The following is a 41,581-nucleotide window of genomic DNA, read 5'->3' as shown; positions in this document are numbered from 1 at the left end:
GGGTATGGGAGGATTTCCAGGCATGGGTATGGGAGGATTTCCAGGCATGGGTATGGGAGGATTTCCAGGTATGGGTATGGTAGGTTTTCCAGGTATGGGTATGGTAGGTTTTCCAGGTATGGGTATGGGAGGATTTCCAGGTATGGGTATGGGAGGTTTCCCAGGTATGGGTATGGGAGGTTTCCCAGGTATGGGTATGGGAGGTTTCCCAGGTATGGGTATGGGAGGTTTCCCAGGTATGGGTATGGGCGGGTTTCCAGGCATGGGTATGGGAGGATTCCCAGGCATGCAATAACCTTGATTTTTAATACTTTATATCTGGATAGGCTGCACTTAGTTGGGGAGAAAAGGTAAGGTCAAGTAGATTACATTTAATATGAATTAGGAGAATGAAGTTTAAAATGAAGCTTGAATGAATAAAGCCCCAATCCATTTAGAATAAAAGGATTGAGGCTTTTTGTTTTGTATAATTCTGATTGGCCTCGAATCAGCGACTTAATAGCTATTTTGTCGCTTTTATATATTTAATACGAACCACTTTTTTAAGTATTTGTTCTGCTGCACAAATACATTTTACAAGCTAAGCTTCTCAATAGTTAATGATGCAGCATTAATTTTTTGTCCTTTTAGAATGGGTAGTAACACATCTGTAGTTGATCCTATATTTCTAAGCTGTAGTGTTGAACCTCTAGGAATATTGATAATAGCTTGTCCAGTGAGCATCAGACTCGCTCCATCTACTTGTCTTTGTATACCATAATTAGTAAGTCGTCCACCTACTAAAGAATTGTTTAAAATTAAACCATATACTGAAATAGAAGCAGGACCATCAATTAATAATATAAATTCGATTTTATAGTCTCCAGGTTTAGGAATGATTAAGGTGTCACTAGGTGGGGTAAACACTATATGATTTAATGGGCCGTTTCTATTAAATTTTACGTTTGCACCTGATTTGATTTCTATAGGACTGTTACCCACAAGTGTAACGTAGCCATAGGCTGGTTTTGACAATATTATGCATCTCCTCATTTATTCTTTTTAACATTGTATGTGGTTAAGTTGGAAGTGAGTGTATGCTTGTCTAGTAAAAGTTAATAGTGTGTATTTTTGAAATGCCATGAAGAATGGCTCTTCAAGGGAATGTTACAGTGAAAGGGAAGGCAATGCTAGTTTAGTATTGGCAGTCGAAAGGGGTCCCTTTAATTGGTACAAAGATTATGATCAAGTAGCTTTTAATGCTTTCCTTACTTTTCTTGCAAAGGTCAATGGTTCTTCAACAGATTCGATATTGACATAAATTAAACGTGGGTTATCGAACAACCATTCATTGTGGATAGATGAAACTATGATTCCTTGAGCACGAATTACAGTAATAAATGGCTCCACTTCATTTTGTAAAAGTGCTACTCTTCCTAAACATAAAGCTTTGCCACTTAAATGATCTATTGATTCGAATGAGAAAGAAGAAGTCACCCCAAATTTCTTTCCCAAAATCGTTGCGCTTATTTGATCTCGAGATATTGTAGCGACACACTTTCCACCCGCAAATCCTGATTGGCCGCCTATAATCTTTGCAAACTTACGACAAAGTGTTTCTTCATTGTTCACCATCTTATTTATCACCTTCTTTACACTGTATTTTGTTTTTTACAATTTTCCTCTTTCTGTTTGCAAATTACGAAATCTCCGTAATGAAGGATCTGTAACTAGAAGATCTAGAACAGGAACTTCAAGACTTGTCCTTCAGAATATCTTATTAAATTTCAACTAAAGTTGTACAGGCAGTTGCAATAGGGAGATCGTGAATTTATTAAGAAAACAGTTGCAATGGTATGAGTTGACCTTAAGGCAACGGGGGCAGGTTTATTGAAATAGAGATATAACATAGATTACGCTGTTTTGGAATATTCACTAATATTGGGATGCTTTATTAAGGATAGTCAGGTGATATATGAATGATATAATTTGTTTAATGGCAGAAGGGCTATAAGATAATGAAGGGGTATGGAGATATGTTATGAGAGATAACCCAAGAAAAAAGCGGTTAGAATTTTTATTAGAAAAACAGAGGATGAGGCAACAAAAAGATTATGGTGCTTTATTTAATGAGTGTTTGATGGCTCTCGGAAATCATGTAACGATTTTTTCAAAAGAAAAAAGTGCAGAACTATATTCTGAATTTCAAGATAAAGTTCCTTTTACTCCATACACTCGGATTGATTGGGATAAGATTGAAAATCATAAACATATTAATAGTTTAAAAGACATTGCTAAATTTTTGGATCGAGAAGATGTACATATTTATTGGAGTTATGGTGAGTTTCCTGTTTTGAAGGCAAATGTTGAGAAAGTAATAAGGGCATTAGACGATGTAACAGCAGTGGGTGCGGATACGTATCTTTATGTCTCAAATAAATATGTAGTGGAGATTTATCATGAAGGTGAGATAAACATAGGATTTTTATAATCTTGTGTCATTTGAATGAGAATGGTTTAATTGAAGAGAAAATGTGGGAATAATTATACATTTTAAGTAAGTTTGATTCTATATATTATGCTTGGAGCCTGTTTTGATTAATATATTTCAAGACAGGCTCTTTTATTTTAGAACAACAGGGAAATCTAAGGAGCACTCTAATTCACTTTTGTTTGTGTTCGAGAAGTAATTAATGATTCTAACTTAATTGAAGTCTCTTTAGCTGCTGATTGTAACGAGTGAGTATAAATATCAATAGTTGTATTAATTTTGGAATGTCCCAAACGGCTGGATGTTTTTTGATGAGGAATATGTAAGTTGGCTTAGATAATGAAGAAAGCCGCTCATTTTTAGGTGGGCGGCTTGTCCTTTAAATCTATTAACGTGTTACGCTTGTGGTGCAGGTGTGTCAGCGTGACCATAAGAAGGAGAACCACCGTGATCTCCATGCGTATAAGTTAAGCCAGGTTTTTGTGGTGCAGGATAATCTCCATGAGCAGACTGTAGAATTTCTACAGAATTATTTAATCCAAAAGAAAGAATACCAATAATAGCTAAACTTAACACAATTGAACAAAGTTTTTTCATCACTTTAACGCTCCTTTTTCTGATAATTTTTGTTTAGCTTTATAAGCCGAATAGAAGTATTTTGCTGATTTTTCAAGGTTTAGCACCTCATGAAATTTGACCGCCAATATTTCTTCATATTCTTGTATGTACCCTAATAATCTCTCTTTTTTAAAGTATGCAGTTCCTAAAATAATTAAAGTTTCTAATTCTTCTAAAGGAATATTATCATTCATTCCTTTTAAAATTGTGAAATGGTGCTTGTATTCCACATTATTTAAATTTTTACAAACATCCAAACCTTTTTTAATAAATTCATCTGCTATTTCTTTTTGACCAAGTTTGAAATGTTCTCTTGCTTCTAAGAAAATAGCTTTAAAGTGGTTAGGGATTTTTTGATTAACCTCTGATAAATGGCGAATAGCCAAACTTGAAAGGTTCTGGCTTGCATATAGCCAACCTAAATTATTTCTAACTCTTAAAATTAAAGTTTCTTCATTTTGCTTCTGTAAAATATCTATTGCAGAAGCGAAATGTTCTTCTGCTAATTCAAATTGTTGTAACTGTACACAAGCTCCTCCTAAAATATTCTTACATAAAGCTACATTAATTTCGCAACCAGTGTGTTTAGAAAATATTTTTTCTGCTTTAGATGCGTATTTGATACCCATAAGCGAATGAAAAGTAATATTATAGAAAGATGCAATCCTATAATAAAATTCAGCTTGTTCTAGTTCATTAGAAATGAACTTTAAGAGATTTTCTGCTTTCTCATAGTGTTCTTTAGCTTCATTATGATTTGCAAGTAGAGTTGCATGAATAGCTTTGAAGAAATGGTAGTAGTAAGATAAGAATCCATCGGCTGGTATATCGAAGGCGTTAATTTTATTAAAACTATCTTTTGTGATGTTTAGCCCATCTGTTAACACCTTATATCTAAAGTCTAGTAGTGAGTAATATAATAATAGGTTTTCATCTTCTTTTATATCGGAAAGTTTGTTTTCGATTTCTCGCTTTAAATTTGTTGCTTGTATATTTTGTTGTCGCAACATTGCTTGATACCAATCGTTTAGCAACTTTGTAATCTGCTCATTTCCCTTCATCGATACATGCATAATAAGTCTCCCTCCATTAATAATACGTAATTATTAACTAAAACATTAACATAATTTGGATAAATAAAATGGGCAATTAATTATTTTTCAATAAAAGATAGAATATTCAGTTTTTTCATCTATTTAGTTTAGGTAAGAAGTATAAATAAAAAGACAACGAGCCACTCCTTTTTTTGAGAGCGGCTTGTCCTTTATACATATTTTACTTTTGTTCTTCCTTGTAGTTTAATGCAATCTCCACTATTTCTTCTGGTGTTAAATCCCTAAAATTCCAAAAGATTAAATCACTTGGGGCGGGGTGAGGTACGTTCGCTTTCAATATATCAATATACTTACTACCCAATTCATCTGGCAATTTAGGATCACATATTTGCTCTACAAGTTTAACGAGTTCTTCTTTCGTCATTTTATTGTAAATCTATCCTTAATCTGTTCTAAGTAGTCCTTCACCTGTTTTTCAGCATTCGGATGTTTGTCTAAGTAACTCTCACAAGCATCTTTCAAGTAGATATAAAAGGTCTGATAATCTAAGATTACCTCTTCATCTTCTTCTACAGCTGGGTAATCAAAATAATAAGCAATTCCTTCTTCTCCAAAGTATTCATCTTCCCATTCTTCATAATCATCTGCAAACACGCACCAAACGTGTTCTACGCCATATCCTTCACCGTTTGAATATCTCTTCAAGACCTCTAAAAAACGATCATCTCCCATAACTTGATAGAAATATTTAATTAGTTTCTTTTTTTTATTTTCCACGTTAATTTCACTCCAATTTTTTATTATTTAAGGCTAGGGAAAAAGTTATTTATTTCTCCTGTCGATTCATCAATAAATCTTTGAAACTTAAGACCATTAGAGTCATAACCAGTAATCTCTCTTCCACTTTATAAGGTGGAAAAATATTAGGAAATACAAATTAAGGTGAAAAATCTCCTATGGAATAAGGGCTTGCTGAAAAAGTTTTTATTTTGAGTAGACAACAGAACTTTTATCAATATACATAGATTAAGAAGATAATTTCCTATATATAGTATGATGTTATCTTCTTTTTCTCTTTTCAATGAATTTTTTCAGTGACCTTCATGTGAGAAGAGCTTTTTTATTTTGTAATATGATATTTATTTTAAAAGTATCAATTTTAAATATATGATTCTACTATTAGAAATACAATGTGGTCAAAAGGATTAATAAAACGAAAAATACAATTTCTCATATTCGAGAAACCGTTATTATATCAAGGTTTATCTAATGATTCCGACTGGGTTCGAACCAGCGACTGCCACCCTGTCAAGGTGGCGCTCTCCCTGCTGAGCTACGGGAAAAACGTTGATTTAAAGGGATTTTCATAGGTTTGTATAAATGGGATTCTATTAAAAAAGCAATGGTTATTGCAAGTTATGTGACCATTTGTGACCACAAAATTATGTCTTTAACTGTCTGTACAATGGTAAAGGGAATGGGGTAACTCATTCCTTTTTTGTGTATAGTGTGGGGGCTATTTTCCACATTGTACAGTCATCTTACTAAAGAGGGATGATATAGTACCCTAAACCACACGATACAATATGGTATGAATCGAGGTAGGTACTTAGCTTTGTTAAGCATTAGAGGAAGGTAAGATAGAATGGTATTTATACTATATAAGTTGAATTTAATTTTTACACCTCCAAATTAAGTAGCAAAATCATCATTCAAATTGCTTGCATGAGGAAGTGTACTTTAGGAAGATTGGCGATAAGAGAGGATTGTAAGAAAGTATTTAATTCAATTTATATAGAGATTATAATATTGTATTTTCTATTTGAAGTGAAAACAACTAAATGTTATTTAAATATAATTATAGAATGGTGTTTTTAACAGTGGAAAGTTAATGTATTAGTGTGATGCTGTATAACTTATACAGTAATACAGCGGATTTAATGAACTGTATTTTTAATTTAAAAATTTTGAAATTAATGAATTTTTATTTTATAATATAATAAACGGAAGGGGGATTTGGGGGTAAATAGGAAAAGACTTTAGGAGGGAATATATAATGCCTATTGATAATGAAGAGCAATCAAATGAACAGGTAGTTGAAGAATATGTTAAGGAACATTTGGATAACATACAAAGCTTGCTTGATGATTTAAATATACTAATTCAGAAACACAAGGAGACGCTAAACGAAGAACAGTTTTTTGCAGTTTGGAATGATTCTCCTCTTAGTAAAAGAATATATAAAGATGAAATCACTTTACATCATGCTCTTGTGTTAATTGCAGAAGAAGGATTTGGTATCAAGGTGATAAAAGAAGCATGGGATTAATGAGGCGTTAGGAGCGAAAAGTAAATGAGAAAAATTGACGTCGTTATGGAGATTTGGAAAGAAGAGCGAGAATTCTTCTTTTACGGTAATGAAATTAGTGATAATACGGGGATAGAATTTTTTGAAGTTTTTACTGAATTTGAGTTATCTGCTGCAGTGAGGGCGATAATTGGTGAAGACTTCTTTGGAGAATATTATGGGGAAAACGTAGGTCCTTTTATAGGAGGGAGGTACACAGAAGCAGAAATGGAACTTAAGATGTTAGAGTGGGATTCCACCTTAGAAGAACAAATTTCTGCAGAACAGAAAGCAGTTGTCGTTGGGGAGTTGATAAAAGAAAGAGAGTGTCTACGTATCCATATTTCAAAGCTTAATGAAAGCGGCATACACTTTAGAAGGCTAGAAGAAATGCCATTACTAGAAGATTTATTAGAGAAACTCTATTGATATAATTGACAAGAACTTATTTGGTATACGGTAAGTTTTTGCTTTATAGAAACGAAAGGAACTAGTTTTTATGATAAGTGGCATAGGTCGTTTATACAAAAACTACAAGATTTGCGGTCAGACGAAGTTGTATAAGAATCTTGATTCAAGGGACGGAGACTTTTGTATTATATTGTACTGGATTTAGAGGCAAATACTAGAAGATATAAAACAAATAAGCCAACAGAGATTGTTGAGATTTCTGCATTCAAATTAGAGTCTAAAACGTTTGAAGTAATCGAAGAGTTTTGTTCTCTGGTAAAACCAAGTACTCCCATCTCTACATATACCGAAGTGTTAACTGGAATTAGTGATATAACAGTACAGGACGCACCTACATTTCCCGAAATGCTCGAATGGTTTCGTTATTTTTTAGAAGCGGAATGCATAATAGTAACTTGGGGTAACTCTGATTTTAAGTTTCTTAAAAATGATTGTATTCTTCATGATATTGAATGGAGCATGCCTAAATTCATAGATTTACAACACATGATGTACCATGCATTTGAGGATTTGTTTGAAAGTGTCCCTAATCTTAAATATGCAATGGAAGTAATGGGCTTGAAATGGAGAGGGAAGGCTCATCGTGCAAGAACTGATGCTAGAAACACTGTGAATTTGTTTAGGGATGTTATGAAAAGGATTGATGTAAATGTGACATATCAACGAAGCGCTGCATCAGCTCTATTCTACCGAGGGGGATTAAATGCAAATGGAAGGGAAAGGCTAGTTCGTTGGGTTGTACATGCAATGACCAGTTACAACAAATATGACCTTACATGGGAGGAATTTACCAAGGAATCAAATTGGATACGAATAATGTCTAGATTCGAGTTGAATCCAGAACAAATAATGGTTATTAAAGGATATTTTGAAACAGCATGTGAGAATGCAAAAGAAAGATTGGAATTCACAGTAGAGCAGTAGTAGTAAATAATTAAATTAATTGATAAGAGAGCAGTCACACGGCTGTTCTTTTTTTGTTAGAAGAGAGATGAATGTTCTACTTTCTTTGTTTATGTGCTGAATATGGGATGAGAGGTCTTAACGTAAAATTCATCATAAAATGTTGCTTTTATTAGTTACTGAGGTTTAGAAATTCCATAGTAATTTTGCATTGGCTTAGCGGTTATATGCTTGGATATAGGCAAAGAGAAACTAGTTGTAAAGGGGTTATTTTGTTATAGTAGGAGGTAGACAATCTTAATTAATAACATACATGGATATAGATATGATTCAGATGGAGGAAAACACATGGAGAAATTAACATTACAACAATTGGAATCTCATTTATGGGAATCTGCGAACATAATGCGAGGAAGTATTGATTCCTCTGATTATAAAAACTACATATTTGGTTTACTGTTCCTAAAGCGCTTAAATGATGTATTTGTGGAAACGGCAAAACGTATTGAGGCAGAAGAACAAGATGATTATGGTTGGTATGACCGTGACGAGCATCAATTCTTTGTTCCAGAAGGTGCAAGATGGGAAGATATCCGTTCTAAAACACAAGACATTGGTGATGCCATTAACAAGGCATTTGAGAAGCTAGAAGAAGACAATGTATCGTTACAAGGGGTACTAGCAAATATTGATTTTAATGATAAGAAGAAGCTACCAGACAATCTTTTACTACAATTGATTCAGCACTTTTCTAAAATCGACTTAAGCAATGCAAGACTATCTGAGCCTGACATGCTTGGTCGTGCCTATGAGTACCTCATTAAGCAGTTTGCAGACGATGCGGGGAAAAAAGGTGGAGAGTTCTATACACCAAGTAAAGTAGTAGAACTTATTGTAAAACTGATTAAGCCAGAAGAAGGAATGCGTGTATGCGACCCAACAGTAGGTTCTGGCGGTATGCTTATCCAATCAGTAGATTACATTAAAGAAAAAGGCGGAAACCCACGAAATCTAGTTCTACATGGACAGGAGAGAAACCTTAATACATGGGCTATTTGTAAGATGAATCTTCTGCTACATGGACTAAGTGACCATCGTATTGAAAAAGGGGATACAATTCGTGAGCCTAAATTGCTAGAGGAAGGTGAACTAATCCTCTATGACCGTGTTATCGCTAATCCTCCTTTTAGCTTAAAGAATTGGGGACGCCAAGAGTCAGAAAGCGATGAATATGGTCGTTTTCGCTTTGGATTGCCACCAAAAACGGCAGGGGACTATGCTTTTATTCAGCATATGATTTCGACATTAAACCATGAAGGGAAAGCGGGAGTAGTTATGCCGCATGGTGTTCTATTCCGTGGAGGAGCAGAGAGAAATATCCGTAAAGGTTTAATCGAGGAAGACCTATTGGACGCAGTTATTGGTTTACCTTCTAACTTATTCTATGGTACAGGTATTCCAGCATGTATCCTAATTCTTAATCGTAACAAGCCAGAAGAGCGTAAAAACAAAGTATTCTTTTTAGAAGGTTCTCAGGATTACCAAGAAGGAAAGAATCAAAATACATTACGTGACCAAGATATTGAAAAGATTGTAATTGCTTATGATAAGTATGAAGAAGTAGAGAAGTATTGTCGTTCGGTAAGCTTTGAAGAAATCCATGAAAATGACTATAACTTAAACATTGCTCGTTATATTGATACAACAGAAGAAGAGGAGCAAATTGATGTAGCTGCTGCGTTAGCTGAATTAAGTAAGTTGGAGAAGGAACGTGAAGAGATTGAAACGGTGATGTACGGTTATTTGAAGGAGTTGGGCTATGGTGAGTGATTTAAGAGAGGGTTATAAGTCGACCGAAATTGGTAAGATTCCTATAGAATGGAGAGTGGAAAAATTATCTGATGTATCTCGTAATGTTACTATAGGTCTAGTAAAGACGATGACAGCGCATTACACAGACAAAGGAACTCCTTTAATTAGAAATTCAGACATAAAGGAAAATAAGATATTAAAAGAAAAGCTAGTTTTTTTAAATGAAAATTTTGCTAAGGAAAATGAAGGGAAAAGATTACAATTAGAAGATGTGGTTACGGTTCATACGGGTGACATTGGTACTTCCGCTGTGATTAATAAAGATTTAGTAGGCGCACATGGGTTTGCTACGCTAAATACCACACCTAACATAAAAGTTATGAACGCTTATTACCTTTCATGGTACTTTAACTCTTTCATTTTTAAAAAACAAGCGTATGCTGTAGCCACTGGTGACGGACGTAGCAATCTAAATTTAAAAGATTTTATAAACACAAAAATAGCTTTTCCTAAAAGCATCTTAGAACAAGAGAAGATTGTTTCCGTTCTTTCTTCTGTTGATGAAGCGATTGAAAAGACAGAAGCTATTATTGAACAAATAGAAAAAGTAAAAAGAGGATTAATGCAACAGCTTCTCACAAAAGGAATTGGACATACGAAATTTAAGAAAACGGAAATCGGCAACGTTCCAGAGGAATGGGATTTGGTTGTACTAAATGATGTGATTTTATCTCTTGATGCTGGAGTAAGTGTAAACTCTGAAAATAGAAACAAAGAAAGTGATGAGAAAGGCATCTTAAAAACCAGTGCAGTAACAAATAGGATTTTTAATCCAAAGGAGCATAAAACTATATTGCCGACCGAAATAGATAGAGCAAAAGTAACGCCAAAGAAAGGGCATATTATTATCAGTCGTATGAACACTAAGGAACTCGTAGGTGCAAGCTCTTATGTAGATAGTGATTATGATGACTTATTCCTTCCTGACCGTTTATGGCAAGCTACTATAGATGTTTCGAATGTGTCTCCTGTTTGGTTAAGCTTTGTTTTGACTTCCGCAGAAGTGAGGAGTAGAATCGGTGAAATTGCAACGGGAACGAGTGGCAGTATGAAAAATATTTCCAAAAAGTCTTTCTTAAGCTTGAAAATTGCTTTACCGAATAAAGGTGAACAGGAGAAAATCGCTAATATTTTAGATTGTTTTGATAAAAAACAATTAGCTGAAAGAACAAAGGTAGCAAAACTATCAACTCTTAAACAAGGTCTTATGCAATCTCTTCTAACAGGAAAAGTACGTGTAAAAGTCGATGAAGTCGAGGTGACACAAGTATGACCTCTTCCCCAAAATGGAATGAGAAACAACTTGTAGAAAATCGTATGATTTCACAATTACAAGAACTGGACTATGAACATCTTCATGGTCCTTCTCTTGATTTAGAACGAGAATCTAGAGGTGAAATCGTACTAAAGGAACGTTTAAGAGAAGCTATATCACGCTTAAACCCATGGCTTTCCGATACAAACTTATCAAAGGTCATACGTTCTATTACACATATTGAATCAACAAGTTTAATGGAAGCAAACCAAAAATTTCATGAACTGATAGTAAACATGATTTCTGTTCAACAGGACCTTGGAAAAGGGAAAAAGAACCAAACAGTAAAACTTATTGATTTCGAAAGACCCGAAAATAATGAATTCCTTGTGGTAGACCAGTTTACTATTAATAATGCACAAGGCAATATTCGTCCAGACCTTATCATTTTCATAAATGGATTGCCTCTTGTTATTGTTGAATGCAAAAGTCCCATGCTGCCTCCAGATGAACAAATTGGTGAAGGGGTACGTCAGTTACATCGGTATCAAAACACACATGAACAGTTATTCCATTACAACCAATTTTTGATTGTCACGAGTAATGACCGTGCCAAAGTAGGAACAATTGGAGCAAAAGCACAGCACTATGGTGAGTGGAAAGACCCATATCCACGAACAGTTGCAGAACTTGGGGTTTCTCCAACACCACAAGGTATTTTAATAGCTGGAATGTTAATAAAGGAGAATCTATTAGATTTAATTCGTAACTTCATTGTATACGAGCCAGTAGAAGGTCGTACAATTAAAAAAATTGCTCGCTACCAGCAGTTTCGTGCGGTAAACAAAGCGATTGACCGTATTTTACGTGCAGAGGATAAAACGCAACGTGGCGGTGTTGTATGGCATACACAAGGAAGTGGAAAGTCTTTAACGATGATATATCTTGCTGTTAAGCTGCGACGGATTAAAGAGCTTAAGAACCCTACTATCGTTGTTGTGACGGACCGTAAAGACTTAGATGACCAAATTACAAATACATTCCGTCGATGTGGCTTCCCAAATCCACAACAGGCAGAGTCAGTTGTACAATTAAGACAGCTGCTTCAACAAGGTACAGGTTCTACTATTATGACATTGGTACAGAAGTTCCAGGAGGATGCAGAGACAAAGGAATTCAAGAATCTATCTACAGCTGATAATATTTTTGTCATGATTGATGAATCTCACCGTTCGCAATATGGTGGATTAGCAACTACGATGAAAAGTGCTATGCCAGATGCTTGTTATTTAGCATTTACAGGTACACCAATTGATAAAGAAGATAAGAGTACAAAGCGTACATTTGGACCATACATTGACAAATATACCATTGAACAAGCAGTAGAAGATGGGGCAACAGTACCTATTTTTTATGAAGCAAGAATGGCTGAATTACATGTACAAGGTGATTCGCTAGACGAACTATTTGAGCGACAATTCCGTGAGTACAGTGAAGAAGACCGAGAGAGGATTAAGAAGAAGTATGCTACAGAAGAAGCAGTCATTTCTTCTAAGAAGCGTATTAAACGCATTGTACTGGACATGATTGAACATTATGAAACTCACATTCAGCCTAATGGCTTTAAAGCGCAAGTTGTAGCAATTAGTCGTGAAGCGGCTGTAATGTATAAAGAGATGTTGGATGAACTTAGTAACTACGAATCAAAGGTTATTATGTCAGCAGGTCATAATGACGAGGAGCATCTTCAAAAGCATCACATATCAAAAGATGAAGAAAAGGAAGTCATTGCTCGCTTTAAGAAACCAATGTTAGAAGACAAATTATGCTTTTTAATTGTATGCGACAAGCTGCTGACAGGCTTTGATGCTCCAATCGAACAGGTTATGTATTTAGACAAGCCAATTAAAGAACATAATCTTCTACAAGCCATCGCTCGTACAAATCGTACATATGATAAAAAGACTTATGGTTTGATTGTCGATTATTACGGTGTTTCTAGATTCCTAGAGCAAGCACTTGCTATTTTTAGTAAAGAAGATGTACAAGGGGCATTGCAAAATATTGATAATGAAATACCAAGATTACAGTCTCGTCATCGTTCTGCGATGCGCTTTTTCGACTATATCTCGACAGATAATCTAGAAGCATGCTTACAAGTGTTAGAACCAGAAGACGTAAGAAACGAATTTGATACAGCATTTAAACGTTTTTCAGAAAGCATGGATATGGTAATGCCTAGTCCTAAAGCACATGATTACATAGCAAATTTGAAATTTTTAGGTAAAGTACGGCAAGCAGCAAAGTCCCGTTATCGTGTCGATGGGATGGATATTAGTGACTGCGGGGAAAAGGTAAAGCAGCTTATAGAGGAGCATCTTGCTGCAGTAGGTATTGATGTTGTTCACGAACCAATTGATATTCTTTCGAATCGATTTGAAAAACAGATAGATGAAACGAAGACACCAGAAGGTAAAGCAGCTGAAATGGAACATGCCATTCGTCATGAAATACGAGTTAAGTTGGAAGAGAATCCAGTCTACTATACATCTTTAAAGGAACGGCTTGAAGAACTCCTTCAACGGCGCAGAGACCGTCAGATGGATATCGACGAGTTGTTGGAAGAATATCGTAATATGGTGAATGATATACGAAATACAGCGCAAAAAGGTGAAGAACATGGCTTTACTCGTGAGCAATATCCATTTTATCAAATGCTGGAGAAAGAAATGCCTCCATATGATGATGTAGAGGATTTGAAAGCATTAACGCATCTTATCACGGACATTATTCAGCAGGAAGCAGATATAGTGGAATGGACGACTAAAGAAGATGTAAAACGTGAAATGCGAAAGAAGATTAAGAAGCAACTCCGTGTAAGTCCTTGTCCAAAAGAAAAGTTGGAGAGTTTAACGCAGCAATTGATTGACTTAGCAACAGTGCATTATAGAAAATAAAAATGATAGTGGAAAAGCCATCTTGTTTGAGATGGCTTTTCCACTATTCCAATGTTAAAGTAGGTCCGTTTATACGTAACCACTCTTTACGTTTTTCATAGTCTGGGAGGATAGAGTGTACAAAGTTCCAGTAGTCATTACTGTGATTCATATATCTTAAATGAGCCAATTCATGGACGAGTACGTAGTCTACAATAGACATTGGTGACATGATAATTCTCCAGTTTAAATAAATGTTACCTTCAGATGTACAAGAACCCCAACGCATTCTCTGCTCCTTTAGTTGCACATCATTAGGTGTAACACCCATCTTAGCGCAATATAGCTTTAAACGTGACTGTACCTTCGCTTTACCGTGTTCAAGATACCAAGCTTTGAGCAAGTCCAGCAATTGCTGCCTCTTCTCATCCTCACTTATCCCCACTGGAACGGTTGCGATGAATTTGCCTCTTACAAAATTTAACTGTGCTTTCTGTAGCCCTTCTTCTCTATATACTTTTAATCGATAGTTTCGTCCTAAATAAGCAAATTTTTCACCACTGACAAATTCCTTTGGAAAAGGAGGCTCAGTTATCTCATTCACTTCTTTTAGCTTCTGGAAGATAGTGGGTGCTTTCTTTCGTACAATCTCCTCAATTTGTTCGTCGGTAATACCTGTAGGGACTATGAGTCGAGTGCTTTCCATCCATTCAATAATAATAGATACGTCTTTTTTATCGTCGGCATATTCGATGTCATACTCAATAGCTGTAGTTCCGTATTGAAAAGTCGGCATATTATAACTCCTTCCCATGCATATCATTATTTTACGGATAGGAACACATTGTGACAACTGTAATTGCAATTGTAATTTTTGCTAGGTGTTGTTGTGTATGCATCAGCGCAATTGAGGGCGTTATAAGTAGTCATGAGAGGGTGGGTGTGTCATATAAGGTTTGAACTGAGGAGGGGGTGTTTTCCACATTTTATAGTAGCCTTGTTAGGGAAAGAGAGGGTAGCACCTACATACACACCAATACGATGTGAAAAATTTCGATACGAGACGGATATTTGATGTTTTTTGTTCAACATAAACATCTCATCCACAAGTGTTTATAATATGAATTTCGAAGCGTACATGCTTACTCAGTTTATGTGTTGAAATATCCAATTTACTTGTAAAGATTTAGTTCCAAAGAGAGTTTTCATCCATTAATTACCTATAAAAAGTTCTTGGTGAACATTTTTAGGAGATTCCTCTGTTTTTTTCTAAAAGATTTTACGAAAATCGGCAAATTGGGGTTTGGTATAATAGTTTTGTAAAATCAAAATAGAAAGAGAGAGTGCTTTTATTGGAACATTTATCAGAACATAAAGCGATAAATATAATAGATGCAACATGTGGAAAGGGAAAAACCTCTTGGGCAATTCAACTTATGAATGAGGCTGATAAATCAGAGAAGTTTATGTTTATTACGCCATTTTTATCTGAAGTCAAAAGGGTTAAAAACGCTGTTACAAACAGGAAGTTTTTAGAGCCTGAGGTGGATAAAGATAACGTAACAAAAATAGAAAGTTTAAAACGATTAGTAAGGCTTGGAAAAGACATTGTCAGTACTCATGCGCTATTTTCGAATATTGATGAAGCGACATTAACTTTTATCAAATCTCATAACTATACCTTAATCTTAGATGAGGTAGCGAATGTTATTGAACAAGCACAAATCTCAAAAGATGATATTAAATTATTGCTTGGTCATGATGGGAATGAACCGTACGTAACTGTTGATGAAAATGGTTTTGTGACTTGGAAAAAAGAAAAATATGATGGAACGTTTAAACGAATCGAAAGGCTAGCCAAGACAAACAATCTAATGATTTTCAACAATACAGCAATGTTTTGGACGTTTCCCGTCTCAGTATTCAAAGCGTTTAAAAGTGTATATATACTAACATATATGTTCTGGGGGCAATCACAGCGGTATTATTTCAGAATGTTTGAAGTGCCAATGTATTTTAATTCTGTGGAATTAAACCGTGAAACTGGTCGCTTTGAGTTAATTCCATATGTTAAACCAACGCAAGAGGATGTTGCATTCCTTAAACAAAACATTAATATTTATTACCCAACTAGGTACAATGAAAAGGATATGAACGCTGTAGGTGATAAAAGAGGTGCGTTCAGTAAAGCTTGGTTAACAGAGAACGTTAAGGATAAAGAGATGGTTAAATTAATTAAAAGTCACGCTTACAACTTCTACTGGAACAAATGTAAAGTAAGGTCTGAAAAAGTAATGTGGACATGCTTGAAGGATTTCGAAAAGAAATTGACTCCTAAGTCAGCAAAGAAGCAATTCGTTACACTTACTGCTAGAGCAACAAATGAGTATATAGATAAAGAAGTTTGTATATACCTAGCAAATAGATTTATGAATCCAGTTGAAGTGAAGTTCTTTCAATATCACAAAGTTAATGTTGATGAAGATTTTTGGGCGTTATCAGAATTAATTCAATGGTTATTCCGAAGCAGAATAAGACGTGGAGAACCAATCGAATTATATATTCCTTCGAGTAGAATGAGAGGTTTATTAGAGAAGTATTTAAATGGAGAAGCTGTTGCGTGGTTTGAAAAGGATGATGTCTTTGTTGTAGAGCAATGAAGTTAGAAACATCTACGTGGAATTTTGCATAAGTGGTTGTTGAAACCCTTGGTGCTGTAGGGGTTGAGTTAGGATTCCTTATAATATAATATTTAAAAATGCATAGGTGGTCGAATAAGGGAATTATCACATGCCAAGGAGGAAGGAAGCGACGGGCTGATAAGTTTATTGATTCTTAGAGTAAATTGGGCAGCCATGCCCGTCACTGCGCTATCGCTCCGTTCCTCCTCGGCAGTTGCTCGTTCTTCACTATGTTCAGAACGGCAACTTTCATCATCATTACACATTGGAAAAGATGAGTGGAGGAAGAGTGTAAAAAAATATATGTTCAAGACGCAATAGAAATAATGTCTGTTGTTAGAAAAGGCATTTCTTCTTTAAGGTCGTTCTTACTTGCTGAACAGGAACACTATGTTTATGAAAAATATGTTAAAGAAACTAGACAGGAAGACTGAACTAGCCTTTTATATGCTTTAGAACCTTCCTAATGCATACAAAATCTTTGTGAATAACCCGATATGAGATGAAGTTCTTTAAAATGCTCCTATACAAAGGGGGGTGTAAAGTTTGTTTATACCCTTTTTCTTCTTTAATACCATTTGGAATGGAAGATAATATTAAAAATGTATCTTATCTATTACAAAAACTAATAAACCCCGTCTTTTATATAGATTGTGAAAGAATGTACTTAAACTAGCAAGGCAGTTTAGCGGAAGAAGGAGAAGTATCCATATAACGTGAATTTTGACCTTGTTGAGGTAGATATTGTTTCTACAATAACAGGTTTTCGCTCTAAAACAAGTGTCTTTATTAATAAAGAGGAGTTAGACTTTGTGTTTGTTGCAGAAACCTACGATAAAAATATACATCATTAACTTATTTAACTAATGAATGTTAATGGTGTAACATTTTTAACAATGACAAGACTTGGATGTGCTTCAAGTCCTTTTTTGTCTATTAGAATCCCTTATACCAAATTTTGCACATCGTAGGATTTTTCCTTTATAATATTATAGGGTGATTAGCTAATGGAAGAATTAAGAGAAAGAGTTTATTGTAGTAGATGTAAAGGGAAGACCAAACATTTAATAATAACAAGTTATAAAGAAAAATCAGGTGGAGATGATGATTTCTACTGGTATGATAACTATTATATTGTACAATGTGCAGGTTGTGATAATACATCATTTGTTCGTCAATATGGTGATGAATTTAAGGTGGAACGTATTAATGGAGAGATAGAAGATACTTTTACTGTTTATCCCGAAGAGCCCAAGGTAGAAACCGATGAAGAAATATGGAAAAGGGAATTTGAAATGTTGTATTTTATGCCACCGAAACTATTTCGATATGTTCCACAAAATCTAAATAACCTATATAAACAAACAATTAACGTATATAATTCACAACAAAATATTCTATGTGCTGCAGGACTACGAACAATCATCGAAGGAATTTGCAACGAGTTAAATATTAAAAAAGGACATATTTACGATAAAGATGGTTCTAAAAAGTTAAATGAGAAAAATAAAGAGATTTATACTGATAACCTTGCGGGAAGGATATTTGGTTTATATGAAGAGGGACATATTATTTTTACTCAGGCTTTATTATTACAAAAAATAAAAAATATAGGTAATAGTGCTGTTCATGATATTGTTGAACCAAGTATTGAAATATTACAACAGACTATAGAAATAATTGATACTATTTTATATAACATATATGAACTTGATAAGCATGATTTATTAAGTGATTAAAGGTTTACAAGTTTTGGTTTCATCTGCCGTAGATTAACCTCAATGTTATTTGTAAAAGCAACTAGCTAGACATAGGAATGTACAGCGGTTCTTCTATATTATTAAAGGAAGTGTTATATGTGGATGAAAAGCGGATTTTAGATTTATTTGAAAAGGTATTAGATGAAAAGTTACAACATTTAGGTGGAAAAATATCGCATGTGGGCAATAAGAAAGAACAAGAGGTCTCGACCATAGATGGAAAAATAGCACCTATGGATGAAAGGTTATCGTCCATGGAGGGAAGAATATCCTCTATAGATAGGAAATTAAGCAGCATAGAAGCAGACATAAAAAGTTTTTCTAAAAAACTTGATGAAAGAGACGAGAGATTGCAAGCTTGTATTAATATGTTAAAAGAAACTAATAAATGATAGTAAATGTATATTGATACTTGGATGAAAGGGATAGCTACTACATTGCTATCCTTTTTGAATACAGTCGTAATAAAATTTTGATTTTATCACTAATCATTATTTAAAAGGTTAGTAGCATTACATTAAAGAAATAGTGGAAGGGCGTGAAACGAGTAGAAAGTCTTGTCCTTTTTTGAAGGAAATCAATAACAATAAATCCTGTCTATCTGTGTTTTCATATTATAGAATAAGAATGTAAGTTTTAAGAGACATACCATAGGGGGGAATGTTTATGAAAGGACCTACAAATCTAAAAAGAAAGAATCTGGACACTATTCCAACGGAAGATTTAAAATTCTACATAGTAAATGAACAAGAAAAAAAGGCAATTAGAATCCCTAAGGAGGTTCAGAGTGTATTCAATAAGCTAAAGTCAAAGGATAAGGTGGAGGAAAAAAAAGGAATATTCATTTCAGACCTGTTAGCAATGGCAATTAAATATAGAAGGCTGTCTAATACATCGAATTATTTAAAAAAATGGGAAAGTATGGATAATGGTATAAAACCATCTTATTATCCGCAGTCTGAAGAAAACATGCAAATAAGTAAGTTATTTGCAATGGGATTCTATTCAGACCTGTTTGTTGATTTATTTACACATGAAGAAATACATGAACTTGAAAAGTTTCTTTTTAGATGTCCACCTAATTATGATTTGAGTGAACATATTTATGCACATAATGAATTTAAACCGATATTAACTTAAGCTAAGTATAGAGTGTTGTTTCTCCAATTGTGAAATAGGAGAAAGTAGGCTTTTGGTTACCTGCTTTTTTTTTGTTTAGAAATTGAAGGTATAACTGTGGAAAACCTCATTTGCAATTACAAGAGCAAATACGCTTAGTTACCTTTATACTAGTATAGAGCAAAATTTTAGCTAGTGATGCAATATCTCTGCTAAATTGAATATAAGTCTTTGTGTAGTAATGTCTGTAGGAGTAAGTGGAACTTTTTAAGTAAGAAAAGTAATTTAAATATCCATTGTTATCGATAGAGTATAATTATATGGTGATATTTTACAGTGAATTGTGAAATCAGTAGTAGCAAGGTTCTGCACCTTGATGTTTTGTTATTGTTTAACTGTTACTAATATTGATGTTGATGTTGCTATCAGAACAATTGTTTAATGCAAAATGAAAGTGGTTCTTTCCAAAGTTGATTGAAATTCCAACAATTTGTTCATACTGTTCCTATTATTTAAGTAAGGGATGGTACTGTAAAATGGATGATGTGGTGAAATTGTTAGATGAAAAACTTAGATATATCTCACACGAAATGAGAGAAGACACGCTATTTATTCGGGTTGCCTCGGAGAAGTTGTCATTAACATGCCCTTCCTGTGGTATAGTTTCGACCAAAGTTCCACTCTCGTAGCTTTTCAAACAGTCTATTTCTTCCAATTTTAACAACCTCATTAGAGATTAGTTTAGCCAAGTCGCCAACACCAATAGACTTATCTGATTTAATGATAGTGTCTGCAAAAGTAACCTTTGGGGCATCAATCTCAATCTTCTTATTCGCTTCTTCAAGTCGCTTCTTCTGATTGTCAATTGTTCTCTGTGCGACCATTAAAGCCTTCGCCATAATAGTTGAATCATCGTCATCCTCGTTGGTTACAATGTAGCCACCATCTTTTCTGATTGACTTAAGGATTCGTTTTACTTCCTTTTTAAACTCTTTAGCAATTGGCTTGCGTGATTGCATTAGAATCTCATAAAGACCATCTTCTGTTAAAAACCACATTTGACGCTTTTGACCCGATGCATATAATGTATGCATCAGCTTTTCTTCCTCGTCAACAGTATTTAGAAGTTGTCCAGTTCTTCCACTATATTCAATCCATTCAGCCACATCTTTTGCTAGAAAGAGGGGATTGTCAGCATCTCCATAAATTCTAAATTCTTTGCCTAATACTTCTTGTTCATTAATAACTTCTAACACTAAAATCCTCCTTTTTATAATTTAATTTCAATACTTTTGCTTAATATTTTATTTATTAGGATACAAGAAAACTGATTCTCTCGCTCCTCTGAATAACTCTTTCTTCATTTCATCTACTTGTTCTTTGCCTAGAAGTTCTGTGATGAACAGACCTTCCTTCTGAATCACAAAATCTGAATCGTAGAAATACCAAGATTATACGTTATAATAAAACTACCATATACAGCACAGTTAAGGACTCCAAGGAGGCTCTTAACAATGAAAGGTAGCGTCAAAAAAGATAAGAAAACAGGAAAGTATTTTTATATTGTAGATATTGGTATTGACCCTCTAACGGGTAAAAGAAAGCAAAAAAAGAAAAGAGGATTCATTACTAAAAAAGAAGCAGAAAATGCTTTAACAATGGTACTTTCAGAAGTTCATATAGGGACATATGTAGAACCTAGTAAACTACTTTATGGTGAATATCTTGAGAGTTGGTTTAATACGAAGAAGCACAGTGTCGGTATTCAAACAGCAAGAGTACTGAAAGGCTATTTGAACAGTCGTATTATCCCTTCTCTAGGCAATATCAAACTAGCTAAGTTAACATCATTGCATATGCAAAACTACGTTAATTCACTGCGAGACGAAGGTTTAAAGCGAGGAACAATTGAGAAGATAATCAAAATCATTCGGAACTCTCTTGAACATGCAATAGATTTAGAGTTAATTAGTAAAAATGTTGCAGCAAAAACGAAGTTACCCAAAGGTGATAAGGAAGAGTTAATGGTGTGGAACGAACAGGAAGTACAATTATTCTTGAAAGCTGCGCAGGATAGCAGGTATTCTATTGTCTTTCATTTAGCTCTTGTGACTGGAATGAGACAAGGGGAATTACTGGGATTACGGTGGAAAGATGTTGATTTGGAAAAAGGGCATTTAACTATTAGTCAAACGCTAAGTCATGATGGAAAGACGTTCTTGGTTGGAGGAAAAACGAAATCAAGTTTACGAAAGATACTATTGCCTACATCGACTGTAGCTAAGCTGAAGAAGCATAGAGCAGTAGTGTTAAAAGAGAAGCTGAGTCAGGGTGAGGAATACCAAGACAATGACTTAGTGATGTGTACTCCTTCTGGAACGCCAATCAATCCTGCTAATGTTAGACGAAGTTTAAACGCTTTGATTAAGAAAGCAGCTGTGCCAAAGATTCGATTTCATGATTTATGTCATACACATGCTACTTTGTTATTGGCTAAAGGTGTGAACGTGAAGGTGATTTCTGAACGCTTAGGACACAGTAACATCAAAATCACACTAGACACTTATTCGCATGTATTACCAACGATGCAAGAAGATGCAGTTAACAAAATAGAAGAGATTTTGTAGGTAATGTGACCAATTCTGTGACCACTAGCGTTGTAGCGTACGAGTTTAAATAAATAAAAACCGCATCAAACGTTGATTTGACACGGTTTCTGTACTTATGACCCCGACTGGGTTCGAACCAGCGACCTCCACCCTGTCAAGGTGGCGCTCTCCCTGCTGAGCTACGGGATCATGATGAAATGATGATGTATAAACATCTCTGTTATTTTATTGTTTCTATTATAAATGAAATGATATGAACTCTACAAGACTTTTTATTTATAATATTTGAAATAATAACCAGAACGGTATTGCTTTTCATTTTACATCAATATATGAGTTATACATGATAAGGTAATAAAACGGTATATTCTAGCAAATGTGATATGATGGAATAAATAGGATATTGGTATATAGGGGGAGCATGGCATTATGTTTAAAAAAGGGATTGTGTTTGTTGTTGGGGGGCTTGTTTTAGTAGGATTCATAGTTGGCGGTTTACAGCTGTTTTATAAAACGGATAAAAAAGAAAGTAAGGCTGAAAATGCTGAACGAATAAAGGAAGAGGACCGATCAAAGAATGTTCCGCAAAAAATAACAGATATACATAGCGATTTAAACAATATAACAGGTTGGGAGAAGTATGAAAAATATGAAGATGTGAATAGCCCGGCGTGGGAGGAGTCTAAAAATTCTTTTGGATTAATTTCTGTTACGTTGAAGGAAGCTGTTTCGTTATCGAAGGATGGTTTGAAAGAAGATTTAGAACGAGCTGAAAAATTACATGATATCGCAGTGAAACATCATGATACGCAAGCTTTAAGATATGCTCATCGTATTGTACACGACCTTGATATTAAAATAAATGAAATAGATGTGAAGGATGTTAAGGTTTTTAATAGTGCAAGAGCTGGAGCTGGAAATGGTAGTGAAGTACCTGTTTACGATGAATATATTAAACAGCACAGCAATTAAATGCGAAATGGACATATAAGTCGCTGGCATGCAGAACACAATATGATAGCTACTTGCTTTCAGCCTTTGTTTTAACCCATGCATGACCAGATGCTCTTGTTCCCCTTAAAAAGAAAGGGGTTTTTATGTCGTTTTTTCAATTTATATAGTCGTTTTTAGGGCAGATTGACAGTTCATTTTTTGCTATTCTATTAATATATTATATAAAGAATAAATAATATTTTATATAAATGAAGGGGTATGTATGGTAAGAAAAACTTTTAAAATGTTTGTACCAAGATATAGAACGATTTCTGTTAATGGAGCAGTTCTTGATGTAGATGTATCTCATGAAGAATTTGCAAATGAGTTTGTGCAATGGGTAGAATCAAATGGTTGGTCATTTATAGGGATAACGGATGAGATAACGGAAGAGGAAGCTCATAATAATTTTATAGATCTCTTAACAGACGAGAAAGATAAGGAGGAATGATTTTCCTCCTTATTTTAGGTGTTGTTAGGATGTATTTTTTTGTAAAATTATGTTACACTGGAAATTGGTAAATAAAAGGGTAGTGACGTATTCCATTTTGATAATAAATAACCGTATACATATAGAGTGGAGAAAAGGGAGAGTAGTATGTCTAATTTTAAGAAAATTTCGGCTTTGATTATTGCGAGCTGGTTATTTTTGCTTGCTCCTGTCAAGTTGTATGCAGAAAATTTGCCAGAACTGAATGTGTTTGGGCAGTTTGCTGTTTCAATTGATGCGAAAACAGGTGATGTTTTGTATGACAAAAATGCGCATCAGCGTGCTTTTCCGGCTAGTATAACAAAAGTGTTAACGAGTATTTTATTGATGGAGCATGTGAAGCCTGGAGAGCAAATTGCTTTTTCTCAAAAGGCCCTTGAACAAGAAAAAAGTAATTATCAAATTGAATTTCAAGCAGGAGAAACGATAGACCGGGATACTGCACTTATGATTTTGATGGTGTTAAGTGCAAATGATGTAGCGTATGCGATTGCGGAGCGTGTGGCAGGAAGCCCAGAAAATTTTGCGAAGATGATGAATGAGAAGGCAGTACAATTAGGTGCGAAAGATAGTCATTTTGTTACGCCAAATGGTCTTCATGATCCTAATCATTATACAACGCCTTATGATATGGCAATGATTACAAGAGGTGTGATGAAGCATCCGGAAATTATGACGGCAATGAATACGAAGCGAACAACTGTTACAACGTCAAGACAAACTGTTTCTATTTTTAATAAAGGACAATATTTTGAAAATCCAAATTGTATTGGCGGGAAAACAGGTTTTACAAATGAAGCTCATAATACACTTGTACAAATAAATGAAAAAGATGGGAATCGTATTATTAATGTCGTAATGTCTTCACAAAAGCCAGAAATTTATGAAGATATGAGAAAGATTGCTGATTATGCATTTCCGCAATTTGCGAAACAGCAAGTGTTAGATAAAAACAATTGGACAAAGCAAATGCTTTACTTGAATAAATCAGTAGATGGTGAGTTGGAGCGAAGTGTTGACCTTGTATTAAAACAAGGAGAAGCTAAAAATGTACAAGCTGTTTTTAAAGAAAATCATGTTGATGAGGCGAATTTATATAAAGCAGGTCTTCACCGCGGTGATGTTATTGGGACTGTAGATATTAAAAAAAATGATCAAACGATAGAAAGTATAAATGTTCTTTCGAAAGAAGATGTTGTGTTTGAGAAGCCGAAAGAGAGTAGTGTAACAAAGTCTACTTTTTCGTATGAGCTAATGATTGGCATTGGTGCAGCTATTCTTATTCTCCTTAGTATTGGGGTATTTCTTTGGAATCGTAAAAAACAGAAGATGTTGTCGCGATGAAAATAGGCAAATGAATTTTGCCTATTTTTCATTGTGTTTTTTGAATATTCGTTATAATATAATTGTGAGTTCGTTAAAAAGAACGTCGAATTTGAATGTTTTTTGTGATTTTCTCATATAAATACGAAATAAACGAAAGGAAGGAGACAGATGAAGTTAGTTTGGAAAGTGATTAGTAATATTATTTCTTTTGTTTTATTTACGATTATGGTTGTTTTAGCGTTTGTGGTTATTTCGTCAAAGGCGAGTGGCGGCGATCCAACAGTAATGGGATACCAGTTCAAGGCGGTATTATCAGGTTCGATGGAACCTACGTTTTTAACAGGATCTGTTATTGCAATTGAACCAACAAAAGATGGTTCAAAATATAAAAAAGGCGATGTCATTACGTTTAAAGAGAAAAATAACAAGATTATTACCCACCGCATCATTGATGTGAAAAATATAAATGGAAAAGTGGCCTATGAAACAAAAGGGGACAATAATAATGGTCCTGATTTAAACCCGGTTCTTGCTGAAAATGTAATTGGAAAATATGCAGATATTACTGTTCCCAATGTTGGTTATTTACTAAACTATGCAAATTCGAAAGCTGGAGCAGCATTGTTATTAGTCATTCCAGGTGTTTTATTGTTAGGCTATTCTGTGGTTTCTATTTTTGGAGCATTGCGCAGCATTGATTCTGAAAAGAAAAACAAGTCTTCCGATGCAGGACAATCTGTATAAATAGTTATACTCTTATATGTAAAGCTTAGGGAGAAATTTGAATTTGTTGATAATAACAAGGATCAAAACGAATTTCAAGGTGATAAACTTCAATTGAAGTGGACATTTGATGCGCAGCAAGCTGCTGGTGAAGAAAGATAACGTTTAAGAAATTCACAAGACTATCTGTATTAGATGGTCTTGTTCTTTATATGAAATGTTATAATTCTTTATAAGGAATATAAATTCATCCAATGGTAGGTGTGAATATGAAAAAATCCTCAAAGAAAGTAAGGAATATACTTATATTACCATGTATATGTTCTATGGCTTTTTATATGGGATCTCAAGTAGTGACATATACCGAAGCATCTTTTTTGAGTCAACAAAAAGTAGAGGCAACTTTGTCGACTGCAATGGTTTTTCCGAAAACAATTGAAAAGTTAACAGGGGAAGCAAAGCAACATAGAGAAACTATTTTCAATCATTACAATGTGATAAATAGTGCAGCAAATGGAAATGAAACTGCTGCAGAATTAGAGAACAAGCTTGTTACATGGAAGCAGAACCGTGAAGTGATTAAGAAGGAAATCGCAGCGCTGCAAACTAACTATACGGAGATTGAATCATATAATAACAAAGCGGTAGAAGATGCAAAGAAAAATAAAGAGGGCTCTGCACAAGGAGTATTAAAATATGTGCAAGCTGGTTTTGCAGAAATTCAAAGTATTCGCAGTGAAGTTGATAAACAAGCGGTGTTACAAAAAGTAGATGAGCGTATTGAGGCACTAGAAAAACAAATGAATGAAGAGAACAAGAAACAAGTAAACATATCATCTGTACAACCTTCAGATTCTTCCCAGCAAACAGGGCAGCCTTCAAAACAAGAAGAGAAAAAGCAGGAGAATCATACGAATGAAGAACAGTTGAAAAAAAATCAACCAGTTACACAGGTGCCAGCACAGCCTGAGGAAAATAAAAAAGAGGCAGATGCGGAAACAAAGCAGTAACAAGTCAAGTTTGTATGTTATGCTGAATAAGTTGGTCATATAGGAGAACTGAAAGATTCTAATGGCAATACAAATGTGAATAGTTCACTATTAAACTTAAAAATGTTACCGCATACAGGTGCTGATTATATGAATACAATTTTAATCGGAATTGGAATGATGATGATTGGCTTGTTTGTATACGAAAAACGAATGAAGCGAAAATAAAGAAAAGTATCATATATGTATAAAAATAGAGAAATTGTAAGAAAAGTAACGAAAAAGACAGGAAAACAAATTAAAACAACGAAAAAACAGAAAATACAGAACCTTTTGAGATTTTATTTCTATACCACTTGTTCTTTATAATGAACCCAAGGGAACTTATTAAAGAACATACATAGAGATAATGAGGTAGCAGACGGGCAACGATTATGTAGAAACGAAGCAATTGTTTTATTAGTTACACCTCTTATCTACATAAGAGCTAACAATAAAAAGAAAATTGGGGGAATTTAGAATGGGTCTTAAGAAAAAGTTAGGCATGGGAGTAGCATCAGCAGCATTAGGGTTATCTTTAATCGGTGGAGGAACGTTTGCATTCTTTAGTGATAAAGAGGTATCCAACAATACATTTGCAGCGGGTACGTTAGATCTTGCACTTAATCCAAAAACAATCGTTGATATTGACAACTTAAAACCAGGCGATTCTGTGAAAAAAGAATTTTTATTACAAAATAAAGGTTCATTAGCAATCAAAGATGTAAAGCTAGCAACTAAATATACAGTAATTGATAGCAAAGGCGACAATAATGGTGAAGATTTTGGTAAGCACATTAAAGTGAAGTTTATCTGGAACTGGGATAAACAAAGCGAACCAGTCTATGAAACAACGTTAGCTGACCTGCAAAAAGCAGATCCAGATGTAGTTGCAAAAGACGTGTTTGCTCCTGAATGGAGTGAAGAAGGCGGATTAAAAGCTGGTTCAGAGGATTACCTATGGGTGCAATTTGTTTTCGAAGATAACGGACAAGATCAAAACATCTTCCAAGGCGACAAATTGAATTTAGAATGGACTTTCAATGCTTCACAAACTGATGGTGAAGAGAAGTAAGAAATATAACAAAAGCGGGGGATTTCCTCCGCTTTTTATAATACAAATAAAAAGAGTACCTTCATCGAAAGCACTCTTTCCTTATCATTTTTGCTTTTGTTTCCATTTATTAAACTCTAAAAATTCACGAAATTGCTCTTTTGAAATACCTGAATGCATGGCTTCTTTAACGAGTTTTAGCCACTCGGAGTCTAATGCATGTTCGTCATTCGGCTCATCATGAAGAAGTACATCAACAGGAACGTGCAGAACGTTAGAAATCTTTTCGAGAAATTGAATCGAAGGATTTTTTTGTAAGTTTCGTTCAATGGAACTAATATATGACTTTGCAACGCCTGCTTTTTCGGCAAGTTCTGTTAGGGAGATGCCCCTTTGTAGACGCAGGCGTTTTATACGTTCTCCGATCATATTAGCGCACCTTTCTCACTGTATACCTAAGATGTAATTTATTATAACACATTTTTCTTTAAAAAATACAACGTCGGCTAGTTCTACGCGGATTGATTTCCATGTTGCAAAAAGTTAGATACTTCTGCACTACTAATATCCATATCTAAAGCTTCCAACAATAAATCAATCCATTCTGAATCAAGTACTTCTTTGTTATCTGTTTGCACAAATGACGCCTCCTAATAATTACAGTAATAAAAGCTAAAAAACTAAAAAACATTAACACTATTATAATATCGAAGAGTATAATTGCATTAAAAAAACAAAATTTACCAAACAAGACGAATATCTTGTAAGTACATATAAAAATTTTAATAGTTTTGTCAATAATTATCAATATATTCCGGGAATATAATTAAATTTTAATATTTACACATTTGAAACAAAGAATCTTTTCAATAATATTACAAATTAAGACAATATCTTGTAAAATGATTGAATTTTTTTTATTATCAAAACATTGGTACATATTTTTGTTTAGGGAGGAATAGGGATGAAGAGAAAGCCTTTTAAAGTGCTGTCCACGCTTGCGGCGACAGCTGTGCTTAGTTGCACATTTGGGTTTGGGGGCCAATCTGTTTATGCGGCAACGCCGTCTAATGTAGTGTCTTCAAGTCCAATCGACGATCATTTAATTCCTGAGGATCGTTTAGCAGAAGCATTGAAAAAACGCGGTGTAATTAGTGATTCTACGTCGAAAGAAGACACATTAAAAGCAGTTGAAAAATACGTAGAGAAGAAAAAAGGTGAAAATGCTGGAAAAGAACCAGCAGCGGGGGATAGTGTTACGCAAGGAGCTTCTGACTTTTTGAAAAAAGTTAAAGATGCAAAAGCAGATACGAAAGAAAAAGCAAATCAACCTGCTGGTGGTCCGGTAGCTGGACAAGCTCCTATTAAAGGGGGATTAAACGGCAAAGTACCAACTATTTCAGCAAAGCAAAAAGAATATAATGGACCTGTTCGTAAAGATAAAGTCCTTGTGTTACTTGTAGAATACGCTGATTTTAAGCATAACAATATTGATCAAGAGCCTGGTTATATGTATTCAAACGATTTTAATCAAGAACATTATCAAAAAATGTTGTTTGGCGATGAGCCGTTTACATTATTTGATGGATCAAAAATTGAGACATTTAAGAAGTATTATGAAGAGCAATCCGGTGGTAGTTATACGGTAGATGGAAAAGTAACAAAGTGGTTAACAGTTCCTGGTAAAGCAGCGGATTATGGGGATGATGCTGGCAGTGGTCATGATAATAAGAGCCCGTTAGGACCAAGAGACCTTGTAAAAGATGCGTTAAAAGCAGCAGTGGATAGCGGTTTAAACTTAGCTGATTTTGATGAGTTTGATCAATATGATATGGATGGTGATGGCAATAAAAATGAGCCAGACGGACTTGTTGACCATCTAATGGTACTTCACGCTGGTGTTGGACAAGAAGCTGGTGGAGGTAAACTAGGAGATGACGCAATTTGGTCACATCGCTGGACAATTGGACCAAAACCATATCCAGTTGAAGGAACAGAAGCAAAAGTTCCATATTGGGGCGGCAAAATGGCAGCGTTCGATTACACAATTGAGCCAGAAGATGGAGCAGTTGGTGTATTCGCGCATGAGTTTGGTCATGATTTAGGTCTTCCTGATGAGTATGATACACAGTATACTGGTGCAGGTGAACCAGTTCAATCTTGGTCTATTATGAGCGGCGGCAGCTGGGCAGGTAACATTGCAGGTACAACGCCAACAAGTTTCTCTCCGCAAAATAAAGAGTTCTTTCAAAAGAACATTGGTGGAGACTGGGCGAACATTGTAGAGGTTGACTACGATAAATTAAATCGTGGTGTCGGTTTTGCGACATACTTAGATCAAAGTGTAACGAAATCAGCTCGCCCTGGTTTAATTCGCGTAAACTTACCAGATAAAGATGTAAAAGGTATTCCAGCAGCATTTGGTAAACAGTACTACTATAGTACAAAAGGTGACGATCTTCATACGACATTAGAAACACCGCTATTTGATTTAACGAATGCAACAAATGCAAAGTTTGATTACAAAACGCTATACGAAATTGAAGCGGATTATGATTTCCTTGAAGTATATGCGGTTGCGGAAGATGGAACAAAAACGTTAGTTGATAAAATCGGTGACGAAAGTGTGAAAGGCAACATGGATACAACTGACGGTAAATGGGTAGATAAGTCATATGACTTAAGCCAATTTAAAGGTCAAAAAGTAAAATTAGTATTCGAATATATTACAGATGGTGGTTTAGCACCGAATGGTTTTACTCTTGATAATGCTACATTAACTGTAAATGGAAATGTTGTGTTCTCTGATGATGCAGAAGGCGATGCAAAATTAAAATTAAATGGCTTCGTTGTATCAGACGGTTTTGATAAGAAGAAGCATAACTACTATTTAGAGTGGAGAAACTATGCTGGTGCTGATGAAGCATTAAAACATGGCCGTGGTCCAGTGTATAATACAGGTCTTCTTGTATGGTATGCAGACTCTAGCTTTACAGATAACTGGGTTGGAGTTCATCCTGGAGAAGGATTCTTAGGTCTTGTTGATTCTCATCCAGATGCAATTGTGGGAACATTAAATGGTAAACCAACTGTTGCAAATAGCACACGATACCAAATTGCAGATGCTGCGTTCTCCTTTAATCAAACGCCAGCGTGGAAAGTTGTAAATCCAGCACGCGGAACATTTGATTACAAAGGATTGCCAGGTGTAACGAAGTTTGATGATTCTAAATCGTATATGAACAATTTACTCCCAGATGCAGGACGTAAAGTACCGAATCTTGGATTGAAATTTGAAGTAGTTGGACAAGCAGATGATAATTCTGCAGGTGCAGTTCGTTTATATCGTTAATAAATGGAGAAGCTGTTGAAGGGAATTCCTTTCAACAGCTTTTTTCATAGAAACATATATTTCAAGTCATTTACAAAATAATATATATTCGTTTTAATGTTCTGACATCTTTGTCTAGTTCGCCCTCCTAAAAAAGGTTTTAAGCCATTTTTTAATTTGTATATATAATAAAAAATTTACATATCCGTTTATTTTTAAGTAAGAAGAAACAAGAAATGTATTATAATATATGATGAAGTAAAGGGGGGAAGTTTTATGACGATTGCTTCTATTATGGAACGACAAAAATCCTACTTTTATAGCGGGAAGACAAGAAGAATAGATGAAAGAAAGAAACAGTTACAAGCATTATATGAAAGTATTCAGCGCTATGAGTCTGAAATTTTTCAAGCGCTAAAGCTGGATTTAAATAAATCAGAGCATGAATCGTATACGACAGAGGTTGGATATACATTAAAAGAAATTTCTTTTATGATAAAGAATCTTTCTAAATGGAGTAAACCAAAGCGTGTGAAAACGGCAATGACTCATATTGGATCGAAAGGGGAAATTATTCCGGAGCCGTATGGCGTAACGTTAGTAATTGCCCCGTGGAATTATCCGTTTCAACTGGCGGTTGCCCCGTTAGTTGGAGCGATTGCGGCTGGAAATACAGTTGTCTTAAAACCTTCAGAGTTAACACCAAATGTTTCTAGCGTTCTTGCAAAAATGTTAACGGAGTTATTCCCATCTGAGTTAGTTGCTGTGATGGAAGGCGGCGCCGAGGTGAGCACAGCTTTGCTGAAGGAGCCGTTTGATTATATTTTCTTTACTGGTAGTGTGGGAGTTGGAAAAATTGTTATGGAGGCAGCTTCAAAACAATTAACGCCTCTTACACTTGAACTTGGCGGCAAAAGTCCGTGCATTGTACATAAAGATGCAAAGCTTGATGTGACAGCGAGGCGAATTGTATGGGGGAAATTTTTAAATGCGGGGCAAACGTGTGTTGCACCGGATTATGTATATGTTCACTCCTCCATTAAAGATCAATTTATAGAAGAAATGAGAAAAGCTGTGCATGAACAATATGGAGAGAAGCCATTGCAAAATGAAAAGTATGTCCGCATTGTGAGCAGGCGGCATTTTGAAAGATTGTGTTCATTTTTAGGGGACGGTCAGGCTGTAATAGGCGGGAATTATGATCAAGATAAACTATTAATTGAACCTACAGTACTTACAGATGTGACATGGAATGATACTGTAATGGAAGATGAGATTTTTGGTCCGATTTTACCATTATTAGAGTATGAACATATAGAAGATGTCATAGCAACTGTTCAGCGTCATCCGAAACCGCTTGCACTATATGTTTTTTCTGAAGAACGAAAGGTGCAAAAGAAAGTGACGCAATCCATTTCCTATGGAGGCGGTTGTGTTAATGATGTTGTCTATCATCTAGCAACGCCGTATTTACCATTTGGAGGTGTTGGTCAAAGTGGTTTGGGGAGCTATCACGGAGAGCAGAGTTTTCAAGCATTTTCACATTATAAAAGCATTTTGTCTCAATCGACAGCGTTTGATATGAAAATTCGCTATTCTTCTACAAAAAGTGCTTTAAAATTCATTCGAAAATTGTTAAAATGATGATGGTGTTTACCAATTGGTGCGTCAGTATGATAAAAGCCCCTTCAACACGAAGGGGTTTTTCTATTCAAGGTGTGTATCGGGTAAAATTGAAGCAAACATATTACATAAAGTGAAGCTTCGATCAGTGGCGGGCATTCATTCACCACTCACTACGTTCGTATTACGTGATTAAACATCATTTTTGTTGAGATTGAAACAAAGTTATTGTATATAGAATACTTGGTTATTTATGAATATCAAAAATATGAGGTAGATAGGAAGAGAAGATGAAAAATATTATTAAGGTCGAAGCAGTAGAAAAACATTTTGGGGATCAAATTATTATTCCGCCTCTTTCTTTAGACATTAAAGAAGGCGAATTTATAACGATTCTTGGTCCGAGTGGTTGTGGGAAAACGACGTTACTTCGTATGATTGCGGGTTTTGAGAAACCAACAAAAGGTGTCATTTTGCTTGATGAAAAAACAATTAACGATTTACCCCCATATAAACGTCATATGAATTTAGTATTTCAGCATTATGCACTGTTTCCGCATATGACTGTTGAGAAGAATATTCGCTTTGGACTGAAGATGCAAAAGGTTTCTGAAGCGGAGCAACGAGAACGCGCTGAGGAAGCGATGCGGTTAACACAGTTGACAGAATTCCGTAATCGGAAACCAGCTAAACTTTCTGGCGGACAACAGCAGCGCGTGGCGATTGCACGTGCAATTGTGAATAATCCTCGTGTGTTGTTATTAGATGAGCCGTTAGGAGCGCTAGATTTTAAGCTTCGAAAAGATTTGCAGCGTGAATTGAAAAATTTACAACGAAATCTTGGGATTACGTTCATTTATGTGACGCATGATCAAGAAGAAGCGATGAGTATGAGCGATCGCATTGTGGTTATGAACAAAGGTCACATTGAGCAAATTGGAACACCAAAAGAAATTTATCACAAACCAGAAACGTTGTTCGTTGCGACGTTCATTGGAGAAAATAATATTGTTCAAACAGGGGAAAAGTATGTAGCAGTACGCCCAGAGAACGTGATAGTACGTTCTGTGGAAGATTCATCTGCTGAAGGGTATCATTTTGGCCATATTGAAGATATTGAATTTGTTGGAAATATGGAGAAGTTATATATTCGCGATGAGAAAACAGGCGAGTTGTTAATGGCGTATCAAAGTGCAGAAGAAGCAAAGCAGTGGAACATTGGTGACAATGTGCATGTAGGCTGGGAGCAAGAGGATGAGGTGACCTTAAATTGAGAAAAGGGAAATTACTTGCATTACCTACAGTTGTTTGGTTATTTATCTTCTTCTTAGTACCTCTCTTGTTTGTGTTAGCTTTTTCATTTTTACAGCGAGGGACGTACGGAACAGTTGAAATGCACTTTACGTTAGAGAATATTGGCCGTGTATTTGATTGGCTCTATATGGAGACGTTATGGGAAACAGTAAAAATTGCTGTTATTACAACGGTACTTTGTTTGTTGATTGGATATCCGTTCGCCTATACAGTGACGATTGTTGATCGTAAATGGCGTTCTGTTTTACTGCTTCTTGCAACAATCCCGTTTTGGATTAACTTTTTAGTCCGCTCGTATGCTTGGATTGTTATTTTACGTTCACAAGGGCTTGTCAATACGCTATTGCTGAAATTAGGTATTATTAGTGAACCTTTAAACTTACTATACAATACACCATCTGTTATTTTAGGGATGGTATATTCACTCTTACCATTTATGATTTTGCCTGTATATGCAGCGATTGAACAACTTGATAAGAGAAAATTAGAAGCGGCTTATGATTTAGGAGCAACGCCGCTTAAAGCGTTTTGGCATGTAACAATTCCAATGACGATGTCAGGTATAGCGACAGGTTCGATTTTAGTATTTGTGTCATCGATTGGTATGTTTGTTGTATCAGACGTAATGGGCGGTTCGAAAGTTGCATTAATCGGAAATGTGATTCAAAATCAGTTTTTAGGTGCACGCGATTGGCCATTTGGGTCAGCATTATCTATGATTGTTGTGTTATTCTCCATCCTGTTAATTTACTTATATTATCGGGCTACGAAAGTATATAACTATGGAAACGGAGGGGAATAAACGAATATGAAAAAGTTTTTAGTCACCTATTCTTGGGTAATTTTATTGTTTCTTTATTTACCAATGATGGTACTTATGCTGTATTCGTTTAATGACTCACGTATTAATGCGGAGTGGCAAGGTTTTACACTTCATTGGTATACAGATTTATTTCAAAAACAGGATGTAATTGATGCGCTTGTAAACAGTTTAACGATTGCTGTTGTCACGACAATTGTCTCCACATTGTTAGGTGTGTTATTTGCAATTGCAATGCACCGTTATAAATATCGTTTTGAAGGTGCAATTAACGGACTTGTATATTTACCAGTTCTCATTCCAGATATTTTAATGGGATTATCACTTTTAATTTTATTCAGTCAACTTGGTATTGAACTTGGACAAATGACAATTATTCTTTCTCATATTACATTTAGTATTTCATTTGTCGTTATTGTTTTATCAGCAAGACTTTCGGGTATGGGGCGCGATTTAGAAGAAGCTGCAAGTGATTTAGGAGCAACGCCGTGGCAAACGTTTCGTTATGTAACGCTACCAGGGCTCGCACCAGGTATTATTTCAGCGGCACTATTAACATTCACATTATCTATTGATGATTTCGTTATTAGTTTCTTCGTATCAGGTCCAGGCTCAACAACATTGCCTCTGTATATTTACAGTATGGTAAAACGTGGTATATCGCCTGAAATTAACGCGTTGTCTACAATTTTGATTGTTGTAATTGTCGGATTAATGATTGCTTCTGAAATGTTCCGCAGCAAAGGTGCAGATGGAGAGGAAAATTCAGGCGGCCATCTTCCGTTATAATAAAGTGAAACTTCCATCAGTGGGGGAGGGTTCATCCCCCACTGATGGAAAGCCCGCAAATAGCGGGATAAATGAACGAGTAAAAGATGAATGAGTAAGTTCAAACTAGGAGGGAATGCAAATGAAATGGTTGAAAGTAGTCGCAAGTACAGCACTTACTTTCGGGATTACTGCTGGAGTTTTAGCTGGATGCGGCGAAAAGAAGGAAGAATTAAATATTTACAGCTGGGCTGATAACTTTGATGAGCAAGTAATTAAAGACTTTGAAAAGCAGTATGACGTTAAAGTGAATTATGATAAGTATGCAAGTAATGAAGAGATGCTTGCGAAATTACAAGCAGGCGGTGCAAAGTATGATTTAGTTCAACCGTCTGATTATATGGTAAAAACAATGACAAAGATGAATTTGTTAGAGCAGTTAGATAAAAAGAACATTCGGAATGTAGAGAATCTCGTTTCAAACTTTAAGACACCTCCGTTTGATCCAGAAAATAAGTATTCTATCGTGTATACATGGGGTGTAACGGGCATTGCTTATAATAAAAAATATGTGAAAGAAAAGCCGACAAGTTGGAATGATTTATGGAATGAAAAATATAAAGGTCACGTAGCATTGTTAAATGATTCTCGTGAAGTACTTGGCATGGGTCTTAAGAAAAATGGCTTTTCAAATAGCACACAAAATGATGCCGAGTTAAAAACAGCTTTTACAGATGTTCAAAAATTACTACCAAATTTATTAGCGTTTGATACAGATAATATTAAACAAAAATTTATTACAGACGATGCATGGATTGGTACAGTATGGTCCGGAGATGCGGCGTTCATTGCAAAAGAGAATAAAGATGTTGAATACGTAGTTCCAAAAGAAGGCGGTACGATTTGGGCAGATACGTTAGCAATTCCAAAAGGTGCAAAACATAAAGAGCTTGCAGAGAAATTTATTAACTACTTAATGGATCCAAAAGTCAGCGTGAAAAACTATGAATCCATTGGATATAGTAATCCAAATGAAAAGGCTCGTACTCTTCACAGTAAAGAGTATCAAAACAATCATATGATTTTCCTAGCAAAAGAAGAGCTAGATCGTACAGAATGGCTTGTTGATGTGAACGGAAAATTAAAAGAGTATGATCGTTACTGGACAGAGCTGAAGACAGGAAAAGAAAAGTAATAAAAAAGTGCGATTTCTTAGCGGAAATCGCGTTTTTTTATAGCAGGAGGAACTGAATGTCGAAAAAGAAATTACATATGTATGAGATTGTATGCATCGCACTTTTGCTTTGCGCATCTAGCATCATTGCGTGGAGAGTACATTCTGGCGGTGTAACGACAGTTGATATGTATGTGAAAGGAATGGTAACAGGACTGCAAACAGAATCGTCACTTACGTTTTTTCGTTATGTGACAAAACTCGGTTCTGGAATTGGGATTGTAAGTGTATTAGCGATAAGTCTGTTCTGTTTTTGGAAGAAACGTTATTACGTAGCAATGGTTATATATCCTCTCTCCATTCTTAGTACACATCTTATTAATAAAGGAATTAAAGCGATTGTGAAAAGAGATCGTCCAACTATTAACGAGGCGTTAGATGCGCTTGGATATAGCTTTCCAAGTGGACATGCGATGTTATCGATTGTTACGTATGGATTTCTTGCTTATATGATCGCAGCAAACGTAAAAAGTGCAGGTGCAAAATACTTTATAACGATTGTAGCCAGTGTATGTATTGTTTTAATTGGACTAAGCCGGATCATTTTATCCGTACACTATCCAACTGATGTGTTAGCAGGTTATTGTATGAGCGGTATCTTACTTATTATCGCTATTTATTTACACCGTTTTTATTCAGCGCGTTAAGAAAAGTTATCCTTTTTTGATGAAAGGGTAGCTTTTTTCATGAACGAAAGAGTGGATATGATACACTAAGAGAAAGAATAGAAGAGGAGTAGGTGAGACTCTGTGAAAACAACTGTACATAAAGTAGATACATGGGGGAAGATCGGCGCTTTGTTATATCGGTTTCGATATACAACGATTGCGCTATTAATATTGCTAGCTGCGCTACTTGGTATATTTGCACCGAAGCTTCCCGGTGTATTAGGCGGAGATGGATTTCAAACACAAGGTGATTATCAAACGACAAAAAAGATATTAGAGAAAGATTTTAAACAGTCGCAAGATACATTGTTACTCGTCTTTCAAAAAGAGAAAGGTGTATCTCAGCAAAAATTTATAGAGAGAATTGAAGAGGTTGTAAAAAAAATTCAAAGAGAAGAAACTTACGAGTCTTTTCATGGGCCGATAGAAAATAAAACAATGCTGAAGGAAGATATTGCTTATGCCTCAATTTTATTTTCCGGGAAAACGAGTAAAGAGCGAAAGGAAAAAACATTAGCATTTGCAAAGGATATTCAAAAAGAAAGTAACGGGGAGGTCAAAATATCTCCAACTGGATATCCGGTTATTAATGATGAAATTAATACGAGAACACAAAATGATTTAAAAGTAGCAGAAATGATTGGGTTGCCAATTGCGTTTTTGGTGCTATTACTTTCTTTTGGTAGCTTGTTTGCATCGATTTTGCCTATTTTAAATGGAGCGCTAAGTGTTATTAGTACGATGGGGATTTTATATTTTATCGGAGAACAAAAGGAACTTTCTATTTTTGTACTGAACGTCGCGCCGATGATTGGGCTTGCTTTATCTATTGATTTTGCCCTATTATTTGTGAATCGTTTCCGAGAAGAGCTTGCACATCGTTCTGTTAAAGAAGCGATTATGGTTACCTATCAAACGGCAGGACGCGCCATTATTTTTTCAGGTTTATGTGTATTTGTTGGTTTGTCTGGTTTGTTCTTTTTCAAAATTGATTATATTCAAGCTGTCGCAATTAGCGGGATGATTGTCGTAATCATGAGTATTTTATTTTCATTAACGATGCTTCCAGCGTTGTTAGCTTTAATGGGAAAACGTATATTAGGAAAGAACCAAAATGTTAAGCGCACAGCACCGATGTGGCGTAAATTTGCACAGTTCGTAATGAAATATCCAATTGTGATGACCATTGCTGTATTTACATTTATTATCGTTTGTTTATTGCCGCTTCGCGGTGCGGATTTACAGTTTCCTGGTGTAGAAGCATTACCTGAGAAAAGCGAGGCCCGCATTGCCTTTGAACGTTATGAAGATGCATTTAATAAAACGGTAAAAACTCATGCAGATGTGACGCTTGTCGTTAAGACAAAAGGAAATGTAACAGAAAAAGAGAATTTACAAACGTTGCAAAAGGTTGTGCAGAAACTAAAGAATGATAAAGATGTATATGAAGTGAAAAGTTTATATGAACAACTTGGAAATATGTCTGCAGAACAATTGACAGCAATGTTGCAATCACCAAATCGTGCACAAATAGAGCCGCTATTTGAGGCGTATGTGAAAGGGAATAAGACAACGATTGGAATTGCCCTAGATACAAAGCCAAGAACAGAGAAAGCAAAGCAATGGGTACGAGAGTTTAAAGAAAACTATAAAACGGAAGGTATAACATATTATGTAGGCGGAATGACAACTTTCCAGCAAGAATTAGAAGATGAAATTAAAGACAAAGTTGTTGTTGGTATGTCTGTTATTTTTGCGTCAACGTTTCTGATTTTATTACTAGCGTTTCGTTCGCTCCTGATTCCAATTAAAGCAATTGTGATGAATGTGCTTAGTTTAAGTGCAACGATTGGCATTGTCATTTGGCTTTTTGAAGGAGGTCATTTTGGATTAGAGCAAAGCTCGGTATTGTTTGTATTGCCGATTTTTATTTTTGGGCTAGTATTTGGATTAAGTATGGACTATGAAGTGTTTCTTATTTCGCGTATTCATGAATTATACGAAGAGACGAGAGATAACGATTATGCAACGTTAGAAGGATTAGTGTCAACGAGCCGGATTATTACGTCAGCTGCGTTAATTATGATCGTTGTTACAGGTGCATTTGCTTTTACCGATATTTTGCCAGTGAAACAGATGGGGCTTGGCGTTGCGCTAGCCATATTCCTTGATGCAACAATTATTCGATTAATCCTTGTACCAAGTTTAATGAAAATGTTTGGCGAGTGGAACTGGTGGCTTCCATTCACCAAAAGGAAACAGAAAAACATGCATGAATAAGTATCTTTCATCTTATAGGAGGGAGATACTTGTATGAATAGCTTTACCCCCTTTTAGCGAATAGTATGAGATAAGGAGATTACATATAAGAGTGGGGGAAGGCAATGTTTCGTTATTTTAAATTTAAATTGAATGATACTGTACAATTTGCAGAAAATGATGGGCATATGTATCGCATTGTCGGCTATCGGTTAGAAAAAGGTTTTTATTCAAAAGAGACACATATTATTTATGAATTGTTGCGCGAGTTTGATGGATATACACTTGATGCAGAAGAAAGTGAGCTTATGAAAGTTATTCAAGTAGAAGAGGAGTATTATAAAATTCGTGATATGGGAGAATACCGTTATCCTGTTAAACTAAAAACACCGCTGAAAAAAAATAATCATACAACGATAGACCAATTATTAGATGCTTACAATGACTACAAGCGGTTAGCTGATTTTTTTCAAGATTTATCATATGAAAGAAAAGCTGAAGAAATGTTGCAGGAAATGAAAAGGCTTCGTGCATAAAGTGATAATTGGAGACAGTTCGGTCAGGAACTGTCTTTAATTATGCATGAGAGACGATTTTCCGTTACAATAAGAAGATGAATAGAAATAAGGTGATGATATGAAAGTAAAGAAAACGGGAGAATGGTGTGAAATTACGGTTCCTTCTGAATGGGCTGGACGAACAATAGATTCTATTTTGAAAGAAGAATGGCAAGTTCCGAAAAAATTATTACACAAATATCGTATGGAAAAAAGTATTCTTGTTAATGGAGAAGGAAAACGGTGGAGTGAACAATTGCAAAGAGAAGATAAATTGCAAGTTCATATGTTTATACAAGAAGGGTATGATGTAGAACCGGAGTTTTATGATATAGAAGTTATATATGAAGACGATCATGTATTAATTGTTAATAAACCAATTCAAGTAGACACACATCCTGCAAATAAAGGCGGGACAGGTACATTAGCAAACTATGTAGCATTTCATTTGCAAATGCAAGGAATTGAAACAAAGGTGCGCCACATTCACCGATTAGATAAGGACACAACAGGTGGAGTCGTCTTTGCAAAACACGCTTTAGCCGGTGTGATTATGGATCGATTATTAACAGAGCGTAAAATTAAGAGGACATATATGGCACTTGTTGAAGGAAAAGTACAAAAGAAGCGAGGGACAATAGATGCTCCAATTGGACGAGATCGTCATCATGCATCAAGGCGTCGTGTTTCTCCAAAAGGTGACCATGCTGTAACACATTATGAGGTCATGCATTATTCGAAAGAAAATAACATAACACTTGTTAAAGTTCAATTAGAAACGGGAAGAACCCATCAAATACGCGTTCATATGAGTTATCTCGGTCATCCGCTGATTGGCGATGCATTATATGGAGGTAAGACAAAGCTGCTTTCTCGTCAAGCATTGCATGCTGCTCATATTACAATGTTACATCCAATTACAAAACAGCAAATTGAAGCAGATATAGCCCTTCCTCATGATTTTTCTCGTCTCTTACAGTCTTATATGTATACAAAATAAATAGAGCCTTCTGAGAAGGCTCCATTTATCCTGCATTAACGAACAGTAATCTTTCATCTTCAAATGCAGCAGAAAGCAAAGAAGTTAGTTTAGGAGAGTCCGATTGGTTTAACTACATAAATCGCTACTATGCAGAACAAAACATGACCCGCATTCGCTTTTTCCCTTTGTTCCACATGTGGCAGAAAAAGGCCCTGACCGCTTTAAAGTGTACCCTTTGTAAAGGACATTTTTAAAAAAGCCTAGGCAGTTTTAAGAAGGTGATCCCTAAATTGAATAGGGCTCATCTTTTTTAAA

The 41,581-nt window shown here is 35.3% G+C and carries 40 protein-coding genes, 2 tRNA genes and 1 pseudogene; 31 read left to right on the top strand and 12 right to left on the bottom strand.

Going from position 1 to position 41,581, the window contains the following annotated elements; genetic code table 11:
• Positions 1 to 295: hypothetical protein (locus MR076_RS23650; RefSeq protein ID WP_277928590.1), on the top strand; the 295-nt coding region annotated here is incomplete at its 5' end.
• Between the two features lie 278 nt (positions 296 to 573).
• Here the strand turns inward: MR076_RS23650 and MR076_RS23645 are convergent.
• Both MR076_RS23645 and MR076_RS23640 read right to left on the bottom strand, forming a co-directional pair.
• Positions 574 to 1,014, bottom strand: a complete 441-nt coding sequence (locus tag MR076_RS23645) for a BclA C-terminal domain-containing protein (protein WP_242224720.1) — start codon at positions 1,012 to 1,014, stop codon at positions 574 to 576.
• Between the two features lie 210 nt (positions 1,015 to 1,224).
• Complete coding sequence (locus MR076_RS23640) at positions 1,225 to 1,614, bottom strand: DUF1259 domain-containing protein (RefSeq protein ID WP_242224718.1); 390 nt, start codon at positions 1,612 to 1,614, stop codon at positions 1,225 to 1,227.
• Between the two features lie 406 nt (positions 1,615 to 2,020).
• Here MR076_RS23640 and MR076_RS23635 point away from each other — a divergent pair, with 406 nt between their 5' ends.
• Positions 2,021 to 2,470, top strand: a complete 450-nt coding sequence (locus MR076_RS23635; RefSeq protein WP_242224715.1) for a CDI toxin immunity protein — start codon at positions 2,021 to 2,023, stop codon at positions 2,468 to 2,470.
• A gap of 396 nt (positions 2,471 to 2,866) precedes the next feature.
• Here MR076_RS23635 and MR076_RS23630 read toward each other — a convergent pair whose 3' ends face one another.
• The 5 genes from MR076_RS23630 to MR076_RS23610 form a co-directional block, all read right to left on the bottom strand.
• Positions 2,867 to 3,067, bottom strand: a complete 201-nt coding sequence (locus tag MR076_RS23630) for a Phr family secreted Rap phosphatase inhibitor (protein WP_242224713.1) — start codon at positions 3,065 to 3,067, stop codon at positions 2,867 to 2,869.
• Entirely contained in the window at positions 3,067 to 4,161 is a 1,095-nt protein-coding gene (locus MR076_RS23625) for a Rap family tetratricopeptide repeat protein (protein WP_242224711.1), read from the bottom strand. The genes MR076_RS23630 and MR076_RS23625 overlap by 1 nt, the downstream gene beginning before the upstream one ends.
• A 202-nt stretch (positions 4,162 to 4,363) precedes the next feature.
• Entirely contained in the window at positions 4,364 to 4,567 is a 204-nt protein-coding gene (locus MR076_RS23620) for a hypothetical protein (RefSeq protein WP_277928589.1), read from the bottom strand.
• Entirely contained in the window at positions 4,564 to 4,920 is a 357-nt protein-coding gene (cdiI, locus tag MR076_RS23615; RefSeq protein ID WP_242224709.1) for a ribonuclease toxin immunity protein CdiI, read from the bottom strand. The genes MR076_RS23620 and cdiI overlap by 4 nt, the downstream gene beginning before the upstream one ends.
• A gap of 496 nt (positions 4,921 to 5,416) precedes the next feature.
• Positions 5,417 to 5,482: transfer RNA gene (locus MR076_RS23610), tRNA-Val, on the bottom strand.
• A 717-nt stretch (positions 5,483 to 6,199) separates the two neighbouring features.
• Here MR076_RS23610 and MR076_RS23605 point away from each other — a divergent pair.
• From MR076_RS23605 to MR076_RS23580, 6 genes are all read left to right on the top strand, one after another.
• A complete protein-coding gene (locus MR076_RS23605) occupies positions 6,200 to 6,472 on the top strand; it encodes a hypothetical protein (RefSeq protein ID WP_242224707.1) in 273 nt (90 codons plus the stop codon).
• Positions 6,473 to 6,496: 24 nt separating this feature from the next.
• Positions 6,497 to 6,919 (top strand): hypothetical protein, encoded by a 423-nt coding sequence (locus MR076_RS23600; protein WP_242224705.1) that lies wholly within the window; start codon positions 6,497 to 6,499, stop codon positions 6,917 to 6,919.
• A 162-nt stretch (positions 6,920 to 7,081) separates the two neighbouring features.
• Positions 7,082 to 7,885: an exonuclease domain-containing protein gene (locus tag MR076_RS23595; RefSeq protein WP_242224703.1), complete on the top strand. Its 804-nt coding sequence runs from the start codon at positions 7,082 to 7,084 to the stop codon at positions 7,883 to 7,885.
• 327 nt (positions 7,886 to 8,212) lie between these two features.
• A complete protein-coding gene (locus MR076_RS23590; protein WP_242224701.1) occupies positions 8,213 to 9,694 on the top strand; it encodes a type I restriction-modification system subunit M in 1,482 nt (493 codons plus the stop codon).
• Complete coding sequence (locus MR076_RS23585; protein ID WP_242224699.1) at positions 9,684 to 11,009, top strand: restriction endonuclease subunit S; 1,326 nt, start codon at positions 9,684 to 9,686, stop codon at positions 11,007 to 11,009. Before MR076_RS23590 ends, MR076_RS23585 begins: the two co-directional genes overlap by 11 nt.
• On the top strand, positions 11,006 to 13,948 hold the full coding sequence (locus tag MR076_RS23580) for a type I restriction endonuclease subunit R (protein ID WP_242224698.1): 2,943 nt from the start codon (positions 11,006 to 11,008) through the stop codon (positions 13,946 to 13,948). The genes MR076_RS23585 and MR076_RS23580 overlap by 4 nt, the downstream gene beginning before the upstream one ends.
• Before the next feature lie 43 nt (positions 13,949 to 13,991).
• Here the strand turns inward: MR076_RS23580 and MR076_RS23575 are convergent, their stop codons facing one another.
• Complete coding sequence (locus MR076_RS23575) at positions 13,992 to 14,723, bottom strand: M48 family metallopeptidase (protein ID WP_242224696.1); 732 nt, start codon at positions 14,721 to 14,723, stop codon at positions 13,992 to 13,994.
• Between the two features lie 556 nt (positions 14,724 to 15,279).
• On the opposite strand from MR076_RS23575, the gene MR076_RS23570 reads away from it, so the two are divergent.
• The 4 genes from MR076_RS23570 to MR076_RS23555 all read left to right on the top strand — a co-directional run bounded on the left by MR076_RS23570 (position 15,280) and on the right by MR076_RS23555 (position 19,508).
• Positions 15,280 to 16,587 (top strand): DEAD/DEAH box helicase family protein, encoded by a 1,308-nt coding sequence (locus tag MR076_RS23570; protein WP_242224694.1) that lies wholly within the window; start codon positions 15,280 to 15,282, stop codon positions 16,585 to 16,587.
• A 1,028-nt stretch (positions 16,588 to 17,615) separates the two neighbouring features.
• Positions 17,616 to 18,347 carry a DUF4145 domain-containing protein gene (locus MR076_RS23565; RefSeq protein ID WP_242224692.1) on the top strand — a complete coding sequence of 244 codons (732 nt, stop codon included), beginning with the start codon at positions 17,616 to 17,618 and terminating at the stop codon, positions 18,345 to 18,347.
• A 119-nt stretch (positions 18,348 to 18,466) separates the two neighbouring features.
• A complete protein-coding gene (locus MR076_RS23560; RefSeq protein ID WP_242224690.1) occupies positions 18,467 to 18,760 on the top strand; it encodes a hypothetical protein in 294 nt (97 codons plus the stop codon).
• Between the two features lie 274 nt (positions 18,761 to 19,034).
• On the top strand, positions 19,035 to 19,508 hold the full coding sequence (locus MR076_RS23555; protein ID WP_242224689.1) for a hypothetical protein: 474 nt from the start codon (positions 19,035 to 19,037) through the stop codon (positions 19,506 to 19,508).
• A gap of 617 nt (positions 19,509 to 20,125) precedes the next feature.
• On the opposite strand, the gene MR076_RS26630 is transcribed toward MR076_RS23555, so the two are convergent.
• Positions 20,126 to 20,743: a BRO family protein gene (locus MR076_RS26630; protein WP_242224687.1), complete on the bottom strand. Its 618-nt coding sequence runs from the start codon at positions 20,741 to 20,743 to the stop codon at positions 20,126 to 20,128.
• Between the two features lie 258 nt (positions 20,744 to 21,001).
• Between MR076_RS26630 and MR076_RS23545 the strand changes: the two genes are divergently transcribed.
• Positions 21,002 to 22,114 carry a tyrosine-type recombinase/integrase gene (locus tag MR076_RS23545; protein ID WP_242224685.1) on the top strand — a complete coding sequence of 371 codons (1,113 nt, stop codon included), beginning with the start codon at positions 21,002 to 21,004 and terminating at the stop codon, positions 22,112 to 22,114.
• Positions 22,115 to 22,212: 98 nt separating this feature from the next.
• Here the strand turns inward: MR076_RS23545 and MR076_RS23540 are convergent.
• Positions 22,213 to 22,285 (bottom strand) — tRNA-Val (locus MR076_RS23540).
• A gap of 240 nt (positions 22,286 to 22,525) precedes the next feature.
• Between MR076_RS23540 and MR076_RS23535 the strand changes: the two genes are divergently transcribed.
• From MR076_RS23535 to calY, 8 genes and pseudogenes are all read left to right on the top strand, one after another.
• Positions 22,526 to 23,068, top strand: a complete 543-nt coding sequence (locus MR076_RS23535) for a hypothetical protein (RefSeq protein ID WP_242224684.1) — start codon at positions 22,526 to 22,528, stop codon at positions 23,066 to 23,068.
• A gap of 244 nt (positions 23,069 to 23,312) precedes the next feature.
• Positions 23,313 to 23,540 (top strand): hypothetical protein, encoded by a 228-nt coding sequence (locus MR076_RS23530; RefSeq protein ID WP_242224683.1) that lies wholly within the window; start codon positions 23,313 to 23,315, stop codon positions 23,538 to 23,540.
• 147 nt (positions 23,541 to 23,687) lie between these two features.
• Entirely contained in the window at positions 23,688 to 24,923 is a 1,236-nt protein-coding gene (locus MR076_RS23525) for a D-alanyl-D-alanine carboxypeptidase family protein (protein ID WP_242224682.1), read from the top strand.
• A 150-nt stretch (positions 24,924 to 25,073) separates the two neighbouring features.
• Positions 25,074 to 25,649 (top strand): signal peptidase I SipW, encoded by a 576-nt coding sequence (gene sipW, locus MR076_RS23520; RefSeq protein WP_242224680.1) that lies wholly within the window; start codon positions 25,074 to 25,076, stop codon positions 25,647 to 25,649.
• 21 nt (positions 25,650 to 25,670) lie between these two features.
• Positions 25,671 to 25,790, top strand: a pseudogene (locus MR076_RS23515) (TasA family protein); the annotation flags it as partial.
• A gap of 191 nt (positions 25,791 to 25,981) precedes the next feature.
• Positions 25,982 to 26,638: a DUF4047 domain-containing protein gene (locus MR076_RS23510; RefSeq protein WP_242224678.1), complete on the top strand. Its 657-nt coding sequence runs from the start codon at positions 25,982 to 25,984 to the stop codon at positions 26,636 to 26,638.
• 75 nt (positions 26,639 to 26,713) lie between these two features.
• Positions 26,714 to 26,845, top strand: coding sequence for an LPXTG cell wall anchor domain-containing protein (locus MR076_RS23505; protein WP_242224677.1), 132 nt, complete (start codon positions 26,714 to 26,716; stop codon positions 26,843 to 26,845).
• Between the two features lie 292 nt (positions 26,846 to 27,137).
• The gene (gene calY / locus MR076_RS23500) at positions 27,138 to 27,731 is read left to right on the top strand and encodes a biofilm matrix protein CalY (protein WP_242224675.1); all 594 of its coding nucleotides are present in this window, start codon (positions 27,138 to 27,140) and stop codon (positions 27,729 to 27,731) included.
• Positions 27,732 to 27,815: 84 nt separating this feature from the next.
• Here calY and MR076_RS23495 read toward each other — a convergent pair whose 3' ends face one another.
• Together MR076_RS23495 and MR076_RS23490 are read right to left on the bottom strand one after the other, a co-directional pair.
• A complete protein-coding gene (locus tag MR076_RS23495; RefSeq protein WP_242224674.1) occupies positions 27,816 to 28,139 on the bottom strand; it encodes a helix-turn-helix domain-containing protein in 324 nt (107 codons plus the stop codon).
• Between the two features lie 83 nt (positions 28,140 to 28,222).
• Positions 28,223 to 28,348 carry an anti-repressor SinI family protein gene (locus MR076_RS23490; protein WP_242224673.1) on the bottom strand — a complete coding sequence of 42 codons (126 nt, stop codon included), beginning with the start codon at positions 28,346 to 28,348 and terminating at the stop codon, positions 28,223 to 28,225.
• A 326-nt stretch (positions 28,349 to 28,674) separates the two neighbouring features.
• Between MR076_RS23490 and MR076_RS23485 the strand changes: the two genes are divergently transcribed.
• The 10 genes from MR076_RS23485 (at position 28,675) to MR076_RS23440 (ending at position 41,284) form a co-directional block, all read left to right on the top strand.
• Positions 28,675 to 31,062, top strand: a complete 2,388-nt coding sequence (locus MR076_RS23485; protein WP_242224671.1) for an immune inhibitor A domain-containing protein — start codon at positions 28,675 to 28,677, stop codon at positions 31,060 to 31,062.
• Positions 31,063 to 31,317: 255 nt separating this feature from the next.
• The gene (locus tag MR076_RS23480) at positions 31,318 to 32,685 is read left to right on the top strand and encodes an aldehyde dehydrogenase (protein WP_242224669.1); all 1,368 of its coding nucleotides are present in this window, start codon (positions 31,318 to 31,320) and stop codon (positions 32,683 to 32,685) included.
• Positions 32,686 to 32,954: 269 nt separating this feature from the next.
• Complete coding sequence (locus MR076_RS23475; RefSeq protein ID WP_242224668.1) at positions 32,955 to 33,938, top strand: ABC transporter ATP-binding protein; 984 nt, start codon at positions 32,955 to 32,957, stop codon at positions 33,936 to 33,938.
• Entirely contained in the window at positions 33,935 to 34,780 is an 846-nt protein-coding gene (locus MR076_RS23470) for an ABC transporter permease (protein WP_242224666.1), read from the top strand. Before MR076_RS23475 ends, MR076_RS23470 begins: the two co-directional genes overlap by 4 nt.
• 6 nt (positions 34,781 to 34,786) lie before the next feature.
• The gene (locus MR076_RS23465) at positions 34,787 to 35,587 is read left to right on the top strand and encodes an ABC transporter permease (protein WP_242224664.1); all 801 of its coding nucleotides are present in this window, start codon (positions 34,787 to 34,789) and stop codon (positions 35,585 to 35,587) included.
• 121 nt (positions 35,588 to 35,708) lie between these two features.
• Positions 35,709 to 36,761, top strand: coding sequence for a polyamine ABC transporter substrate-binding protein (locus MR076_RS23460; RefSeq protein WP_242224662.1), 1,053 nt, complete (start codon positions 35,709 to 35,711; stop codon positions 36,759 to 36,761).
• A gap of 56 nt (positions 36,762 to 36,817) precedes the next feature.
• A complete protein-coding gene (locus tag MR076_RS23455) occupies positions 36,818 to 37,447 on the top strand; it encodes a phosphatase PAP2 family protein (RefSeq protein ID WP_242224660.1) in 630 nt (209 codons plus the stop codon).
• Between the two features lie 102 nt (positions 37,448 to 37,549).
• A complete protein-coding gene (locus MR076_RS23450) occupies positions 37,550 to 39,748 on the top strand; it encodes an MMPL family transporter (protein ID WP_242224658.1) in 2,199 nt (732 codons plus the stop codon).
• Between the two features lie 104 nt (positions 39,749 to 39,852).
• A complete protein-coding gene (locus MR076_RS23445; RefSeq protein WP_242224657.1) occupies positions 39,853 to 40,263 on the top strand; it encodes a histidinol dehydrogenase in 411 nt (136 codons plus the stop codon).
• A 100-nt stretch (positions 40,264 to 40,363) separates the two neighbouring features.
• Positions 40,364 to 41,284, top strand: coding sequence for an RluA family pseudouridine synthase (locus MR076_RS23440; RefSeq protein ID WP_242224656.1), 921 nt, complete (start codon positions 40,364 to 40,366; stop codon positions 41,282 to 41,284).
• The last annotated feature ends 297 nt before the right edge of the window (positions 41,285 to 41,581 follow it).

Origin of the sequence: Bacillus cereus group sp. BfR-BA-01380 (assembly GCF_022663535.1) — a bacterium.
In the GTDB taxonomy this organism is placed as follows: Bacteria; Bacillota; Bacilli; order Bacillales; family Bacillaceae_G; genus Bacillus_A; species Bacillus_A cereus_BB.
This window is presented reverse-complemented; position numbering and strand designations above follow the sequence as displayed.

Bases quoted from the DNA above. Each gene is read 5' to 3' on its own strand.
- MR076_RS23640 (WP_242224718.1), bottom strand. From the start codon at position 1,614: ATGGTGAACAATGAAGAAACACTTTGTCGTAAGTTTGCAAAGATTATA.
- MR076_RS23635 (WP_242224715.1), top strand. From the start codon at position 2,021: ATGAGAGATAACCCAAGAAAAAAGCGGTTAGAATTTTTATTAGAAAAA.
- MR076_RS23630 (WP_242224713.1), bottom strand. From the start codon at position 3,067: ATGAAAAAACTTTGTTCAATTGTGTTAAGTTTAGCTATTATTGGTATT.
- MR076_RS23625 (WP_242224711.1), bottom strand. From the start codon at position 4,161: ATGCATGTATCGATGAAGGGAAATGAGCAGATTACAAAGTTGCTAAAC.
- MR076_RS23620 (WP_277928589.1), bottom strand. From the start codon at position 4,567: ATGACGAAAGAAGAACTCGTTAAACTTGTAGAGCAAATATGTGATCCT.
- MR076_RS23605 (WP_242224707.1), top strand. From the start codon at position 6,200: ATGCCTATTGATAATGAAGAGCAATCAAATGAACAGGTAGTTGAAGAA.
- MR076_RS23600 (WP_242224705.1), top strand. From the start codon at position 6,497: ATGAGAAAAATTGACGTCGTTATGGAGATTTGGAAAGAAGAGCGAGAA.
- MR076_RS23590 (WP_242224701.1), top strand. From the start codon at position 8,213: ATGGAGAAATTAACATTACAACAATTGGAATCTCATTTATGGGAATCT.
- MR076_RS23585 (WP_242224699.1), top strand. From the start codon at position 9,684: ATGGTGAGTGATTTAAGAGAGGGTTATAAGTCGACCGAAATTGGTAAG.
- MR076_RS23580 (WP_242224698.1), top strand. From the start codon at position 11,006: ATGACCTCTTCCCCAAAATGGAATGAGAAACAACTTGTAGAAAATCGT.
- MR076_RS23575 (WP_242224696.1), bottom strand. From the start codon at position 14,723: ATGCCGACTTTTCAATACGGAACTACAGCTATTGAGTATGACATCGAA.
- MR076_RS23565 (WP_242224692.1), top strand. From the start codon at position 17,616: ATGGAAGAATTAAGAGAAAGAGTTTATTGTAGTAGATGTAAAGGGAAG.
- MR076_RS23555 (WP_242224689.1), top strand. From the start codon at position 19,035: ATGAAAGGACCTACAAATCTAAAAAGAAAGAATCTGGACACTATTCCA.
- MR076_RS23545 (WP_242224685.1), top strand. From the start codon at position 21,002: ATGAAAGGTAGCGTCAAAAAAGATAAGAAAACAGGAAAGTATTTTTAT.
- MR076_RS23535 (WP_242224684.1), top strand. From the start codon at position 22,526: ATGTTTAAAAAAGGGATTGTGTTTGTTGTTGGGGGGCTTGTTTTAGTA.
- MR076_RS23530 (WP_242224683.1), top strand. From the start codon at position 23,313: ATGGTAAGAAAAACTTTTAAAATGTTTGTACCAAGATATAGAACGATT.
- MR076_RS23525 (WP_242224682.1), top strand. From the start codon at position 23,688: ATGTCTAATTTTAAGAAAATTTCGGCTTTGATTATTGCGAGCTGGTTA.
- sipW (WP_242224680.1), top strand. From the start codon at position 25,074: ATGAAGTTAGTTTGGAAAGTGATTAGTAATATTATTTCTTTTGTTTTA.
- calY (WP_242224675.1), top strand. From the start codon at position 27,138: ATGGGTCTTAAGAAAAAGTTAGGCATGGGAGTAGCATCAGCAGCATTA.
- MR076_RS23495 (WP_242224674.1), bottom strand. From the start codon at position 28,139: ATGATCGGAGAACGTATAAAACGCCTGCGTCTACAAAGGGGCATCTCC.
- MR076_RS23485 (WP_242224671.1), top strand. From the start codon at position 28,675: ATGAAGAGAAAGCCTTTTAAAGTGCTGTCCACGCTTGCGGCGACAGCT.
- MR076_RS23480 (WP_242224669.1), top strand. From the start codon at position 31,318: ATGACGATTGCTTCTATTATGGAACGACAAAAATCCTACTTTTATAGC.
- MR076_RS23475 (WP_242224668.1), top strand. From the start codon at position 32,955: ATGAAAAATATTATTAAGGTCGAAGCAGTAGAAAAACATTTTGGGGAT.
- MR076_RS23465 (WP_242224664.1), top strand. From the start codon at position 34,787: ATGAAAAAGTTTTTAGTCACCTATTCTTGGGTAATTTTATTGTTTCTT.
- MR076_RS23460 (WP_242224662.1), top strand. From the start codon at position 35,709: ATGAAATGGTTGAAAGTAGTCGCAAGTACAGCACTTACTTTCGGGATT.
- MR076_RS23455 (WP_242224660.1), top strand. From the start codon at position 36,818: ATGTCGAAAAAGAAATTACATATGTATGAGATTGTATGCATCGCACTT.
- MR076_RS23445 (WP_242224657.1), top strand. From the start codon at position 39,853: ATGTTTCGTTATTTTAAATTTAAATTGAATGATACTGTACAATTTGCA.
- MR076_RS23440 (WP_242224656.1), top strand. From the start codon at position 40,364: ATGAAAGTAAAGAAAACGGGAGAATGGTGTGAAATTACGGTTCCTTCT.